The organism is Streptomyces sp. NPDC047315 (assembly GCF_040643215.1).
Taxonomy (GTDB): Bacteria; Actinomycetota; Actinomycetes; order Streptomycetales; family Streptomycetaceae; genus Streptomyces.
Genome location: NZ_JBEYTZ010000005.1, coordinates 1 through 57,671 on the forward strand (window position 1 = coordinate 1; position 57,671 = coordinate 57,671).

Annotated in this window: 49 protein-coding genes and 1 tRNA gene (1 of these 50 running past the window's edge); 35 read left to right on the plus strand and 15 right to left on the minus strand. The window is 71.2% G+C overall.

Annotated elements, in window-relative coordinates; translation table 11 throughout:
* Positions 1-143 precede the first annotated feature (143 nt).
* Both ABZ842_RS06585 and ABZ842_RS06590 read right to left on the minus strand, forming a co-directional pair.
* The gene (locus tag ABZ842_RS06585) at positions 144-599 is read right to left on the minus strand and encodes an RICIN domain-containing protein (protein ID WP_361532708.1); all 456 of its coding nucleotides are present in this window, start codon (positions 597-599) and stop codon (positions 144-146) included.
* A gap of 116 nt (positions 600-715) precedes the next feature.
* Entirely contained in the window at positions 716-1,543 is an 828-nt protein-coding gene (locus ABZ842_RS06590; RefSeq protein WP_361532711.1) for an aldo/keto reductase, read from the minus strand.
* A 388-nt stretch (positions 1,544-1,931) separates the two neighbouring features.
* On the opposite strand from ABZ842_RS06590, the gene ABZ842_RS06595 reads away from it, so the two are divergent.
* From ABZ842_RS06595 to ABZ842_RS06645, 11 genes are all read left to right on the plus strand, one after another.
* On the plus strand, positions 1,932-2,078 hold the full coding sequence (locus ABZ842_RS06595; RefSeq protein WP_361532714.1) for a pyrroloquinoline quinone precursor peptide PqqA: 147 nt from the start codon (positions 1,932-1,934) through the stop codon (positions 2,076-2,078).
* Positions 2,079-2,087: 9 nt separating this feature from the next.
* Positions 2,088-3,017, plus strand: a complete 930-nt coding sequence (pqqB, locus tag ABZ842_RS06600) for a pyrroloquinoline quinone biosynthesis protein PqqB (RefSeq protein WP_361532717.1) — start codon at positions 2,088-2,090, stop codon at positions 3,015-3,017.
* Positions 3,014-3,766, plus strand: a complete 753-nt coding sequence (pqqC, locus tag ABZ842_RS06605; protein WP_361532720.1) for a pyrroloquinoline-quinone synthase PqqC — start codon at positions 3,014-3,016, stop codon at positions 3,764-3,766. The genes pqqB and pqqC overlap by 4 nt, the downstream gene beginning before the upstream one ends.
* Complete coding sequence (gene pqqD / locus ABZ842_RS06610) at positions 3,763-4,068, plus strand: pyrroloquinoline quinone biosynthesis peptide chaperone PqqD (protein ID WP_361532723.1); 306 nt, start codon at positions 3,763-3,765, stop codon at positions 4,066-4,068. Before pqqC ends, pqqD begins: the two co-directional genes overlap by 4 nt.
* Complete coding sequence (gene pqqE, locus ABZ842_RS06615) at positions 4,068-5,249, plus strand: pyrroloquinoline quinone biosynthesis protein PqqE (protein ID WP_361533446.1); 1,182 nt, start codon at positions 4,068-4,070, stop codon at positions 5,247-5,249. Before pqqD ends, pqqE begins: the two co-directional genes overlap by 1 nt.
* Positions 5,246-6,808 carry a glycoside hydrolase family 88 protein gene (locus tag ABZ842_RS06620; RefSeq protein ID WP_361532726.1) on the plus strand — a complete coding sequence of 521 codons (1,563 nt, stop codon included), beginning with the start codon at positions 5,246-5,248 and terminating at the stop codon, positions 6,806-6,808. Before pqqE ends, ABZ842_RS06620 begins: the two co-directional genes overlap by 4 nt.
* 5 nt (positions 6,809-6,813) lie before the next feature.
* Complete coding sequence (locus ABZ842_RS06625) at positions 6,814-7,620, plus strand: heparin lyase I family protein (RefSeq protein ID WP_361532729.1); 807 nt, start codon at positions 6,814-6,816, stop codon at positions 7,618-7,620.
* A gap of 10 nt (positions 7,621-7,630) precedes the next feature.
* Positions 7,631-9,685, plus strand: coding sequence for a glycosyl hydrolase family 28 protein (locus ABZ842_RS06630; RefSeq protein WP_361532732.1), 2,055 nt, complete (start codon positions 7,631-7,633; stop codon positions 9,683-9,685).
* Positions 9,682-11,868 carry a discoidin domain-containing protein gene (locus ABZ842_RS06635; protein ID WP_361532735.1) on the plus strand — a complete coding sequence of 729 codons (2,187 nt, stop codon included), beginning with the start codon at positions 9,682-9,684 and terminating at the stop codon, positions 11,866-11,868. The genes ABZ842_RS06630 and ABZ842_RS06635 overlap by 4 nt, the downstream gene beginning before the upstream one ends.
* Positions 11,865-13,604 carry a carbohydrate-binding protein gene (locus ABZ842_RS06640; protein WP_361532738.1) on the plus strand — a complete coding sequence of 580 codons (1,740 nt, stop codon included), beginning with the start codon at positions 11,865-11,867 and terminating at the stop codon, positions 13,602-13,604. The genes ABZ842_RS06635 and ABZ842_RS06640 overlap by 4 nt, the downstream gene beginning before the upstream one ends.
* Positions 13,605-13,682: 78 nt before the next feature.
* Entirely contained in the window at positions 13,683-14,966 is a 1,284-nt protein-coding gene (locus ABZ842_RS06645) for an endonuclease/exonuclease/phosphatase family protein (protein ID WP_361532741.1), read from the plus strand.
* Positions 14,967-15,247: 281 nt separating this feature from the next.
* Here ABZ842_RS06645 and ABZ842_RS06650 read toward each other — a convergent pair whose 3' ends face one another.
* Both ABZ842_RS06650 and fdhD read right to left on the minus strand, forming a co-directional pair.
* Entirely contained in the window at positions 15,248-17,071 is a 1,824-nt protein-coding gene (locus tag ABZ842_RS06650; RefSeq protein WP_361532744.1) for an AMP-dependent synthetase/ligase, read from the minus strand.
* A gap of 277 nt (positions 17,072-17,348) precedes the next feature.
* Entirely contained in the window at positions 17,349-18,188 is an 840-nt protein-coding gene (gene fdhD, locus ABZ842_RS06655; protein ID WP_361532747.1) for a formate dehydrogenase accessory sulfurtransferase FdhD, read from the minus strand.
* 248 nt (positions 18,189-18,436) lie between these two features.
* Between fdhD and ABZ842_RS06660 the strand changes: the two genes are divergently transcribed.
* The 18 genes from ABZ842_RS06660 to ABZ842_RS06745 all read left to right on the plus strand — a co-directional run bounded on the left by ABZ842_RS06660 (position 18,437) and on the right by ABZ842_RS06745 (position 41,587).
* On the plus strand, positions 18,437-19,381 hold the full coding sequence (locus ABZ842_RS06660) for a beta-ketoacyl-ACP synthase III (RefSeq protein ID WP_361532750.1): 945 nt from the start codon (positions 18,437-18,439) through the stop codon (positions 19,379-19,381).
* A 78-nt stretch (positions 19,382-19,459) separates the two neighbouring features.
* On the plus strand, positions 19,460-19,975 hold the full coding sequence (locus tag ABZ842_RS06665) for an NUDIX domain-containing protein (protein ID WP_361532753.1): 516 nt from the start codon (positions 19,460-19,462) through the stop codon (positions 19,973-19,975).
* A 188-nt stretch (positions 19,976-20,163) separates the two neighbouring features.
* Complete coding sequence (locus tag ABZ842_RS06670; protein WP_361532756.1) at positions 20,164-21,345, plus strand: ROK family transcriptional regulator; 1,182 nt, start codon at positions 20,164-20,166, stop codon at positions 21,343-21,345.
* A gap of 454 nt (positions 21,346-21,799) precedes the next feature.
* Positions 21,800-23,335, plus strand: a complete 1,536-nt coding sequence (locus tag ABZ842_RS06675) for a sugar ABC transporter ATP-binding protein (protein WP_361532759.1) — start codon at positions 21,800-21,802, stop codon at positions 23,333-23,335.
* On the plus strand, positions 23,332-24,366 hold the full coding sequence (locus ABZ842_RS06680; protein ID WP_361532762.1) for an ABC transporter permease: 1,035 nt from the start codon (positions 23,332-23,334) through the stop codon (positions 24,364-24,366). Before ABZ842_RS06675 ends, ABZ842_RS06680 begins: the two co-directional genes overlap by 4 nt.
* 134 nt (positions 24,367-24,500) lie before the next feature.
* On the plus strand, positions 24,501-25,550 hold the full coding sequence (locus ABZ842_RS06685; protein WP_361532765.1) for a substrate-binding domain-containing protein: 1,050 nt from the start codon (positions 24,501-24,503) through the stop codon (positions 25,548-25,550).
* A gap of 46 nt (positions 25,551-25,596) precedes the next feature.
* A complete protein-coding gene (locus tag ABZ842_RS06690; protein WP_361532768.1) occupies positions 25,597-26,781 on the plus strand; it encodes a Gfo/Idh/MocA family oxidoreductase in 1,185 nt (394 codons plus the stop codon).
* A 142-nt stretch (positions 26,782-26,923) separates the two neighbouring features.
* Positions 26,924-27,928, plus strand: a complete 1,005-nt coding sequence (locus tag ABZ842_RS06695) for a sugar phosphate isomerase/epimerase family protein (protein WP_361532771.1) — start codon at positions 26,924-26,926, stop codon at positions 27,926-27,928.
* A 497-nt stretch (positions 27,929-28,425) separates the two neighbouring features.
* Positions 28,426-32,130, plus strand: coding sequence for a ThuA domain-containing protein (locus tag ABZ842_RS06700; protein WP_361532774.1), 3,705 nt, complete (start codon positions 28,426-28,428; stop codon positions 32,128-32,130).
* Between the two features lie 174 nt (positions 32,131-32,304).
* Positions 32,305-33,423: an inositol-3-phosphate synthase gene (locus ABZ842_RS06705; RefSeq protein ID WP_361532777.1), complete on the plus strand. Its 1,119-nt coding sequence runs from the start codon at positions 32,305-32,307 to the stop codon at positions 33,421-33,423.
* Positions 33,424-33,587: 164 nt separating this feature from the next.
* Entirely contained in the window at positions 33,588-34,526 is a 939-nt protein-coding gene (locus ABZ842_RS06710) for an SCO3242 family prenyltransferase (protein WP_361533449.1), read from the plus strand.
* Positions 34,523-35,398 (plus strand): sugar phosphate isomerase/epimerase family protein, encoded by an 876-nt coding sequence (locus ABZ842_RS06715; RefSeq protein ID WP_361532780.1) that lies wholly within the window; start codon positions 34,523-34,525, stop codon positions 35,396-35,398. Before ABZ842_RS06710 ends, ABZ842_RS06715 begins: the two co-directional genes overlap by 4 nt.
* The gene (locus tag ABZ842_RS06720; RefSeq protein WP_361532783.1) at positions 35,392-36,027 is read left to right on the plus strand and encodes an EboA domain-containing protein; all 636 of its coding nucleotides are present in this window, start codon (positions 35,392-35,394) and stop codon (positions 36,025-36,027) included. The genes ABZ842_RS06715 and ABZ842_RS06720 overlap by 7 nt, the downstream gene beginning before the upstream one ends.
* A gap of 5 nt (positions 36,028-36,032) precedes the next feature.
* Positions 36,033-36,881 (plus strand): TatD family hydrolase, encoded by an 849-nt coding sequence (locus ABZ842_RS06725; RefSeq protein WP_361532786.1) that lies wholly within the window; start codon positions 36,033-36,035, stop codon positions 36,879-36,881.
* Between the two features lie 16 nt (positions 36,882-36,897).
* Positions 36,898-38,076 (plus strand): metabolite traffic protein EboE, encoded by a 1,179-nt coding sequence (gene eboE / locus ABZ842_RS06730; RefSeq protein ID WP_361532789.1) that lies wholly within the window; start codon positions 36,898-36,900, stop codon positions 38,074-38,076.
* Positions 38,073-39,521, plus strand: coding sequence for a nucleotide pyrophosphatase/phosphodiesterase family protein (locus ABZ842_RS06735; protein WP_361532792.1), 1,449 nt, complete (start codon positions 38,073-38,075; stop codon positions 39,519-39,521). The genes eboE and ABZ842_RS06735 overlap by 4 nt, the downstream gene beginning before the upstream one ends.
* A complete protein-coding gene (locus ABZ842_RS06740; RefSeq protein ID WP_361532795.1) occupies positions 39,518-40,708 on the plus strand; it encodes a sugar phosphate isomerase/epimerase family protein in 1,191 nt (396 codons plus the stop codon). Before ABZ842_RS06735 ends, ABZ842_RS06740 begins: the two co-directional genes overlap by 4 nt.
* A 300-nt stretch (positions 40,709-41,008) precedes the next feature.
* Positions 41,009-41,587, plus strand: coding sequence for an HAD family acid phosphatase (locus tag ABZ842_RS06745; RefSeq protein ID WP_361533452.1), 579 nt, complete (start codon positions 41,009-41,011; stop codon positions 41,585-41,587).
* 81 nt (positions 41,588-41,668) lie between these two features.
* On the opposite strand, the gene ABZ842_RS06750 is transcribed toward ABZ842_RS06745, so the two are convergent.
* A complete protein-coding gene (locus ABZ842_RS06750; protein WP_361532798.1) occupies positions 41,669-43,459 on the minus strand; it encodes a S8 family serine peptidase in 1,791 nt (596 codons plus the stop codon).
* A gap of 435 nt (positions 43,460-43,894) precedes the next feature.
* Between ABZ842_RS06750 and ABZ842_RS06755 the strand changes: the two genes are divergently transcribed.
* Positions 43,895-43,982, plus strand: a tRNA-Leu gene (locus tag ABZ842_RS06755).
* A 257-nt stretch (positions 43,983-44,239) separates the two neighbouring features.
* Here the strand turns inward: ABZ842_RS06755 and ABZ842_RS06760 are convergent.
* The 4 genes from ABZ842_RS06760 to ABZ842_RS06775 all read right to left on the minus strand — a co-directional run bounded on the left by ABZ842_RS06760 (position 44,240) and on the right by ABZ842_RS06775 (position 48,004).
* Complete coding sequence (locus tag ABZ842_RS06760; RefSeq protein WP_361532801.1) at positions 44,240-44,947, minus strand: hypothetical protein; 708 nt, start codon at positions 44,945-44,947, stop codon at positions 44,240-44,242.
* 109 nt (positions 44,948-45,056) lie between these two features.
* Positions 45,057-46,343: an acyltransferase gene (locus ABZ842_RS06765; protein ID WP_361532804.1), complete on the minus strand. Its 1,287-nt coding sequence runs from the start codon at positions 46,341-46,343 to the stop codon at positions 45,057-45,059.
* Positions 46,344-46,444: 101 nt separating this feature from the next.
* The gene (locus tag ABZ842_RS06770) at positions 46,445-47,260 is read right to left on the minus strand and encodes an SGNH/GDSL hydrolase family protein (RefSeq protein WP_361532807.1); all 816 of its coding nucleotides are present in this window, start codon (positions 47,258-47,260) and stop codon (positions 46,445-46,447) included.
* Positions 47,261-47,494: 234 nt separating this feature from the next.
* Entirely contained in the window at positions 47,495-48,004 is a 510-nt protein-coding gene (locus ABZ842_RS06775) for a polysaccharide deacetylase family protein (RefSeq protein WP_361532810.1), read from the minus strand.
* Between the two features lie 149 nt (positions 48,005-48,153).
* Between ABZ842_RS06775 and ABZ842_RS06780 the strand changes: the two genes are divergently transcribed.
* From ABZ842_RS06780 to ABZ842_RS06790, 3 genes are read left to right on the plus strand one after another with little or no spacing between them, the layout of a single operon-like run.
* Complete coding sequence (locus ABZ842_RS06780; protein ID WP_361532813.1) at positions 48,154-48,855, plus strand: response regulator transcription factor; 702 nt, start codon at positions 48,154-48,156, stop codon at positions 48,853-48,855.
* A complete protein-coding gene (locus ABZ842_RS06785; protein ID WP_361532816.1) occupies positions 48,852-50,324 on the plus strand; it encodes a HAMP domain-containing sensor histidine kinase in 1,473 nt (490 codons plus the stop codon). Before ABZ842_RS06780 ends, ABZ842_RS06785 begins: the two co-directional genes overlap by 4 nt.
* Positions 50,321-50,875 (plus strand): GerMN domain-containing protein, encoded by a 555-nt coding sequence (locus ABZ842_RS06790; RefSeq protein WP_361532819.1) that lies wholly within the window; start codon positions 50,321-50,323, stop codon positions 50,873-50,875. Before ABZ842_RS06785 ends, ABZ842_RS06790 begins: the two co-directional genes overlap by 4 nt.
* Positions 50,876-50,943: 68 nt before the next feature.
* Here ABZ842_RS06790 and ABZ842_RS06795 read toward each other — a convergent pair whose 3' ends face one another.
* The 4 genes from ABZ842_RS06795 to ABZ842_RS06810 all read right to left on the minus strand — a co-directional run bounded on the left by ABZ842_RS06795 (position 50,944) and on the right by ABZ842_RS06810 (position 54,727).
* A complete protein-coding gene (locus ABZ842_RS06795; RefSeq protein WP_361532822.1) occupies positions 50,944-51,960 on the minus strand; it encodes an MsnO8 family LLM class oxidoreductase in 1,017 nt (338 codons plus the stop codon).
* A gap of 110 nt (positions 51,961-52,070) precedes the next feature.
* Entirely contained in the window at positions 52,071-53,165 is a 1,095-nt protein-coding gene (locus ABZ842_RS06800; RefSeq protein ID WP_361533455.1) for a winged helix DNA-binding domain-containing protein, read from the minus strand.
* A 1-nt stretch (position 53,166) separates the two neighbouring features.
* Entirely contained in the window at positions 53,167-54,204 is a 1,038-nt protein-coding gene (locus ABZ842_RS06805; RefSeq protein ID WP_361532825.1) for an aldo/keto reductase, read from the minus strand.
* 100 nt (positions 54,205-54,304) lie between these two features.
* Entirely contained in the window at positions 54,305-54,727 is a 423-nt protein-coding gene (locus ABZ842_RS06810; RefSeq protein WP_361532828.1) for a VOC family protein, read from the minus strand.
* Positions 54,728-54,862: 135 nt separating this feature from the next.
* Between ABZ842_RS06810 and ABZ842_RS06815 the strand changes: the two genes are divergently transcribed.
* Both ABZ842_RS06815 and ABZ842_RS06820 read left to right on the plus strand, forming a co-directional pair.
* A complete protein-coding gene (locus ABZ842_RS06815; protein WP_361532831.1) occupies positions 54,863-55,852 on the plus strand; it encodes a transcriptional regulator in 990 nt (329 codons plus the stop codon).
* Positions 55,853-55,860: 8 nt separating this feature from the next.
* Complete coding sequence (locus tag ABZ842_RS06820; RefSeq protein ID WP_361532834.1) at positions 55,861-56,265, plus strand: hypothetical protein; 405 nt, start codon at positions 55,861-55,863, stop codon at positions 56,263-56,265.
* On the opposite strand, the gene ABZ842_RS06825 is transcribed toward ABZ842_RS06820, so the two are convergent.
* Both ABZ842_RS06825 and ABZ842_RS06830 read right to left on the minus strand, forming a co-directional pair.
* Entirely contained in the window at positions 56,219-56,755 is a 537-nt protein-coding gene (locus ABZ842_RS06825; protein ID WP_361532837.1) for a hypothetical protein, read from the minus strand. The two genes, ABZ842_RS06820 and ABZ842_RS06825, sit on opposite strands and share 47 nt — an antisense overlap.
* Before the next feature lie 69 nt (positions 56,756-56,824).
* Positions 56,825-57,671, minus strand: partial view of a zinc-binding dehydrogenase gene (locus ABZ842_RS06830; RefSeq protein WP_361532840.1) — the 3' portion only. 167 nt of this gene lie beyond the right edge of the window; the window shows 847 of its 1,014 coding nt (coding positions 168-1,014); its start codon lies off the right edge, out of view — the gene reads right to left on this strand; it ends in the stop codon at positions 56,825-56,827.

Genomic DNA, 57,671 nt, shown 5'->3' on the forward strand with positions numbered 1-57,671 from the left:
TTCCGCCCCCCATGCCCGGAGGGCATGGGGGGCGGAACTGCGCGAACAGCCCACCACCGGCCAGTGGAGACCAACGCTCCCCCAGGGAAACGGCGGCTACGTCAAGCTGCTAACGAAGCGGCGCTGCCAGAAGGGGCGCGTCGTCACGGGGACCGTTCGAGCCGCCACTGTTGGGCCGGGGTGTCCAGGTCCTCCCACTGCTGGAGGCGCGCGCCCTCCTCCGTGGAGCCGTCGACGACCTCCAGCAGCAGCCCGCTGATGAAGCTGACGATGGCGACCGTGCCGGGGGCGTCCAGGTGCTGCTCGATGATCCACTCCTGGGCGCCGAAGTTGTTCGCCCGCCACTGCTGGATGCGGGTGCCGTTCTCCGTCGCGGCGTTGGCGACGTCGAGGCGCTTGCCGCTGGCGACGTTGACGAAGTGGTAGAGACCGCTGCCGTTCGGCACGGGGTCGACCTGCCACTGCTGGGCCGGCTCGCCGGTCTCCTTCGCCTGTTGGACGACGGCGCCGCTGCCCCTGGCTCCGCCGTGCACCTCCAGGACCAGCCCGCTGCCGACATTGCGCACCAGATAGCGACCCGGTGTGAAAGCCCCGCTCAACGTCCCGCACTCCTCGTTCGTACCGTGCCACCGGCGCTCGACGACACCGGGAAGATCGATCGTACGAGAAGGGTCCGACAACCGAACCGGTGCAACCGGGGTCTCGGAGCGCCCGGTCAGCCGAACGTCGCCGGGTCGGGGCCCAGCCGCCGGCCCTCGTCGAGCGCGGCGAAGGCCGCGAGGTCGTCCGCGTCCAACTCGAAGTCGAACACGGCCAGGTTCTCCCTGATCCGGGAGGGGGTGACCGACTTGGGGATGGTGATCAGGCCGGACTGGACGTGCCAGCGGAGCACCACCTGGGCCGGGGTCCGCTCGTGCTTGCGCGCCACGGCGACCACCGCGGGCGCCTCCAACAGCCCCTTGCCCGAACCCAGCGGGGACCACGCCTCGGTCGCGATGCCGAGCCGGGCGTGTGCCTCCCGCGCCTCGTGCTGCTGGAACTGGGGGTGCAGCTCGATCTGGTTGACCGCGGGGACGACGGACGTCTCCTCGACCAGACGGTCCAAGTGCTCGGGGAGGAAGTTCGACACGCCGACGGCGCGGGCGCGGCCTTCGGCGAGGACCTTCTCCAGTGCCCGGTACGTGTCCACGTAGGCGTCTCGGTGGGGGAGCGGCCAGTGGATCAGGTACAGGTCGACGTACTCCAGGCCGAGCCGCTCCAGCGAGGCGTCGAAGGCGCGCAGGGCCCGGTCGTAGCCGTGGTCGCTGTTCCACAGCTTGGTGGTGACGAAGAGCTCTTCGCGGGGGATCCCCGAGGCGGCGAGCGCACGGCCGGTGCCCCTCTCGTTCTCGTACGCGGCGGCGGTGTCGACGCTGCGGTACCCGGCGTCCAGGGCGGTGGTGACCGCGGCCGTCGCCTCGTCGTCGGGCACCTGCCAGACGCCGAAGCCGAGCTGCGGCATGGTGACGCCGTTGTTCAGGGTGATCGAGGGGACGGTGCTCACGTGGGGTGTGTCCTTACCTGGTCGTTGGAGTCCTACAGTGGCCGGCCCGTGCGGGTGGGCGCGGTGCGGCGCCCACGGCGGGGCGCACCTGCGCCCGCACGCGTTCGCCAGCGGGCCGCGAGTGCCCGGACAGGTCCATGGAAAACGATCAACTGCCCGACGGCATTCCCAGCGCCCCCACCCGTGACGCCCCCTGCGGTCACATTGGCGTGATGACGCCTCGATCCGCTCGTTCTTTCCCGGCCCGGACCATTGACCGTGTCCCAACAAGACGCAACTCTATGACACATAGCTGAACATCGATCGCCCACGTGAACAGATGTTCAGGGTGTTGAACTGCTGGATCGTCCTGACCGACCCCCCACCCTCAGGAAGGCAGGCACCACACATGAACCCCACCGCTGCGACCACCGAAGACCCCCGGGCAGCCGCCACCACCGCCACCACGACGGACGCCGACGACTGGCGGTCCCCTGGCTACGAGGTCGTGGACACCGCCCTGGAAGTCACCGCCTACCTCCACGCCGACCGGTAAGCACCGCCCATGCTGCTCCAGGTGCTCGGCACCGCGGCGGGCGGCGGTCTGCCCCAGTGGAACTGCGCGTGCCCCGGCTGCTCCGGGGCGCGCGCCCACCCCGGTCGGCGCCGCCGCCACGCCTCGCTCGCGGTCCGCGCGGACGAGGGCCGCTGGTACCTCGTCAATGCGACGCCCGACATCGGCGACCAGATCGAGGACAGCGCCGAGTTGCGGCCGGGCCCCGGCCGGCGGGACACCCCCGTCGCCGGGATCGTCCTCACGGACGCCGAACTCGACCACACCCTCGGCATAGCCCGTCTGAGGGAGGCCGACGGGTTCCGTGTGGTGGCCACCGCGCAGGTGCGCCGCGCCCTGACCGACCGGCTGCACCTCGACGACGTCCTGGCCCCCTACACCAAGATCACCTGGCGCGGACTGGACGTCGAGCCCGAACCCCTCCACCCGGGCGGCGGCGTGGAGGTCTCCGTCGTCCCGGTCTCCGCCAAACGGCCCCGGTACGCCGCCGAAACCGCCGCGACGGACCTGAGGGGCGCCGACGCGGACGGACTCGGCGACCACGGCTGGGTCACCGCGCTGAAGCTGCGCGACGCCGCCACCGGCCGCTGTCTCCTCTACGCCCCCGCACTCGCCGTCTGGACGGACGCCTTCCAGGAAGCCGTGGAGTCGGCGGACTGCGTCATCCTCGACGGCACCTTCTGGGACGACGACGAGCCGCGGCACACCGGCATCTCGACCCGCACCGCCACCGAGATGGGCCACCTCCCGATCGCCGGCCCCCTCGGCACCGCGCGCCGGCTCGCCGCCGCGCGCGCCCGCTGCCTCTACACCCACCTGAACAACACCAACCCCCTCACAAACCCCGAGTCCCAGCAGCACGCCCTGCTCGGCTCCTGGGGACTGGAAGTCGCCGCCGACCGAATGGTGATCGAGCTGTGAGCACTGTCGTCGCACCCCGACCGGACACGGACGAGCCGTGGAGCGCCGTGGAGTTCACGGCACGGCTGCGCGCCGTGCCCGCCGCCCGCTACCACGACCGCCACTCCTTCAACGTCCGGATGCACGAGGGCGCGCTGAGCCCGGACGAACTCCGCCGCTGGATCCTCAACCGCTTCCACTACCAGCGCCACATCCCGGTCAAGGACGCCCTGATCCTCGCCAAGTTCGACGACAGCGACCTGCGCCGCGCCTGGCTGCGCCGCATCCAGGACCACGACGGAACGAAGCGGGGCGAGGGCGGCATCGAGCGCTGGCTCAGGCTCGGCGAAGCAGCCGGCATCGACCGCGCCCGACTGCTCTCCGGCACGGACGTGCTGCCCGGCGTACGGCTCGCGGTCGAGGGCTACGTCAACTTCTGCCGGCTGCGCCCGCCCCTGGAGGCCGTCGCCGCCTCGCTCACCGAACTGGCCGCCCCCTCCATCATGCGGACCCGCATCGACGCCTTCGAAACCCACTACCCGTGGATCGACGCCGACGGGCTCGCCTACTTCCGCACCCGGATCGACCAGGGCGGACGCGACAGTCGAGAGGCGCTCGCACTCGTCGTCGAATGGGCGGCCACGCGCCGCGAACAGGAGTCCGCGGTGGCCGCCCTGGGCTTCAAATGCGACGTCCTGTGGGCGCTGCTCGACGCCGTGGACGCCGGGGGAGCGGCGCGCGGCGGCCTGCCGTCGGGAGGCGCCGAGTGAACGCCGGCCCGCACCCGGCGCCCCCTGCCGCGCCCCGCGCCGCACCCCCCTCTTGGCGGCCGGCGCTCGCCCGGTCGGTCGTGCTGCGGTACGACCGGGTCCGCGCCGTCGACCTGCTGGTGATGCCCGAACGGGTCGTCGTGCTGACCGGGAACGCCGGCATGATCCTGCGGCTGTGCGACGGCTCCCGCCGGGTCGACGACATCGTTGCCGTGCTGGGCGAGCGCTACCCGGGCGCCCCCGTCGCCGTCGAAGTCCCCGCCTTCTTGGCCCGGGTCCGCGCGGAAGGCTGGCTGACATGATGACGGACCCGAACCCGGACCCGGCCTCGGGTCCGTCGCCGACCCCACCCCCGCCGTGGGCCCTGCTCGCCGAGTTGAGCCACGGCTGTCCGCTGCGCTGCGCCTACTGCTCCAACCCCACCGAACTGGTTAGTCGGTCAGCGGAATTGACCGCAGAGCAATGGGCCGACGTCTTCCGCCAGGCCGCTGACCTCGGCGTCGTCCAGAGCCATCTGTCCGGTGGGGAGCCGCTGTTACGCCGCGACCTCACCGCGATCGTCGCCGCTGCTGACGGCGCGGGCGTCCACACCCAGCTCGTCACCAGCGGGGTGGGGCTGTCACGGCAGCGCCTGACCGAGCTGGTGGCCGCGGGACTGCGCAGCGTCCAACTGTCCGTACAGCACACCGACCCCGAGGCGGCCGAGCGCATCGCCGGGGCCCGCGCGTTGCGCGCCAAGGAGCGCGCGGCCGGACTCGTCCGCGCCGCAGGGCTCCCGCTCGGCCTCAACGTCGTCCTGCACCGCGACAACCTCGATGCCCTCGACGCCCTCGTGGAACTCGCCCTGGACTGGGGCGCGCAGCGCCTTGAACTCGCCAACACGCAGTTCTACGGTTGGGCGCTGCGCAACCGCGACGCCCTGCTCCCCGCCCGCCGCCAGGTCGCCGCCGCCCGCGCGTCCGTCGAACGCTGGCGACGGACCCTCCAAGGGCGGCTGGAGCTCGTCTGGGTGGTGCCCGACTACGTCGACGGCACGGCGAAGCCCTGCATGGGCGGCTGGGGCGCCCTCTCCCTCACGGTCGCCCCCGACGGCACGGTCCACCCCTGCCCGGCCGCCGCCGCCCTCCCCGGCCTCGACGCACCGAACGTCAAGGACCGCTCCCTGCACTGGATCTGGTACGAGTCCAAGGCGTTCAACACGTACCGCGGGGAGTCCTGGATGCAGGAGCCGTGCCGCAGCTGCGAGCTGCGCACCAAGGACTTCGGCGGCTGCCGCTGCCAGGCGTACGCCCTGACCGGCGACGCCGCCCGCACGGACCCGGCGTGCTCCCGCTCCCCGGACCACGCGCTCGTCCGCGACCTGGTCGACCGCGCCGATGGACCCAGCGCCGATGGACCCAGCGCCGACGGATCCCGCCCCGGTCGGGCCGCCCCCGTCGCCCTGGCCGCGCCCGGCTACGCCTACCGCACGGAGGGGCCATGAGGCGATCGACGACCCTGCTCGTCACGGCGGCGCTCGCGGCCGGCACGCTGAGCGCCACACCCGCGATACCCACCGCACCCGCGGCAGCCACCGCCCCCACGACGGCACCCGTACGGTACGAGGCCGAGGACGCCCTGGTGAGCCAGGGCGCCGTGGAGTCCAACCACGCCGGGTTCACCGGCACCGGCTTCGTGAACTTCGCCAACGTGCCCGGCGGTTACGTGGAGTTCACCGTGGACGCCGCCGCGGCCGGCGCCACCGAGCTGACCCTGCGCTACGCCAACGGCACCGGCGCCAACCGCCCGCTCGACGTCGCCGTGAACGGTACGCAGGTCGCCGACGACCTGGCCTTCGGCCCCACGGGCGCCTGGACCTCCTGGCGCACCGGCCGGCTCACCGCGCCCCTCGTCGCCGGCCGCAACACCGTGCGCGTCACCTCCGCCGGCGCGCTCGGCGGCCCCAACCTCGACTCCCTCACCGTCGGCGAGGACAGCGGCGCCACGGACTGGTCCCTCGCCGTCGTCCAGTCCACGACGGCGCGCCACACCCCCACCTCCATCGGCGGCTGGTCGTACCCCGTCGGGCTGTACCTCTACGGCCAGTACCTCGTCTACCAACGCACCGGCGACCCCAGGCTGCTGAGCTACGTCAAAAGCTACGTCGACCGGTTCGTGGACGCCGCCGGGAACATGGACCGCAACTTCAACAACCTCGACTCCATGCAGGCGGGCCGGCTGCTGGTCGCTCTGCACGAGGAGACCGGCCAGACGCGCTACCAGAAGGCCGCGAAGAAGATCCGCGACCGGCTCGACACCTATCCGCGCACCGCGGAGGGCGGCTTCTGGCACTCCACCTCCACCGACCGCCGCCACCAGCTGTGGGCCGACGGCGTCTACATGGTCAACCCGTTCCTGGTGGAGTACGGCCGCCAGTTCGGCGACGCCGGCTACGCGAACGACGAAGCGGCCAAGCAGCTCGCGGTCTACGGCGGACGCCTCCAGGTCGCGAACGGACTGCTGCGGCACGCCTGGGACGAGTCCAAGGGCGCCCCCTGGGCGAACCCGCAGACCGGGCTCGCCCCCGAACACTGGTGCCGGGCCGTCGGCTGGTACTCGATGGCGCTCGTCAACGTCCTCGACGCCATCGGCCCGAACCACCCCCGCCGGGCACGGCTGCTGACCCTGCTGCGCCAACTCGCCACCGGCATCGAGCGCTACCAGGACCCGGCGACGGGCCGGTGGTTCCAGGTCGTCGACAAGGGCGCACAGCCCGGCAACTGGACCGAGACGTCGTGCTCCAGCATGTTCACCTACGCGCTGTCCCGTTCGGCGCAGCAGGGCTACGTGGACGCCCGGTACGCCCAGGTCGCCCAGCGCGGCTACGAGGGCGTGCTGGACCGGATCTCGCTGGGGTCCGACGGGCGGACGAACCTCGCCGAGATCTCCGTCGGCACCAACGTCGGCGACTTCGGCTACTACGTGCGACGCGAGCGCAGGACCAACGATCTCCACGGTCTCGGCGCCTTCCTCATCATGAACGAACAGCTGGCAGTGAGGTGAAGATCATGACCGCATCACGCAGGACGATCCTCGGCGCGGCCATCGGCGGGGCGGCTGCGGCCGGCCTCCCCGGGCTGGTGCCCCCGGCCGCCGCCGCGCCCGGTGACGCGGCGCGGGCGGCGGAGTGGCAGTTGCGCTGGTCCCCCTCGGCAGCCACCGACAAGCTGCGGGCCTTCGAGACCCTGGAGGACGACCGGGCCGACTCGCACACCTCGTACGGTCCGCACATCACCACCGAGGGCGACAACTTCCGCTTCACCATGCACACCCAGGACCGGGACACCAGCACCGACCGCCAGCGCCACGAGGTCACCGGCTGTCGCTCCGGTGACTCGTTCCTGCGCTGGAAGAGCGGCGAGACCTGGCGGGTGACGTACTCGATGTTCATCCCGTCCTCGCTGAAGGCGACGACCAAGTTCACCCACATCATGCAGATGAAGCAGCCGGGCGCCGGCTCGGCGCCGATCATCGTGCAGTCGCTGCGGCGCGACGGCGGAAAGCAGACCATCGAGCTGAAGGTCTTCACCCCCAACATCCTGGTCGGCCGCACCGACCTCGCCCCGCTCCACGACAAGTGGACGGACGTGGACTTCCAGATCAAGATCGGCAACGGTACGTCCGGTTCGGTCCGCTGGATCCTCAAGAGCGGCGGCAAGACCGTGCTCGACGCGACGAAGACCGGCGTCGACACCTTCCTCGCCGACCGGGTCCGCCCCAAGTGGGGCATCTACCGCTCCCTCGGCGACAGTTCGGGCTCCATCCAGAACTGCTACCTGCTCCTGACCAACATGCGCGGCTACCAGCTCGTCTAGGAGGACGACGATGAAGAGTGTGCGCAGATCGGCGGCGGCGTTACTGGGCGTCGCCGTCGTGCTGGGGGTCTCCCAGCTCCCCGCGACAGCGACGGCCGCACCGACCCTCCCGGCCGCACCGACCCTCCCGGCCGCACCGACCCTCCCGGCGGCATCGAACCTCCCCGCGGCACCGACCGCCCCGGCGGCGCCGGCCGCCGCCCCCCGGGCGCCCGCCGCGTTGAACGGCGGCGACCACGTCACGGTCCCCGCCCCCCGGGCCGTGGAGTTCAACGTCCGCGACTACGGCGCCGTGGGCAACGGCTCCACCAACGACACCGGTGCGATCAACCGGGCCATCACCGCCGCGAACGGCGCCGGCGGCGGCACCGTGCGCTTCCCCGCCGGCACGTACGAGTCGAAGAACACCATCCACCTGAAGAGCAACGTCACGATCCAGCTGGACCAGGGCTCCACCATCAGCGGCAACGCGGCGGACACCTACGACCCGCCGGAGGACAACCCCTGGGACCAGTACCAGGACTACGGGCACAGCCACTTCCACAACGCCATGATCTACGGCGACAACCTCACCAACATCGGCTTCGTCGGCTCCGGCGTCATCGACGGGGACGGCGCGCTGATCACCGGCAACCCCAAGAGCGGCGAGGCCGACAAGATCATCTCGCTGACCCGGTGCAGCAACCTCACCATGAGCGGGATCACCCTGCGCGAGGGCGGCCACTTCGCCGCCCTGATCAACGACTGCGACAACGTCGTCTCAGACCGGCTCGTCATAGACACCGCGATGGACCGCGACGGCTGGAACGTCATCAACACCACCAACGTACGCATCACCAACGCCAACTTCGCCGCCAACGACGACGCCCTCGCCTTCAAGAGCGACTACGCGCTGGGCGCCAAGCTGAACAACGGGAACGTCACCGTCACCGACTCCTACCTCTCCGCCGGCTGTTGCAACGCCCTGATGTTCGGCTCCGAGACCTGCGGCGACTTCACCAACTACCGCTTCGAACGGATCACCATCAAGGGCTCCAACAAGTCCGGCCTCGGCATGGTGTCGATGGACGGCTCCAAGATCTCCGACGTCCGCTACAAGGACATCACCATGACGGACGTGCGCTCGCCGATCATGCAGAAGGTCGGCACGCGCAAGCGCTGCGGCAACAACCCGGGCGTCGGCTCCATCAGCGACATCACCTACACCAACATCAAGGCCGGCGGCGTCTCGCCCTCCTTCTCGCCGACGATGTGGGGCGAGTCCGGCAGCGGCCGGATCAAGAACGTCACCTACGACAACGTCGACATCACCGTGCCCGGCGGCAACGGCACCATGTCCACCAATCCGCCGAGCAACCAGCCCACCAACTACAACCCCAACTCCATCGGCACCCGCCCCGCCTACGGCTGGTACATCCGCAACTCCGAGAACGTCCGCTTCACCGACAGCGAGGTCCGCTTCGCCGCGGGCGACGGACGCCCGGCGATCATCGCCAACAGCAGCAGCGGCATCCGCTTCGAACGCTTCACCGCCCAGCGCGGCAGCAACAGCCCCGCTGACCTCGTCTTCCAGTCCGTCACCGGCTACTGCGTCGCCGCCAGCGCCAACACCTCGGGCGGCGCCCTGCGGATCAGCCAGTCCGGCTCCAGCGAGAACTGCCAGCCCACCGGGCCCGGGCCCAAGCGGTACGAGGCCGAGAGCGCCTCGTACACCGCCGGCTCCACGGTCGACTCCAACCACGCCGGATACAGCGGCGCCGGCTTCGTGAACACCCCCAACGCCGCCGGCTCCTACGTGGAGTGGACCGTGCCGGCCACCGCCGCAGGACCGGCCGACCTCGTCATCGGCTACGCCAACGGCACCTCGGCCGACCGCCCGATGGACGTCGCCGTCAACGGCGTCACCATCGCCTCGGGGCGCTCCTTCCCCACCACCAGCGCCTGGACCGACTGGCGCACGGTGACCGTGCCGGCCACCCTCCAAGCCGGCACCAACACCGTGCGGCTGACCGCCACCGGCGCCGAGGGCGCACCCAACCTCGACTATCTGGACGGACCGGCATGACGCGTCGCCTCTGGGCGCGTCTGCTCACGGTGGGCGCGCTGCTGATCGGCGCGCTCACCTGGGCGCCCGCCCCGGCGGGCGCCGACGTCGAGCACCCGCGCCAGGACTTCCTGCGCTCGTCGGTCTCCGGGCTGTTCCTGCACTGGGGGCTGCGGACCGCGCCCGCGCACTCCAGTTGCAGCGCCTGGGAGCGCGACGTCACGGCCGGCGGCTGGAACGCCGACTACTGGGTGGCCGAGGCCCAGAAGCTGCACGCCCAGTACCTGGTCCTGGCCACCTTCCACTCCCGCCTCGGCTACGCCCGCCCCTGGCCGTCCAAGATCCCCGGCAGCTGCGCCACCCAGCGCGACTTCCTCGGCGAGCTCGTCGAAGCCGCGAAGGCCAAGGGCCTGAAGACGATCCTCTACATGACCGACGACCCCAAGTGGCACGCCGAGGGCGGGCAGGAGTGGCTGAACTCGGCCGCGTACTCCGCGTACAAGGGCCGCTCGGTCGACCTCACCACCCGCGACGGCTTCGGCGAGTACTCCTACGAACTCTTCTTCGAGGTGATGGAGCGCTATCCGGAGCTGGCCGGGTTCTGGATCGACAACGACAACGCCTACTGGGAGCGGAACGACCTGTACGCCAAGGTCTACCAGCGCCGGCCGCACTACACGATCAGCAACAACAACGAAGACACGCCGATCATGGACATGATCAGCAATGAGCAGAAGACCGGCATGTCACCGGCGTACGACTATCCGCAGGCGGTCTACACGGCGGCCCCACGGCTGATCGAAGCCGACTTCAAGCTCCCCTCCACCGGAGCCTGGTGGTACGACGGCTCCGACCCGGCCGTCGACCGCAAGCTGACCATCGGCCGCCTCGTCACCAACGCAGGCTCCTCCGTCAAGGCGCTGATGGCCGAGACAGCCCAGGTCAACGGGCGCTTCCCGAGCAACCAAGCAGCCTTCAACGACTTCGCCGACGGCTACCTCGACCGCATCTGGGAGTCCCTGAACGGCACCGAGGGCGGCGGATACCTGCACGGCGGACTCACCCCCGGCTTCTGGAACGACGGCGCCCACGGCGTCACCACCGTCGCCAAGGCCGACCCGAACCGGCACTACGTGCACGTCGTCACCCCGCCGACCACCTCCACCCTGCGCATCCGCGACAACGGCTACCGGGTGACCGCCGTCACCGACCTGCGCACCGGCGCACCCGTCGCGCACAGCCAGAGCGGCGGCACCCTCACCCTCACCGGACTCGGCGACTGGGACCCGTACGACACCGTCTTCAAGGTCACCACCGCCGGCCGCGAGGGCATCCTGGCGCCCGGCACGTACACCATGAGCGCCAGCGCCTCCACCGGCGGACACGGCGCGGAGGCAGCCGCCGACGGCGATCACCGCACCTACTGGGACAGCGACAAGACCACCCCCGTCTCGCTCCGCTTCGACCTCGGCGCGCCCCGACGGGTGCAGTACCTCGCCCTCAACCAACGCGAGGACTCCGTCAGCTACGCCCGCTCCGCAACCGAACAGTCGGCCCGCATCAAGGACTACCGCGTGTACGTCAGCGACGACGGCACCAACTGGGGCAGCCCGATCAAGACCGGCAGCCTGCCCAGCCGGCGCGCCGTGGCCACCGTCGACCTGCCCGCCACCACCGCGCGCCACGTCCGACTGGAGGTCGTGAACACCCACGCCGCGGCCAGTGACACCAGCCGCCACAAGCGGCTGCGCATCGACGAGGCGTGGATCGGCACCGCGTACGCGGGCGGCGGCACCGGACCCGGCCCGACCCCGCAGCGCTACGAGGCCGAGGACGCCGGCCACAGCGCCGGTTCGACCGTGGACTCCAACCACGGCGGCTTCAGCGGCAGCGGCTTCGTGAACACCGCGAACGCGGCCGGCGCATATGTGGAGTGGACCGTGAACGCCACCGCTGCCGGCCCTGCCCGGCTCGCCTTCCGCTACGCCAACGGCACCACCGCCGGCCGCCCGATGGACGTCACGGTGAACGGCACCGTCGTCGCCGCGAACCGACCCTTCGGACCGACCGGGGCGTGGACGAACTGGACCGACGACGTCCTGACCGTCCCCCTGACCGCCGGCACCAACACCGTCCGCACCACCGCCACCACGGCGGGCGGCGCCCCCAACCTCGACCGCCTCGATGTGGAGGCCACCTCGTGAACCTGCTGAAAACCCTGGGCCGCGGCGTCCTCGCCACCGCCCTCGCGCTGCCGCTCGCCGCGGCCGGCCTCACCGCCAAGGCGCCGCCGGCCGCCGCCTCCGACAACGGCCTGTCCATCCGGCCCGCCATGGGCTGGTCCAGTTGGAGCTTCGTCCGCCGCTGGCCCACCGAGGCCAAGATGAAGGCCCAGGCCGACGCCCTGGTCTCCAGCGGACTCAAGGACAAGGGCTACGTTTACCTCAACCTCGACGACTTCTACCAGAAGTGCGACGCCAACGGCTTCGTCGTCGACCAGTACGGCCGCTGGGCGATCGACGAGGCCAAGTTCCCCTCCGGGATCAAGGCCCTCGCCGACTACGTGCACTCCAAGGGGCTGAAGTTCGGCTTCTACGTCACCCCCGGCATCGCGAAGAACGCCGTCACCCGCAACACCCCCATCGAGGGCACCTCCTACCGGGCCAAGGACATCGCCGACACCACCCGGCAGGAGAAGAACTACAACTGCAAGAACATGTACTACATCGACTACAGCAAGCCGGGCTCCCAGGAGTTCGTGAACTCCTGGGCCAAGCAGTTCGCCGACTGGGGCGTGGACTACCTGAAGATCGACGGCGTCGGCAGCCACGACATCCCCGACGTCCGCGCCTGGGACAAGGCGCTGCGCGCCACCGGCCGCCCCATCAACTACGCGCTCTCCAACAACCTCGCCATCGCCGACGCCCCCACCTGGCGCCAACTCGCCAACAGCTGGCGCACCCAGGGCGACGTGGAGTGCTACTGCGGCCCCGGCCCCAACGGCAGCGGACACCCGCTCACCAACTGGTCCAAGATCACCTCAAGGTTCACTTCGGCCGCGAACTGGCAGCAGTACGCGGGCCCCGGCGGCTGGAACGACCTGGACTCCCTCCAGATCGGCAACGGCGACCAGATCGGCCTCACCGCCGACCAACGGCGCTCCCACATGACCCTGTGGGCCATGGCCGCCTCCCCGCTGCTCATCGGCGGCGACCTGACCGACCTCAACGCCACCGACCGGGCGATCCTCGGCAACGAACGCCTCATCGCCGTCAACCAGGACGGCGTCGCCGCCCGCCGGCTCGTCAACTCCGGCAACCAACAGGTCTGGCACAAGAAGGAGGCCGACGGCGACCACGTCATCGCCCTGTTCAACACCGGCACATCCGGCAACCAGACCGTGTCCGTCAACTGGTCCCAGGCCGGCATCGTAGGCGCCGCGGCCGTCACCGACCTGTGGTCGGGCCAGAGCGGCGGCGTCGTGAACGGCTCGTACAGCGCCACCCTGCGCCCCGGTGAGACCCGACTGATCCGCGCCACCCCGCAGGCCGGCTCCACCACCCGCTACGAGGCCGAGGGCGCCAGCTACAGCGCCGGTTCGACCGTGGACTCCAACCACGGCGGCTTCAGCGGCAGCGGCTTCGTGAACACCGCGAACGCGGCCGGCGCCTACGTGGAGTGGACGGTCGAGTCCGCCACGGCCCGGGACGCCGCACTCACCCTGCGGTACGCCAACGGCACCGCCGTGGTCCGGCCGATGGACGTCGTCGTGAACGGCACCGCCGTCGCCGCGAACCGTGCGTTCGGCCCGACGGGCGCCTGGACGAGCTGGGCCGACGCCACCCTCACCGTCCCGCTGAAACAGGGCACCAACACCGTCCGCGCCACCGCCACCACCGCGAACGGCGCACCCAACCTCGACTACCTCGACCGCGGATAGCCGGCCCGGCCGACCCGCGGGCCCCGATCACGCGAACCCGGTTGGGACCCGTGGGCCGGCTCTGACAGGGTGCGGAGCGTGATCCGTGCGATGACGTGGAACGTGTGGTGGCGCTTCGGACCCCGGGAGCGGCGGAGGGAGGCGTTGGCGCGCGTCCTGGAGGAGACGCGACCGGACGTTGTCGGCCTCCAGGAAGTCTGGTTCGACGAGACCGGCGACGGCCTGGCGAACCGGCTCGCCGAACGGCTCGGGATGCACGTCACGGTCGAGCCGTACCGCCGGCCCGAGCGCTGGCACCGGCGCGCCGGCGACGAAGCGTACGGCGTCGGGCTCGCCGTGCTCAGCCGCTGGCCCGTCCTCGAGCGCGAGGTGCTGGCGCTGCCGGCCGGCGACGGGCAGGACGACGGCCGGATCGTGCTGCACGCGCTGCTGGACGCGCCCACCGGCGCGCTGCCGTTCTTCACCACGCACCTGAACTCCGCCCCGCACGAGTCCGCCGTACGGTGCGAACAGGTCACCGCGCTCGCCTCCTTCGTCGCGAGCCGCGCCCGGGGGCACGCCTTCCCGCCCGTGCTCACCGGCGACTACAACGCCCTTCCCGACGCGGACGAGATGCGGCTGCTCGGCGGCTACCGCACCGCGCCCGCCGTCGGCCGGCAGGTACTGCTGGACGCCTGGGAGCACGCCGAGCCGGGCGCCCCCGCCGCCACCTGGGACGCGGCCAATCCGTACGTCGCCCGCACCTTCCCCCTCAGCTCCCGGGTCGACTACGTCCACGTGGGGCTGACCGGGCCTGGCGGGCTCGGCCGCGTGCACGCCGTGCGCCGCGCGGGCGACCGGCCCGTGGACGACGTCTGGCCCTCCGACCACGCCGCCGTCGTCGCCGACCTGACCTCCTACTCGGTGGACCCGGACGTGGAGCTGCCGCAGCCGGAGGAGGGCGAACGCTGGGCCGTCGGCGCCCTGATCCGCAACGAGCGCGGCGAGGTCTTCGCCCAGAAGCGCGGCCCCCACCGACGGCTCTTCCCGAACTCCTGGGACGTCGTCGGCGGCCACGTCGAAGCGGGCGAGGACCTGCTGGTGGCGCTGGCCCGGGAGGTCGAGGAGGAGACCGGCTGGCACCTGCGGCGGGTACGGCGCCTGATCGGGGTCTCCACCTGGACCGGCGACGACGGCGAAGGACTGCGCCACGAGGCCGACTTCGTCGTGGACGTCGCCGGCGATCCGGAGCGGCCCGTGCTGGAGGCCGGGAAGCACACGGAGTACGGCTGGTTCGGCGTCGGCGGCCTCGAACGCCTCAAGGAGAACCGGCCCGCGGACGACACCTTCGTGCACGACCTCGTCGCGGCGGCGCTTGCGTAGTGCGTCTCCGCGGCGCGTGTGGACGGAGCCGCCGTTTCCCTGCGGGAGTGTTGGTCCCCACCGGCCGGTGGTGGGCTTGTCGCGCAGTTCCGCCCCCTACGCCCAGAGGCGTGGGGGGACCCCCAGCGCCCCAAAGACCTCCACCTCCAGCCCGCAGGCGAATGACGGGGCAGCGAATCAGGTGGCGCTGGGGTCCCCCCACTCCCTTTAGACGTAGGGGGAGGAACTGCGCGACGAGCCGCAGGCGCGGCAGCACAGTTCGCCGCACGGCGAAGCCGCCGTCAGCGATACAGCGCGTCCACCTCCGCCGCGTACGCCTCCTCGATCGCCCGGCGCTTCAACTTCAGCGACGGGGTGAGCAGTCCGTGCTCCTCGCTGAAGGGGTGCGCCAGGATGCGGAAGGTGCGGATCGACTCGGCCTGCGAAACGGCGGTGTTCGCCGCCACCACCGCGCGCCGGATCTCCGACTCCAACTCGGGGTCGCGCACCAACTCGGCCGGCGGCGGCATCGGCTTGTGCCGCATCCGCAACCAGTGCTCCACCGCCTCCGGGTCGATGGTGACCAGCGCCGCCACGAACGGCCGGTCGTTGCCGACGACGAGGCACTGCGCCACCAGCGGATGGGCGCGCACCCGCTCCTCCAGCGCCACCGGGGACAGGCTCTTGCCCCCCGACGTCACCAGGATCTCCTTCTTCCGCCCGGTGATCGTCAAGTAGCCGTCGTCGTCCAGCACCCCGAGGTCCCCGGTGGCGAACCAGCCGTCCCGCAGCACCGCACCGGTGGACTTCGGGTCCCCGTGGTAGCCGGCGAAGAGCTGACGGCCACTCAGCCACACCTCGCCGTCCTCCGCGATCCGCACCGACGTCCCCGGCACCGGGCGCCCCACCGTGCCGTACTTGGTGCCCCGCGGCGGATTGGCCACGGCCGCGCCCGTCGTCTCGGTGAGCCCGTACCCCTCGAAGACGGTGACGCCCGCGCCTTCGAAGAAGAGCCCGAGCCGACGGTCCATGCCCGAGCCGCCGGACATCGCGTGCCGGACCCGGCCGCCGAGCGCCGCCCGCAGCTTCCCGTACACCGCCCGGTCGAAGAACTGGTGTTGCATCCGCAGCGCCGTCGACGGACCCGGGCCGACGCCGAACGCCCGGTGCTCCACGGCCTCCGCGTACCGCACCGCGACCTCGACCGCCTTGTCGAACGGGCCGAGCTTGCCCGCGGCCTCGGCCCGGCGCCGCGCGGCGGCGAAGATCTTCTCGAAGACGTACGGCACGGCCAGGAAGAACGTGGGGCGAAAGCTCGCCAGGTCCGTCAGCACCTCCTGGGCCCGCAGCTCCGGCTGATGGGCGAAGCGGACCCCCTTGCGCACCGCCGCCACCTCCACCATCCGCCCGTACACGTGCGCCAGCGGCAGGAACAGCAGGGTGGACGGCTCCTCGTTGGGCCGGGAGCGGAACACCGGACCCCAGTGCTCGGTCACCGTGTCGGACTCGTACATCAAGTTGGCGTGGGTGATCACACAGCCCTTCGGCGGGCCGGTGGTGCCGGAGGTGTAGACGACGGTGGCCGTCGAGTCCGGGGTCACCGCCCGCCGGTGCCGGTGCACCACCTCGTCGTCGATGTGCCGACCGCCGTCGACGAGTCGGGCCACCGCGTCCGCGTCCAACTGCCACAGCCGCTTGAGCAGCGGCAGCCGGTCCACCACCGACCCCACGGTCATCGCGTGGTCCTCGTGCTCCACCATGCAGGCCGAGACCTCGGCGTCGAGCAGGATCCAGCAGACCTGCTCGGCCGAGGACGTCGGGTAGATCGGTACGGACTGGGCGCCGATCGTCCAGATCGCGAAGCCGAACAGCGTCCACTCGTAGCGGGTGCGGCACATCAGCGCGACCCGGTCGCCGAACCGCACCCCGTCCGCGATCAGCCCTTTCGCCAGGGCCAGCACCTCGTCGCGGAATCCCTCTGCGGTCACCTCGTCCCAGCCGCCCCCGGCGTCCTTGCGACAGACCGCGACGCGCCCGGGCTCGCGCTCGGCGCGGTCGAAGACGGCGTCGGCCAATCCACCGACCAGCGGAGGCGCGTCGAGAGGGGGGACGGTGAACTCGCGCAATGGACTGCTCCTCGTGGCGCTCCGCACAGCGCCGCGACGCTACCTCACCGCGAAAGCCCCGGCCGGAGCGTTCGAAAAGCCTGGACGAATGGCATCACGACAGGTCAGACGCAGAAATCCGGGCACAAGGGGAAGGGCCGGACGGACTTCTGACCGGTGGGTAACTGAGGCGGGGTGGAACCTCCACCGAATCTGTACGGCCCCGACACCGGGGTTCGGTCGTTACGCGCGGGCCCCGGCGCGCCGGCTCGGCGCGCCCGTCCGTACCGTGCTCGGCTCAGCGCGCCCCGTCGAGGTCGATGCGGTGCTGGCCCGCGTACACGTTCATGTTCGCCCCGCGCAGGAAGCCCACGAGGGTGAGCCCCGTCTCGTCGGCCAGGTCCACCGCGAGCGACGACGGCGCCGACACCGCAGCCAGCACCGGGATCCCCGCCATCACCGCCTTCTGTGCCAACTCGAACGAAGCCCGCCCCGACACCAGCAGGATCGCCCGGGACAGCGGCAGCCCACCGGACTGCACCGCCCGGCCCACCAACTTGTCCACGGCGTTGTGCCGTCCCACGTCCTCGCGCACGTCCAGCAGCGAGCCGTCCTCGGCGAAGAGGGCCGCGCCGTGGAGCCCGCCCGTCTGCGCGAAGACCCGCTGCGCCGCCCGCAGCCGGTCGGGCAGCGCGGCGAGCAGCGCGGGGGAGATCCGCAGCGGCGGCGCGTCGGCGATCGGGAAGCGCGCCGTGGTGCGGACCGCGTCCAGGCTCGCCTTGCCGCACAGCCCGCACGACGACGTGGTGTAGACGTGCCGCTCCAGACCGGTGTCCGGGACCGGGACCCCGGGCGCGAGCCGTACGTCCACCACGTTGTAGGTGTTCACGCCCTCGTCGTTGGTGCCGGCGCAGTACTGGATCTGCCGTACGTCATCGGCCGCTGCCACCACGCCCTCGCTCACCAGGAACCCGGTGGCCAGCGCGAAGTCGTCGCCGGGGGTGCGCATGGTGATCGTCAACGGGCAGCCGTTGAGTCGGATCTCCAGCGGCTCCTCGGCCACCAGGGTGTCCGGGCGCGCGGAGACCGCGCCGTCCCTGATGCGAAGGGTGCGGCGGCGCTCGGTGACCCGTCTCATGGTGATCGATCCCGGTTCTCTCGCTGGTCCTCGTGGCGGCCGGCGCGCGGCCCGCGGCCCCGCGCCGTTCGGACATTGTCCGGCACGCCGGAGCGCGCGGGACCTCCCGGAGCCCGTGTGACAGCGGGGTGCTGGGGTGAGGCTACAGAAAATGAGGTGGTAATCCTGTCGGGTCACCTGCCGTCGTACCAGGTGGTAGGGCCCAAGACTGGGGCCTGTCGAACGCCCTCGAAAGGGGACCCCCGCCCATGACCGGCTCGCGCATCGTCGCCCTGGGGCACCACCAGCCCGCCGCAGTGCTCACCAACGAAGACCTGGCAGCCCTGGTCGACACCAGCGACGAGTGGATCCGCAGCCGCGTCGGCATCCGGACCCGTCACAAGTCGGCGCAGGACGAGCCGGTGGACGAGCTGGCGGCGCACGCCGGGGCCAAGGCCCTGGCCGCGGCCGGGCTCGCGCCGGCGGACGTCGACCTGGTGGTCGTCGCCACCTCCACCGCCGAGAACCGCTCCCCGAACACGGCCGCCCGGGTCGCGGCCCGGCTCGGCATGGGCTCGCCCGCCGTCATGGACCTGAACGTGGTCTGCGCCGGGTTCACCCACGCCCTGGCCACCGCCGACCACGCCGTACGGGCCGGTGCCGCCGCCCGGGCCCTGGTCATCGGCGCGGACGCGATGACCGCGATCACCGACTGGAGCGACCGCACCACCTGCGTGCTGACCGGCGACGGCGCGGGCGCGGCGGTGGTGGAGGCGAGCGGCCCGGAGGGGCCGGGCATCGGGCCGGTGCTGTGGGGGTCGGTGCCGGAGCTGGGGCACGCGGTGCGCATCGAGGGGACCCCGCCGCGGTTCGCCCAGGAGGGCCAGACGGTCTACCGCTGGGCCACCACCCGGCTGCCGGCGATCGCGCGCGGCGTCTGCGAGCGGGCGGGGGTGGCTCCCGAGGAGCTGGCGGGCGTCGTCCTGCACCAGGCGAACCTGCGGATCATCGAGCCGATCGCGGAGCGGATCGGCGCGGTGAACGCGGTCGTCGCGCGGGACGTCGTGGACTCCGGCAACACCTCGGCCGCGTCGATCCCGCTCGCCTTCTCCAAGCTGGTCGAGCGGGGCGAGATCCCCAAGGGCGCACCGGTGCTGCTGTTCGGCTTCGGCGGGAACCTGTCGTACGGGGGACAGGTCGTCGCCTGCCCCTGAGCCCGGCGGTTCGGCCCCGGCGGTTCGGCCCCGGCGGTTCGGCCCCGGCGGGGCGGCGGCGGGCGGCACACTGGCCGCATGGCGGCGAAGCGGAGTGCGGGCCTGGTGCTGTTCCGGCGCCCGGGCGGCGGCAGCGTCCCCGTGGGGGACGGCGCCGAGGTGGAAGTCCTCATCGGACACATGGGCGGGCCGCTGTGGGCCAAGCGCGACGAGCGGGCGTGGTCCTTCCCCAAGGGGGAGTACGCGGCGGACGAGGAGCCGACGGCCGCGGCGCGCCGTGAGTTCCAGGAGGAACTGGGCCTCGCCCCGCCCGACGGCGCCTGGCTGGCGCTCGGGGAGAACCGTCAGTCGGGCGGCAAGGTGGTGACGCTCTGGGCGCTGGCGGGCGAGGTGGACCTCGACCGGGTCGTACCGGGTACCTTCACCATGGAGTGGCCGCCGCGCTCGGGCCGGATCCAGGAGTTCCCGGAGATCGACCGGGTGGCCTGGGTGGACGTCGCAGGTGCGCGCGAGAAGCTGGTGGCCGGGCAAGTCGTCTTCCTCGACCGGCTGCTCGACCTCCTCGCAGCAGATCCGTCCGGGGGAAAGAAGTAGGGGAAGCAGCAGGATCGTCCTCGCACCAACCCGGCTTTGTCCAGGGTGTGGAGAAAGTTGGTGCTGAACTCCGCTCAAGTTCTTCCCACTCGGTGAAAGCACTGCTACGTTCCCCTCGAAAGCCTGATCAGTCAGGGCCACCAGGGTCCCCACGCCGATGGCAGGGGAGGGGAGGGGCAATGAGGCGCATGACCGCTCGACCCGCCAACGCGCACCAGGCGCGGCTGCTCAGGCTGCTGCGCGACGGAGGCCCCAACTCCCGCGCCCAACTGGGCGACCTGGTGGACCTGTCGCGGTCCAAGCTGGCCGTGGAGGTCGACCGGCTGCTGGAGACCGGACTGGTCGTCGCGGACGGACTGGCCGCGTCGCGCGGCGGGCGCCGCTCGCACAACATCCGGCTCGCCCCCGAGCTGCGCTTCCTCGGCGTGGACATCGGTGCCACCTCGATAGACGTCGCGGTCACCAATGCGGAGCTGGAGGTGCTCGGGCACCTCAACCACCCGATGGACGTCCGCGAAGGACCGGTCGCGATCTTCGAGCAGGTGCTGTCGATGGCGGCCAAGCTCAAGGCCACCGGCCTCGCGGAGGGCTTCGACGGCGCGGGGATCGGCGTCCCCGGACCCGTCCGCTTCCCCGAGGGCGTACCGGTCGCCCCGCCGATCATGCCCGGCTGGGACGGCTTCCCGGTCCGCGAGGCGCTCAGCCAGGACCTCGGCTGCCCGGTCATGGTCGACAACGACGTGAACCTGATGGCCATGGGCGAGCAGCACGCGGGCGTCGCCCGCTCCGTCGCTGACTTCCTCTGCATCAAGATCGGTACGGGCATCGGCTGCGGCATCGTCGTCGGCGGCGAGGTCTACCGGGGCACCACGGGCAGCGCCGGCGACATCGGCCACATCCAGGTCGACCCGTACGGCCGCGCCTGCGCCTGCGGCAACAAGGGCTGCCTGGAAGCGCACTTCAGCGGTGCCGCGCTGGCCCGCGACGCGGAGGAGGCGGCCCGCAGCGGACGCTCGCCGGAGCTGGCCGAACGGTTCGCCGCCGGCGGCCCGCTCACCGCCGTCGACGTGGCCGCCGCCGCGGCGGCCGGCGACACCGCGGCGATCGAGTTGATCCGCGAGGGCGGCAACCGCGTGGGCCAGGTCATCGCCGGACTCGTCAGCTTCTTCAACCCCGGGCTCGTGGTGATCGGCGGCGGGGTGACCGGCCTCGGCCACACCCTGCTGGCCGCCGTGCGGACCCAGGTCTACCGGCAGTCGCTCCCGCTGGCCACCGGGAACCTCCCCATCGTGCTGGGCGAGTTGGGCGCCGTCGCCGGAGTCATCGGCGCCGCCCGGCTCATCAGCGACCACCTGTTCTCGCCGGCCTGACCCCCGGGCCCGGCGCCGCCGTACGCGTACCACCTGCACCGCGAACCACCCGCACTACCGGCACACCTGCACCACCGGCCCATCCGCACCACTCGCACCACCGAGCAGTACCGCACCACCGAGCAACACGCACAGCACGAGCAACACCCGCAGCACCAGCGCCATGCGTGCGACCGGCGCCACAAGCGCCCCCGTACCGCATCCGTATTCGTATCCGCCCTGCACCACGGACGAACAGCGCAGCACCCACCCTCGATCCCACCCCGTGCATCCGCACCAGGTAACACGTGCCACCAGTCGGCACGGGCACCCGCACGCTCCTTGTGAGCGCCCTCAACCGTCCACCACGAGTGCCCCCCACACGTACCCACGCCGTACAGCACCGTGCGTCCGCGCCCCGCCGCGCGGACCGCGTCGCACCGCTGCGCGGCAGCACCCGCCGAGGGGATTTGTCATGGCACCAGAACCACCCTTGCTCACCATGTCCCAGATCACCAAGTCGTTCCCCGGCGTCCGCGCGCTCGACGGCGTGGACCTGGAGGTCCAGGCCGGTGAAGTGCACTGCCTCCTCGGACAGAACGGCGCGGGCAAGTCCACCCTGATCAAGGTGCTCGCCGGCGCCCACCAGCCCGACGGCGGCACGATCACCTGGCGCGGCGAGCCGGTCCAGCTCAAGTCGCCGATCGCCGCTATGCGCCTCGGCATCGCCACCATCTACCAGGAACTCGACCTGGTCGAAGGGCTGTCGGTGGCCGAGAACGTCCACCTCGGCCACGAGCCCACCACCGCCGGCTTCGTCATCAGGGGCGGCGCGGCACGGGCCGCGACCCGCCAACTCCTCAAGCGCCTCGGCCACCCCGAGATCGACCCCGCCCGCCTCGTCGGCGAGCTCTCCGCCGCACAGCAGCAGATCGTTTCGATGGCCCGGGCCCTCTCCCACGAGGTGCGGCTGATCGTCATGGACGAGCCGTCCGCCGCCCTCGACCCCGACGAGGTCGACAACCTCTTCCGCATCGTCGCCGACCTCACCGCCGACGGCGTCGCCGTCGTCTACATCTCGCACCGCCTTGAGGAGATCCGCCGCATCGGCGACCGCGTCACCGTCCTCAAGGACGGTCGGGCCGTGGCCGGCGGACTGCCCGCCGAATCGACGCCGACGAACGAGGTCGTCTCCCTGATGACCGGCCGGAACGTCGCCTACGTCTTCCCCGAACGCCCCGCCCCGCAGGACGAGCCGGTCGACTCCGTACCGCGCACCCCGGTCCTGGCCGCCGAAGGGCTCACCCGCAAGGGCGAGTTCGCCCCCCTCGACCTCCAGCTCTACCCCGGGGAGATCGTGGGACTCGCCGGCCTCGTCGGCTCCGGACGCTCCGAGATCCTGGAGACGATCTACGGCGCCCGCAAGCCGACCGCCGGCCGCGTCCTGATCGACGGCGCGCCCCTGCGGCCCGGCAGCGTGCGCGCCGCCGTGAACGCCGGCATCGGCCTCGCCCCCGAGGAGCGCAAGGCCCAGGGCCTGCTGCTGATCGAATCCGTCACCCGCAACGTCTCCATCTCCACCCTCTCCCGCTTCTCCCGCGCCGGCTGGATCGACCGCAAGGCGGAGCGCACCGCCGCGCAGGCCGCCACCCGGGAGCTCTCCCTGCGCCCCGACAACCCCGACGCCCGCATCCGCACCCTGTCCGGCGGCAACCAGCAGAAAGCGGTGCTCGCCCGCTGGCTGTTGCGCGGCTGCAAGGTGCTGCTCCTCGACGAGCCCACCCGCGGGGTGGACGTCGGGGCGCGCGCCGAGCTCTACGCCGTGATCCGCCGACTGGCCGACGAGGGCCTGGCCGTCCTCCTCGTGTCCAGCGAAGTGCCCGAAGTGCTGGGCCTCGCCGACCGGGTGCTGGTGCTGCGCGAGGGCAGCGTCGTGCACGCGGCCGACGCCCGCGACCTCGACGAGCACCGCGTACTCGACCTCGTGATGGAAGGAAACCCGACGGCATGACGCAGCCAGCATCCGCGGCGCGCCAGGACGCGCCGAGCCTCGTGAAGTCCGCGCCGGACGACGGAGGTCCGCGTCGCTCCCTCGGCCTGCGCCTGGACGTGCGCAACCTGTCGCTGCTCGGCGTCCTCGCCGCGCTGATCGTGGTCGGCGGATTCACCAAGCCCGACGAGTTCCTCGCCACCAGCAACCTGCAACTGGTGCTCACCCAGGCGTCCATCATCGGCGTCGTCACCGTCGGCATGACCTTCGTGATCACCAGCGGGGGCATCGACCTGTCCGTGGGCGCGATGGTGGCGCTGGCGTCGGTGTGGGCCACCACGGTCGCCACCCAGGAGTACGGCTTCGCCGGCATCCTCTTCACCGCGGTCGTCGTCGGCCTCGGCTGCGGCCTGGTGAACGGGCTGTTGATCGCCTACGGCGGGATGGTGCCGTTCATCGCCACCATCGCGATGCTGGCCTCCGCCCGCGGCCTCGCCCTGCAGATCACCGACGGCAAGACGCAGATCGTCACCGTCGACTCCGTGCTCGACCTCGGTGTCAAGGACGCGTACGTGCTCGGCATCCCGCCGCTGGTGCTGGTCTTCGCCGCGGTGGTGCTGGTGGGCTGGCTGGTGCTGAACCGCACCACCTTCGGCCGGCGCACCTTCGCCATCGGCGGCAACCCGGAGGCCGCCCGGCTCGCCGGCATCGACGTCCGCCGCCAGCGGCTGTACCTGTACCTGCTGTCCGGGATGTGCTGCGGCATCGCCGCGTTCATGCTGGTGGTGCTCTCCGGCTCCGGCCAGAACACCAACGGCAACCTCTACGAACTCGACGCCATCGCCGCGGCGATCATCGGCGGCACCCTGCTCAGCGGCGGGCGCGGCACCATCGTCGGCTCCGTGCTCGGCGTCCTGATCTTCACCACGATCACCAACATCTTCGCCCTGAACAACCTGGAGACCGCGGTCCAGCAGATCGCCAAGGGCGCGATCATCGTCGCCGCCGTCCTGGTCCAGCACCGCACGCTGCGCGGCAGCGGCGACGCCTGACCCGTACCCGGACCGCCGTCGCCCGCGCAAGCACCGCACTTCTCAAGCACCGCTCCCTCAAGCACCACCCCCTCAAGCACCACCCCCTCAAGCACCGCCCTCCACAACCGCCCAGCCGGAAGGGTTCGTCCGTCATGCCAAAAAACTCCTCACCGAGCCGTAGAGGGATCCTCTTCGGATCCGCCGCCGTCTCGGCGACCGCCCTCCTCACCGCCTGTACGAGCAACGACCCCAAGGAGAAGGACGCGGCGGCGCCCGCCAACGCGCCCGTCTCCGACGACAAGCCGGGCAAGGCCGTCACCATCGGCTTCGCCGGCCCCCAGGCCGACCACGGCTGGCTGAACGCGATCAACGACAACGCCAAGGAGCGGGCGAAGAAGTACTCCGACGTCACCCTGGAGATCACCGAGGGCTCGAACGACACCGCGGCCCAGATCGGCCAGGTCCAGACCCTGATCAACAAGAAGGTCGACGTCCTGGTCATCCTCCCCGCCGACGGCAAGGCCCTCACCCAGGTCGGCCTCCAGGCCATGAAGGCGGGCATCCCCGTCGTCAACCTGGACCGGATCTTCGCCTCGCCCCAGGCGTACCGCTGCTGGATCGGCGGCGACAACTACGGCATGGGTCTGAACGCCGGCAACTTCATCGGCGAACAGCTCAAGGACAAGGCCAACGCCAAGGTCGTCGAACTCGCCGGGGTCGACAACCTGGAACTGACCCAGCAGCGCACCCAGGGCTTCGACGACGCCCTGAAGAACTACCCCAACATCAAGAAGGTCGCCCGGCAGGCCGCCGACTTCACCGTGGAGTCCGGCCAGGCCAAGATGGCCCAACTACTCCAGGCCCAGAGCCAGTTCGACGCGCTGTGGAACCACGACGACGACCAGGGAGTGGGCGCCCTGCGCGCCATCGCCCAGGCCGGCCGCAAGGACTTCCTGATGGTCGGCGGCGCCGGAGCCAAGTCCGCGATGGACGCCATCAAGGCCGACAACAGCGTCCTGAAGGCGACCGTGCTCTACCCGCCGACGATGGCGGCCTCCGCCATCGACATCGCCCGGGCCGTCGCCCAGGGCAAGGGCGTGGGCGGCATGGCCGAGATGGAGATCCCGGCCTCGATCACCCTGTACTCCGCCGTCGTCACCAAGGACAACGTCGACCAGTACCTGCCCACCGGCTTCATCTGACCGGTAGGCCCGCCCCCACCGAGCAGACCGACGAGGAGGAATCCGTATGGAACAGCGGGACAGTGAGGCCGCACCGCCGACTCTCGGCGTCGGCATGGTCGGATACGCGTTCATGGGTGCCGCCCACTCCCAGGGCTGGCGCAACGTGAGCCGCGTCTTCGACGTGCCGGTGAAGCCGGAGCTCGCCGCGATCGCCGGACGTGATCCGTCAGCCGTGCGCGCCGCGGCCGACCGACACGGCTGGGCCGCGGCGGTCACCGACTGGCGCGACCTCATCGCCCGGGACGACGTGCAGCTGGTCGACGTCTGCACGCCGGGCGACTCCCATGCGGAGATCGCGATCGCCGCGCTGGAGGCGGGCAAGCACGTGCTGTGCGAGAAGCCGCTGGCGAACTCGGTGGCGGAGGCACGGGCGATGGTGGATGCGGCCGAGCGCGCGAAGGCGCGCGGACAGGTCGCGATGGTCGGGTTCAACTACCGACGCGTCCCCGCCGTCGCCTACGCCCGCCAACTGATCGCCGGCGGCTCCCTCGGTGCCCTGCGCCACCTGCGGTTCACCTACCTCCAGGACTGGCTGGTGGACCCGGCGTTCCCGCTGACCTGGCGGCTGCGCAAGGAGAGCGCGGGTTCGGGGGCGCTCGGCGACCTCGGCGCCCACATCGTCGACCTCGCGCAGTTCCTGGCGGGGGAGCACCTGGCGGGGGTGTCCGCGCTGACGGAGACCTTCGTCAAGGAGCGGCCCGTCGCATCGGGCGGCGGGGAGCAGAGCACGGGCCGGGTCACCGTGGACGACGCCGCCCTGTTCAACGGACGGCTCCCCTCCGGCGCCCTGGCCTCCTTCGAAGCCACCCGGATGGCCGCCGGCCGCAAGAACTCCCTGCGCTTCGAGATCAACGGCGAACGCGGCTCGATCGCCTTCGACCTGGAGCGCCTGAACGAGCTCTCGTTCCACGACGACACCGAGCCTGCGACCTCCGCCGGCTTCAAGCGGATCCTGGTCACGGAGGCGGACCACCCCTACCTGGAGGCGTGGTGGCCGCCCGGCCACGCACTGGGCTACGAGCACACCTTCACCCACCAGGCCCGCGACCTGCTCCACGCCATCGCGGACGGCACGGAGCCCGCACCGTCGTTCGCCGACGGCCTCCAGGTCCAACGGGTGCTCGCGGCCGTGGAGGAGAGCGCGCAGAACAACGCGTCCTACGTGCCCGTACCGACCGGGACGGGATGAGCGGCGGCCCGGCTGGACAGAAGCAACGACGAAGCACGACGAGCAACGACGCACGACGAGCAACGACGCACGACGAACGACGACGAGCAACGACGAACCACGAGCAACGACCACCACACGTACGGGGAAGTCAGGAGAGGACATGTCACGTCCGTTCACGCTCTTCACCGGCCAGTGGGCCGACCTGCCCCTGGAGGAGGTGTGCCGGCTCGCCCGTGACTTCGGCTACGACGGGCTGGAGCTCGCCTGCTGGGGCGACCACTTCGAGGTGGACAAGGCGCTCGCCGACCCCGGGTACCTCCAGGGCCGGCACGCCCTGCTGGAGAAGTACGGCCTCAAGTGCTGGGCGATCTCCAACCACCTGGTCGGCCAGGCCGTCTGCGACCACCCCATCGACGAGCGCCACCAGAACATCGTGCCCGCCCGGATCTGGGGCGACGGCGACCCCGAAGGGGTGCGCCGCCGCGCCGCAGACGAGCTGAAGGACACCGCCCGGGCCGCCGCCGCCTTCGGCGTGAACACCGTCGTCGGATTCACCGGGTCCTCCATCTGGCACCTGGTGGCGATGTTCCCGCCGGCGCCCGAGTCCATGGTGGACCGGGGGTACGAGGACTTCGCCGAGCGGTGGAACCCGATCCTCGACGTCTTCGACGCGGAGGGCGTGCGCTTCGCCCACGAGGTGCACCCCAGCGAGATCGCGTACGACTACTGGACCACCCAGCGCGCCCTCGAAGCCGTCGACCACCGGCCGGCCTTCGGGCTGAACTTCGACCCCAGCCACTTCGTCTGGCAGGACCTGGACCCGGTCGGCTTCCTGTACGACTTCCGGGACCGGATCTACCACGTGGACTGCAAGGAGGCGCGCAAGCGCCTGGACGGCCGCAACGGCCGGCTCGGCTCCCACCTGCCGTGGGGCGACCCGCGGCGCGGCTGGGACTACGTCTCCGCCGGCCACGGCGACGTCCCCTGGGAGGACGTCTTCCGGATGCTGCGCTCCATCGGCTACGACGGCCCGATCTCGGTGGAGTGGGAGGATGCCGGAATGGACCGCCTCACCGGTGCGCCGCAGGCCCTCGCGCACCTCAAGCAGTTCGACTTCGACCCGCCCGCGGCCTCCTTCGACGCGGCCTTCGGGAGCAACGACTAGGGGGCTTCTGACGGATCTTGCTGGGCTCGCGTGCCCTGGCGCCGTTCCCCCTGGGCCTTCGGCCCGGGAGGTGCCCCCTCTCCGCGTTGTCGTCGGTCGCCCCTGGCCCCCTGTGCCCTGCGGGCACGGTGGGACCCCCACCGCATTGACTCCCTCCTCCGCCTTGAGATCCACGGCACCAGACCCCGCTCCCTAAACCAGCCTGATCCATCAGAAGCGCCCTAACCCGCTCCCGCAGCTGGAGAACAGCAGCTCAGGACAGTGGTGACGGCCCGGCGGCCGACAGCGTCGCCGGGTCGGTCCACCCTGCTCCGAAACGGCTTTGTCCTGGCCTTGGGGAAAGTGGAACCCAACTGCTGCACAAGGGGTTTCCGTTCCGGACGAACCCGTCTACCGTCCCTGATGTGTACAGGACTTAGGTGTGGTCCCCGGTGTGACGGCGCACTCCGGTTCCACGGCACCCCGCCCGTTCAACCGGTCCATCCCGGAGGAGATTCGTGCACCCGAAGAGAACCAGACCACGAGCGCGCAAACTCATCGCGCTCCTCACCGGCGGACTCCTCGCCGCCACCTCACTGAGCCTCACCGTCCAGCCGGCCGCGGCCGACGCCCCGGCGGCCCCCGAGCCCGCCGCGGACGCCTTCCAGCAGATCACCCTCGCCAAGGGCGCAGCCGAGACCGGCGAGCCCATGTCGATGGTGGTGCTGCCGGACCGCAGCGTGCTGCACACCTCCCGCAACGGCGAGCTGCGGATGACCGACTACGCGGGCAGCACCCGGATCGTCGGCAAGATCCCGGTGTACTCGCACGACGAGGAGGGTTTGCAAGGCGTCGGCCTGGACCCGAAGTTCGCCGAGAACCGCCAGGTCTACCTCTACTACGCCCCTCCCATGGACACCCCCGCCGGTGACGCCCCCAACGAGGGCACCCCGGAGGAGTTCGCCAAGTTCGAGGGCGTCAACCGGCTCTCCCGGTTCGTCATGAAGGCCGACGGCACCCTGGACGCCGCCAGCGAGAAGAAGATCCTGGACGTCCCCGCGACCCGGGGCATCTGCTGTCACGTCGGCGGCGACATCGACTTCGACGCCCAGGGCAACCTCTACCTGTCGACCGGCGACGACTCCAACCCGTTCGCCTCCGACGGTTACAGCCCCATCGACGACCGCCCCGGCCGCAACCCGGCGTACGACGCCCGCCGCACCTCGGGCAACACCAACGACCTGCGCGGCAAGCTGCTGCGCATCAAGGTGAACGCGGACGGCTCGTACTCCATCCCCGAGGGGAACCTGTTCGCCCCCGGGACCGCGAAGACCCGGCCCGAGATCTACGCGATGGGCTTCCGCAACCCGTTCCGCTTCAGCATCGACCAGAAGACCGGCACGGCGTACGTCGGCGACTACGGCCCGGACGCGGCCAACGCCGACCCCAAGCGCGGCCCCGCCGGCGCCGTCGGCTTCTTCAAGGTCGACAAGCCGGGCAACTTCGGCTGGCCGTTCTGCAACACCTTCAACCAGCCCTACGTCGACTGGGACTTCGCCACCAAGCAGCCCGGCGCCACGTTCGACTGCAAGGCCCCGAAGAACGAGTCGCCGCACAACACCGGCCTCGTCGACCTGCCGCCCGCGCAGAAGGCGTGGATACCGTACGACGGCGGCTCGGTGCCCGAGTTCGGCACCGGCGGCGAGTCCCCGATGGGCGGCCCCGTCTACCGCTACGACCCGGACAACCCCTCCCCGGTGAAGTTCCCGGAGGCGTACGACGGGGACTACTTCGCGGGCGAGTTCGGACGGCGCTGGATCAAGCGCATCGAGCAGGGTGCGGACGGCTCCGTCGCCAAGATCAACCCGTTCCCGTGGAGCGGCACCCAGGTGATGGACATGCAGTTCGGTCCGGACGGCGCGCTGTACGTCCTGGACTACGGCACCGCCTGGTTCGGCGGCAACGAGCACTCCGCGCTCTACCGCATCGAGAACGCCACCGAGGGCCGCTCCCCGGCCGCCGAGGCGCAGGCGAGCAAGACCTCGGGCAAGGCGCCGCTGCGGGTCCGCTTCACCTCGAAGGGCACCGCCGACCCGGACGGCGATCCGCTGACCTACGCGTGGGACTTCGGTGACGGCGGCAAGTCCACCGAGCTGAACCCCACGTACACGTACAAGAAGAACGGCACCTACACCGCCACCCTCACCGTGAAGGACCCCACCGGCCGCACCGGCGCCGCCAGCGTCCGCGTCGTGGTCGGCAACACCGCCCCCACGGTCGAACTCCAGGCACCGGCCGACGGAGCCCTCTTCGCCTTCGGTGACGAGGTGCCCTTCAAGGTGAAGGTGACCGACCCCGAGGACCAGGCGTCCGGCGGCGTGGACTGCAGCAAGGTCACCGTGAGCTACTTCCTGGGCCACGACAGCCACGCCCATAAGCTGACCTCCGCCAACGGCTGCTCCGGCACCATCAAGACGCCCGGCGACGGCGGCCACGACCCCAACGCCAACATCTACGGCGTGCTCGTTGCCGAGTACACCGACCGCGCCGGCGGCGGCCAGGAGGCCCTGAGCAGCAACGACCAGGTCCAGCTCCAGCCGCGCCACCGCCAGGCCGAGCACTTCAGCGCCCAGTCCGGCATCCGCACCTACGACAAGCCGAACGCCAACGGCGGCAAGACCGTCGGCGACATCGACAACGACGACTGGATCTCCTTCAAGCCGTACAACCTGACCGGGGCGACCAAGCTCACCGCCCGGATCTCCTCCGGCGGCGCCGGCGGCTTCCTCGAAGTCCGCACCGGCTCCCCGACCGGCAAGATCCTCGGCTCCGGGCCCATCCCGGTGACCGGCGGCTGGGAGACCTTCCAGGACGTCGACATCCCGCTGCGCTCCGTGCCGAAGAAGTCCACCGAACTCTTCCTGGTCTTCAAGGGCGGCGCCGGAGCCCTCTACGACGTGGACGACTTCGAACTCTCCAACACGCCGCCGGACCGGACCGCCAAGCGCGTCCTGGTCTTCTCCAAGACGGCCGGCTTCCGGCACGACTCCATCCCGGCCGGCACCGCGGCACTGAAGGAACTGGGCAAGACCAGCAACATCACGGTCGACTCCACCGAGTCCGCCGCCCAGTTCACCACCAGCAACCTCGCCCGCTACGACGCGGTCGTCTTCCTCTCCACCACCGGTGACGTGCTCAACGCCGAGCAGCAGAAGGCGTTCGAGAACTACGTCGCCACCGGCGGCGGGTACATGGGCGTCCACGCCGCGGCCGACACCGAGTACGACTGGAAGTTCTACGGCGGCCTCGTCGGCGCCTACTTCTCCAGCCACCCGCAGATCCAGTCCGCGACCGTGCGCGTCGAGGACCACAAGCACCCCGCCACCAAGCACCTGGGCGAGGAGTGGGTGCGCACCGACGAGTGGTACGACTACGCCACCAACCCGCGCGACCAGGCCAGGGTGCTGGCCTCCCTGGACGAGACCACCTACCAGGGCGGCACCATGAAGGGCGACCACCCCATCGCCTGGTGCCAGACCTACGAGGGCGGCCGGTCCTTCTACACCGGCGGCGGCCACACCAAGGAGTCGTACGCCGAGCCCGCGTTCCGCGACCACCTGCTGGGCGGGCTGCGGTACGCCAGCGGCCAGGTGAAGGCCGACTGCAAGCCCCAGAAGGGCGAGCGGACGATCTTCAACGGCAAGACGCTGAACGGCTGGAAGCAGGCCGGTCCCGGGAAGTTCGCCGTGGCCGACGGCGAGCTGCGCTCCGAGGGCGGCATGGGCCTGCTGTGGTACCAGGCCAAGGAGCTGAAGTCGTACAGCCTCAAGCTGGACTGGAAGATGGCCGGTGACGACAACTCCGGGATCTTCGTGGGCTTCCCGGCCTCCGACGACCCCTGGTCGGCCGTGACCAAGGGCTACGAGATCCAGATCGACGCCTCGGACGCACCCGATCGCACCACGGGCGCGGTCTACGGAGCCAAGTCGGCCGACCTCAAGGCCCGCGACCGGGTGCTGCGGCCCCCGGGCCAGTGGAACTCCTACGAGATCAAGGTCCAGGGCGAGCGCCTCCAGGTCTTCCTGAACGGCGCGAAGATCAACGACTTCACCAACACCGACCCCAACCGCAGCCTGAAGGACGGCTACATCGGCCTGCAGAACCACGGGGCCCAGGACCAGGTGTCCTTCCGCAACGTCACCTTGAAGGAACTGCCCTCCTAGGCGGTCCCCTTGAGACGGCGGCGGGCGGGGAGGCGCCGTACCCCCGCCCGCCGTCCCCCACATCCCCTCCATCCCCTTCCATCCCCTCGGCCCCTCACCACTTCATCCTCCTCACCCCCTTCCACCCCCCTCACCCCTCAGCACGAGCACGTGAACAAGGCAGGGAGGCAGTCCGTGTCGAACGAAGAAGTACGCACCGGAGTGTGGTTCGTCGGAGCGCGCGGGTCCGTGGCCACCACCGCCGTGGCGGGCTGCGCCGCGGTCACCGCCGGGCTGCACCCGCCCACGGGCATGGTCACCGAGACCCCGGGGTTCGCCCGGTCCGCGCTGCCCGCGCTGTCGTCCCTGGTCTTCGGCGGCCACGACGTCGCCTGCGCCCCGCTGCCCAAGCGCGCCGAAGAGCTCACCGCGGCCGGCGTGCTTCCGCACGGGCTGGCCCGCGCCATCCAGGGCGACCTCGCCGCCGCGGACGCCGAGATCCGCCCCGGCGGCCCCCTGCCCGGCGACGCGCGCACCGACGAAGAGCTGATCGCCGCCTTCGCCGCCGACCTCACCGACTTCCGCGACCGCCACGGCCTGGCCCGTGTCGTCGTGATCAACGTGTCCAGCACCGAACCGCTGCCCGCGCCCGACGCGCCGCGGCTCGCCCCCAGCTCCCTCTACGCGTCCGCCGCCGTGCGCGCCGGCTGCCCCTTCGTGAACTTCACCCCCTCCACCGGGCTGCACACCCCCGCCCTGCTGTCCGCCGCCGCGGCCCGCGGACTTCCCCACGCGGGCCGCGACGGCAAGACGGGCCAGACGCTGCTCCGTTCCGTGCTAGCACCCATGTTCGTGCAACGCGCCCTGGCCGTACGGTCGTGGTCCGGCACGAACCTGCTGGGCGGCGGGGACGGAGCGGCGCTGGCCGACCCGGCGGCAGCGGCGGCGAAGAACGCCGGCAAGGAACGGGTGCTCTCCGACGTGCTGGGCACCGCGCCCGAAGGCGAGGTGCACATTGACGACGTGCCCGCGCTCGGCGACTGGAAGACCGCGTGGGACCACATCGCCTTCGACGGCTTCCTCGGCTCCCGCATGGTCCTGCAGACCATCTGGCAGGGGTGCGACTCGGCGCTCGCCGCGCCCCTGGTGCTCGACCTCGCCCGACTCGCCGCCCGCGCCCACGAGGCGGGTCTCAGCGGACCGCTGACAGAACTCGGCTTCTACTTCAAGGACCCCGACGGCCCGTCCGCCGCGCTCGCCGAACAGTACGGCGAACTGCTCGCGTTCGCGGAACGACTGCGGGAGCCCCGGTGACGCTGCTGGGCCGCGCGACGGCCCCGCGCCCGCGCACCGGCCCGAGCACCCGCCCCTGGGACCGCCTGCGCAGCAGGGCGTCCCGGGCCCACGACCCCGGCCGGGCGGCCGGTGGAGACGTCCCGGGGGCGCGGTCGGCGCGTCCCCGGGACGCGGGGACCCCGCTGCGCGCCCGCGCCCGCGCCTGGGCCGAACTGCTCAGGGTCTCCGCTCTGTTCACGGTCCCCGGCGACGCCCTCGCCGGAGCGTCCGCCGCCGGACTGCGCCCCAACCGGGGCACCGCCCTCGCCGTCGGCGCCTCCCTGTGCCTGTACCAGGCGGGCATGGCCCTGAACGACTGGTCCGACCGCGCCGAGGACGCCGTGGACCGGCCCGAGCGGCCGATCCCCTCCGGGCGCATCACGCCCGGCGCCGCGCTGACCGCCGCCACCGTCCTCACCGCCGCCGGCCTCGCCCTCGCGGCCCGCGCCGGCCGCCCCGCCCTCACCGTCGCCACCGCGCTGGCCGCCACGGTCTGGTCGTACGACCTGCGCCTCAAGCACACGAAGGCGGCGCCCGCGACGATGGCCGCGGCCCGCACCCTGGACCTGCTGATGGGCGCGACGGCCACGGCGACGCACACCGCACCCGGCACCGGCCGGTCGGCGGTCACCGGCGCCATGACCCCGCCGACCGGGGCCGCGGCGGCGACGCCCGAACGCGTCGCGCGCGCCGCGCCCGCGGCCCTGCTGCTCGGGGCGCACACCTACGCCGTCACCGCCGTGTCCCGGCACGAGGTGCACGGCGGATCCACCCTCGCACCGCTCGGCGCGCTCGGCACCGTCCTCGCGATCGGCGCGACGGCCGCCCGCGACGGCCGGCCGGTGCCGACCGCGCTCGGCGCCGCATACGTACGGGCCGCCGCCGTGCCGTACGCACACGCCGCACTCAACCCGTCGCCCGCGCTGACCCGACGCGCCGTCGGCGGCGGCATCCGTGCCGTCATCCCGCTCCAAGCCGCGCTCGCCGCCCGCGCCCGGGGCAGCGGCAACGTTGTCGGCATCGGCCTGCTGACCCTCGTCCCCATCGCCCGCAAGCTCGCGCGGAAGGTGAGCCCCACATGAGCCGTACGCACCACCCCGACGGGCTCAGATTCGGCTACGGCACCAACGGCCTGACCGACCTGCGCCTCGGCGACGCCCTCGCCCTCCTCGCCGACCTCGGCTACGACGGCGTCGGGCTCACCCTCGACCACATGCACCTGGACCCGGTGGCGCCCGGCCTCGCCGAACGCACCCGGCACACCGCAGCGCTCCTGGACCGGCACGGCCTCGACGTCGCCGTGGAGACCGGCGCGCGCTACGTCCTCGACCCGCGCCGCAAGCACGGCCCGTCCCTGATCGACCCCGACCCGGCGGACCGGGCCGCCCGCACCGAACTGCTCGTCACCGCCGTGGGCGTCGCCGCCGACCTCGGCGCCCGCGCCGTGCACTGCTTCAGCGGCACCACCCCGCCCGGCACCGACCGGGCCACCGCCTGGCAGCGCCTCGCGCACTCCCTCGCCCCCGTCCTTGAGGCCGCCGCGACCGCCGGCGTGTCACTGGCGATCGAGCCCGAACCCGGCCACCTCCTCGCCACCCTCGACGACTTCCACCACCTGCGCGCCCTCATCGGCGACCCCGAACCCCTCGGCCTCACCCTCGACATCGGGCACTGCCAGTGCCTGGAGGAGGCCACCCCCGTCGAGTGCGTCCGCGCCGCCGCCCCCTGGCTACGACACGTCCAGATCGAGGACATGCGCCGCGGCGTGCACGAGCACCTGCCGTTCGGCGACGGCGAGATCGACTTCCCGCCCGTGCTCGACGCCCTGGCCGCCACCGGCTACCAGGGGCTGACCGTCGTCGAACTGCCCCGCCACTCCCACGCAGGACCCGAACTGGCCCGCACCTCCATCGAGTTCCTGCGCACCAACGCGAAGGGAGCGACGGCATGCTGATGTCCCGCAGGGAGCTGTCCGCCGCCCTCCCCGACGACCGAGCCCGCACCTGGCTCGCCGCCGCACTCGCCGAAGCGCACGCGGCAGCCGTCGAAGGCGCCGCCGCCCCCACGACCTGGGAACTGCGCTACGCCGCCGCCGGCCGGCACTGCGGACCCGCACCCGACCACGTCGACTCCGCCCGCGTCCTGCTCCTCATCGAGGCGCACGCCGGCCCCGACACCGTCACCCGGCTTTACCGGCAGGGCACCGCGGCCGAACGCCGCGCCGCGTTGCTCGCCCTGCCGTACCTGGACGCGCTCGCCCCGCCCGCCGTCGCCCTCCCGCTGGTCGAGGACGCGCTGCGCACCAACGACGGCCGGCTGGTGGCCGCCGCCGTCGGCCCGTACGCCGCCGCCCACCTCGACGCCCACGCCTGGCGGCACGCGGTCCTCAAATGCCTGTTCACCGGCGTACCGCTGGACGCCGTCGACTCCCTGGCGCGCCGGGCCCGCGGCGACGGCGAACTCGCCCGGATGCTGCGCGACTACGCGGCCGAGCGCACCGCCGCCCACCGCACGGTCCCCGACGACCTGCACCGCGTCCTCGCCCTGACAGCCGAGCCGTCCCCGCGGTTCGAGGAGGTATGAGCCCCATGCGCATTTTTGATCCCCACATCCACATGACCTCCCGCACCACCGACGACTACGAGGCGATGTACGACGCCGGGGTGCGCGCGCTCGTCGAGCCGTCGTTCTGGCTCGGCCAGCCCCGCACCTCGCCCCAGTCCTTCGTCGACTACTTCGACGCCCTGCTCGGCTGGGAGCCCTACCGCGCCGCCCAGTACGGCATCGCCCACCACTGCACCATCGCCCTGAACCCGAAGGAGGCGAACGACCCCCGCTGCACCCCGATCCTCGACGAACTGCCCCGCTACCTCGTCAAGGACTCCGTGGTCGCCGTCGGCGAGATCGGCTACGACTCGATGACCCCCGCCGAGGACGCCGCGCTCGCCGCCCAACTCCAACTCGCCGCCGACCACGGCCTGCCCGCCCTCGTGCACACCCCGCACCGCGACAAGCTCGCCGGCCTGCACCGCACCGTCGACGCGGTCCGCGAGTCCGCGCTCGCCCCCGAGTACGTGCTGCTCGACCACCTCAACGAGACCACCGTGCGACCGGCCCTCGACAGCGGCTGCTGGCTCGGTTTCTCCGTGTACCCGGACACCAAGATGGACGAGGAGCGGATGGTCGCCATCCTCACCACGTACGGCACCGAGCGGATGCTGGTGAACTCCGCCGCCGACTGGGGCAAGAGCGACCCGCTGAAGACCCGCAAGGTCGGCGAGGCCATGCTCGCCGCCGGCTTCAGCGCCGACGACGTCGACCAGGTCCTGTGGCGCAACCCGGTCGCCTTCTACGGACTCAGCGGCCGACTCGCCCTGGACGCCACCGCCCCCGATGCCACCCACGAGGGCAACTCCATCCTCCGCGGCGGGGAATGACGAAGGAGGAGCACCGATGCGCTTCCGCCATCCCGACGGCACCACGGTCCACCTCTCCTACTGCACCAACGTCCACCCGGCCGAAACCCTCGACGGGGTACTCGCCCAACTGCGCGACCACTGCGAACCGGTCCGCAAGCGCCTCGGCCGCGACCGCCTCGGCATCGGGCTCTGGCTCGCGAAGGACGCCGCCCGCGCACTGACCTGCGACCCGGCGGCGCTGCGCGGACTGCGCGCCGAACTCGACCGCCGCGGCCTCGAAGTCGTCACCCTCAACGGCTTCCCGTACGAGGGCTTCGGCGCCGACGAGGTCAAGTACCGGGTGTACCGGCCCGACTGGACCGACCCCGAGCGCCTCGCCCACACCACCGACCTCGCCCGACTGCTCGCCGCACTGCTCCCCGACGACGTCGCCGAAGGCACCATCTCGACCCTGCCGCTCGCCTGGCGCACCCGCTTCGCCGACGCTGCCGACGCCGCGGCTGGCGCCGCGCGGCGCGCCCTGATGATGCTCGTGGAACGCCTCGACGCGCTGGAGGAGCTGACCGGCCGGTCCATCAGGATCGCCCTGGAACCCGAGCCGGGGTGCGTGGTGGAGACCACCGCGGACGCCATCGGCCCGCTCACCTCGATCGGCTCCCCGCGCGTCGGCGTCTGCGTGGACACGTGTCATCTGGCGACCTCCTTCGAGGACCCCACCGCCGCGCTCGCCGCCCTGACCGCCGCCGGGATCACCGTCCCCAAGGCCCAGCTGTCCGCCGCGCTGCACGCCGCCGAGCCCCATCTGCCCGAGGTGCGCGCCGCGCTCGGCGCCTTCGCCGAACCGCGCTTCCTGCACCAGACGCGCACCCTGACCGCCGCCGGGCTGCGCGGTACCGACGACCTCGACGAGGCCGTGACCGGACTGGCGCTGCCCGACGCCGCCCCCTGGCGGGCCCACTTCCACGTGCCGTTGCACGCACCGCCCGCGCCGCCGCTGACGTCCACCCTGCCCGTGCTGCGGGAGGCGCTCACCCGGCTCGTCGGGGCGCCCGTGCCGCTCACCCGCCACCTGGAGGTGGAGACGTACACCTGGCAGGCGCTCCCCGTCGAGCTGCGCCCCCGCACCCGCACCCAGCTCGTGGAGGGCATCGCCGCCGAACTCACCCTCGCCCGCGACCTGCTGACCGACCTCGGCCTGAAGGAACTGCCATGACGAAGGCCCCCGATCCGACCCCCCTGCTGGTGCTGGACGTCGTGGGCCTCACCCCCCGACTCCTCGACCACATGCCGCACCTCAAGGCGTTCGCTGCCGAAGGCTCGCAGGCCGTGCTGGAGACGGTGCTGCCCGCGGTGACCTGCGCCGCCCAGTCGACGTTCCTCACCGGCACGCTCCCGGCCGAACACGGCATCGTCGGCAACGGCTGGTACTTCCGCGAACTCGGCGACGTGCTGCTGTGGCGCCAGCACAACGGGCTGGTCTCCGGCGACAAGCTGTGGGACGCGGCCCGCCGCGCCCACCCCGGCTACACCGTCGCCAACATCTGCTGGTGGTACGCGATGGGCGCGGACACCGACGTCACCGTCACGCCGCGCCCCGTGTACTACGCCGACGGGCGCAAGGAGCCCGACTGCTACACCCGCCCGCCGGCCCTGCACGACGAACTCACCAAGAAGCTCGGCACCTTCCCCCTCTTCCACTTCTGGGGCCCCGGAGCCGACCTGGTCTCCAGCCAGTGGATCATCGACGCCACCCGGCACGTGATGGCCACCCGCGACCCCGACCTCACCCTGTGCTACCTGCCCCACCTCGACTACGACCTCCAGCGCCACGGGCCGAACGACCCGAGGGCCGGTGCCGCCGCCGCGGAACTCGACGCGGCGCTGGCCCCGCTCCTGGACGACGCCCGCCGCACCGGCCGCACCGTGGTGGTGCTCTCCGAGTACGGCATCACCGAGGTCTCCCGGCACGTGGACGTCAACCGGGCGCTGCGCCGCGCCGGGCTGCTGGAGGTGCACACCCAGGACGGCATGGAGTACCTGGACGCCATGGCGTCCCGCGCCTTCGCGGTCGCCGACCACCAGATCGCGCACGTCTACGTGAAGCGGCCCGAGGACCTGCCCGCGGTGCGGGAGGTACTGGCGGGCCTCGCCGGGGTGGCGGAGGTCCTGGACGACGAGGGCAAGAAGGAGCACGGCCTCGACCACGAGCGCTCCGGCGAACTGGTCGCCGTCGCCGCGCCGGACGCCTGGTTCACGTACTACTACTGGCTCGACGACGACCGCGCCCCCGACTTCGCGCAGCTCGTCGAGATCCACCGCAAGCCCGGCTACGACCCGGTCGAGCTGTTCATGGACCCGAACGACCCGTACGTACGGGTGCGGGCCGCGACCGCGGTGGCCCGCAAGAAGCTCGGCATGCGCTACCGGATGGCGGTCGTACCGCTCGACCCCGCACCGATCCGCGGCAGCCACGGCCGCCTCCCCGAGAGCGACGACGAAGGTCCGCTCCTGTTGTGCTCCACCCCCCGCGCCGTCGAGGGCCGCGTCGCGGCCACCGACGTGAAGTCCCTGCTGCTGCGGCTCGCCGGTCTCACCGGCGAGGGCTCCCCGGCAACCGCGGCGTCCCCCGAACCCTCGCCCGAAAGTGAGAGACCGTGACCTCGATCAAGGACACCAACGGCACCAACGCAGCCTCCGCCACCGACGAATCCCTGCGCCGCTCCCTCGGGGTGGACCGCCGGCGCTTCTTGACCACCTGTACGGCGGTGGGCGCCGCGGCCGTCGCCATACCCGTCTTCGGCGCCTCGCCCGCCCTCGCCGACGCGGCCGACCGCGGCAAGGGCCACGGCCACGGTCACGACCACGACCGCAAGGCGCTCGTGCCCGCGCACAAGCGGGGCCTGATCCTCTACACCGTCCGGGACGCCACCGGCCGCGACCCGCTCGCCAGCGACCTGCCCTCCGGCTTCCGAGAGGTCTTCAAGCAACTGGCCCGCTACGGCTACCGCCAGGTCGAGTTCGCCGGCTACGGCCAGCACGCCAACGCTCCCGGCGGCGCGAACCTGGAGACGCCGGCCGGCGCCCGGCTGCTGCGCTCCTGGCTGGACGACTACGGGCTGCGCGCCCAGGGCAACCACGGCTTCATCCCCGCCTCCTGGCCGCTCACCACTCCCGACCTGGACCGCTTCAAGCAGGCCCTGGAGATCTCCAACATCCTCGGCATGGACCACATGGGCACCGGTGGCGACCCCACCTGGGGCTCCACCAAGGCGGAGTGGGACCAGGCCGCGGAGAAGTGGAACGCGATGGGGGCGATAGCGCGCCGCGCGGGCATCAAGCTCTACACCCACAACCACGACGGCGCCTACGACTTCCTGCTCGACGGCGGCCCGCTGGACGGCCAGGGCCGGCCCACCCGCAGCTCCGGCATCCGCAAGCTGGAGTACTTCCTGAAGCAGACCGACGCCAAGAGCGTCTGGCTGGAGATGGACGTCTTCTGGGCCCACGTCGCCCGGTACAAGTTCCACACCTACACCGCGCACGACGGGTCCAAGGTCACCAGCGTCTTCGACCCGGCGCGCCTGGTGGCCCGCAACAACAAGCGGTACCCGCTCTTCCATGCCAAGGACGGGGTGGTGAACACCTCCAGCGGCCAGGGGTACGACATGGTGCCGTTCGGCACCGGGGACATCGACTACGAGCGGTTCTTCTCCCGGGTGGGGGAGCGGAACTACCACAACCCGATGGTCGAACAGGACAACGCGCCCAGCGGCTCGGCCCCGGGGCAGTCCCTGGAGTACGCCCGCGTCGGTTACGACAACCTGGCTTCACTGCGCAGGCGTTGAGGCGTGCCGCGCGGCCCTACCGACCCCGGTGGGGTCAGGGGCCGCGCGGTGCCCGTGGGACCCGTGTGCACCGTGGGGGCCCTGCGGACGGTACGGACGGAAGGTGAACGTCTCTCACATATTTGCTACCGGGCGGTAGTGCCGGGGCCGCCCGGCGGCCATGATGGGCCGCGAGCATGACAAGGACGTTCTCGCCCCCCACTTCCTTCCAGGAGCTGCCTCATGCCCGTGCGCACCCGCACCGCCCGGCCGGTCGCCGCCGTCGCCGCGCTCACCTGCGCCGCCGCCCTCGCCGCCCCGATGGCCACGGCGTCCACCGCGTCCGCCGCCGAGCGCGGGGCGCCGGGGCCCAAGCACCCGAGCAGCGCCACGCTCGCCGGCGTCGACTACGCGACCTGGCAGCGCGACGTCGCCCCGGTCGTCGCCGAAGCGCGGGCGCACGTGGCACAGCGCACCGCCGACGGCCCCTCGGACGAGCGCCGGGCGATCGTCCTCGACATCGACAACACCTCGCTGGAGACGGACTTCCACCCCTTCTGGGAGTACCCGACCGATGCGATCGCACCGATGCTGGAGCTCGCGCGCTTCGCCGACTCCCGGGACGTGGCCGTCTTCTTCGTCACCGCCAGGCCCGGCATCATCCAGGGCCTGACCGAGTACAACCTCAAGAAGGTCGGCTACCCCGTCGACGGGTTGTACGTACAGCGCCTGCCCGATCTGTTCCACGAGGTCAGCCGGTACAAGACGGCCAAGCGCGCGGAGATCGAGGCGAAGGGCTACACGATCGTCGCGAACATCGGCAACCGCCCCACCGACCTGGTCGGCGGCCACGCGGAGCGCACGTTCAAGCTGCCCGACTACGGCGGCAAGCTGACCTGACGGGCCACGTCGACGTGGCCGGGCAGGGGCGGTGGGGCGCAGCCGGCGGTGATGACGCAGCCGGCGGTGGGGCGCAGCCGCTCACTGCCCCTGCGTCATCGCGAAGTACACGGTCTGCGACCCCGAGGGCACGTTGAAGCCGTTCACGCGGACGAGCCAGTCGCCGCCGGCGTTGCCGCCCGAGACCCGGCAGCGCTCGAAGACGCTGCCCGTCGAGACGCTGAACGCTTCGACGGCCCCCGTGGCCACCCGCACCAACCGCAGGTCGATGTCGTTGTGGGTGTCGGACTCGGGCCACCAGATCGCCGCGTTCACCGCCTCGGCCGACGCGGCACCGCCGAAGGAGATGTCCAGCGTCTGCCCGTTGGACACGGTCGTCTTGCCCCACCAGGCGTGTGAGTTGACGGGCAGCGACAGGGGTCCCGCTCCGGCGATGTTGTCGAAGTTCGGCCGCTGGCCCGAGAGGATGAGCTGGGCGTACACCTGACCCGGGTCGATGGGGTCGAAGGGGCCGCCGCGCAGCCAGTTGCGCAGGAGCGCCGCCGCGCCCGCCGCGTAGGGCGTGGAACCGCTGGTGCCGGAGAACACCTGACGGGCCGTGTCGGACGCATTGCTCGCGGTCTCGGTGTTCGTCGGCGCCTGGATGTCGGGCTTGACCCGGTTGTCGGCCGTCGGACCGCGGCTCTGGCTGGCGATCGGGTCGAGCGTCTGGACGTCGAAGTTGCCCACCCCGATGGCGCGGCGGGCGTTCGCCGGGCAGTTCACCGTGGAGAAGTTCGGCCCGTTGTTGCCGTTCGCGGCGATGACCACCGCACCGGCGTCGAACGCCGCGTCCGCCGCACGGGCGAGCGCGCTGTCGTGGTCCCCGCCGCCCTGCATCTCCGCGACCACGACCCGGTCGGCCGCCGCCACGGCGGCCTGGAAGCCGCGGATGGCCGCGGCCTCGTCCAACCCCTGGCACGGGTTCGCCGTCGCGTACACCTTGAAGCTGTCCAGGGTGATCGCGGTGACCCCGCGGAAGTCGTTGCCCTGGTTGCCGTTGCCCGTGATGATCGCAGCGGACGAGGTGCCGTGGTTCCAACAGTCGTCGTTGGGGTTGAGGTTGCTGCCCGTGTTGCAGTCGGCGCCGCCGTTGTTGCAGTCCCGGCGGAAGGCGATCGTCGTGGGGTTGTTGAAGAGCGTGTGACTGAACCGCACGCCGGTGTCGAGCAGCCCGATGAACCCCGCGGTCTGCCCCAGGTCGAAGTACGGATCGGACACGATGCGGGCCCGCCCGTCGTCGACCTCGTCCTGCGGCGGGACCTCGCCGGAGTGGCGGGGCTCCACCGAGACGACGTCGTCCCGGGCCGCGACGGATTCCACCGCGCCCAGCGGCAACTCCGCCAACACCCCGTTGATCAGCCAGAAGCGCTCCACCACCGTGGCCCCCAGCTCCGCCAACTCGGCGGAGACCCGCTGGTACCCGTCCGCCCGCTCCTGCCGGAGCGAACGCACCAGGTCGGCGCAGCGCTCCTGGACGAGTGCGTTGCGCTCGGAGTCGCGGGGTTCGTCGGAGGCGGGCTCGGGGAAGCGGGGAACGGTGACGGGGTCGTCGAAGACGACGACGACCTCCGCCCGGGCGTTCACGTCCTGTGCCCCCAGCAGTTCGCGCAGCACGGGATGCACCTTGTCCCGCTCCCGCGGTCCCTCCACCCCCTCGACGGCCTTGGGCTCGGGCTCTTCCTCGTACCTCCGCGCGACGTCCGCGAGCGGCACCCGGGAGACCTCCCCGGTCAGTTCCCGGTCCACCCGCGCGCTGTAAACGATGTCGAAAGGGTCCTCCCGCTCGTTCTCGGGCAGGGGAAGACCGTTCGGATTTCCGGTGCCGGACATGGCGTCCTCCTCGGAGCGTCGTCCGTGGTCCGCCGGCCCTCGGTCCTCCGGCTCAGCCGTCGCCGGGCGTGGACGCGCCGGTATCGATCTTCCGGAGCTTGCAGATCCCGCAAAAGCATGTGGATCGCGACGCGTCACCCGCAGCAGTGAGGCGGGAACGCGCCCTGGGCGAGCAGGGGGTTCCTCGGGCCTTCACTCTCTTCCATCGCACCACACCCCACCCTCCACCGCACCCCAGCGCCCCCGGTCGATGCCGCCTCGCATTCACGTTCCGTAAGCACCCAGGTGCCGTCCGTCGACCCCACGCCACAGGGTGTCCACGGCATCCCCCACCGTCACGCCCACCTCCCTGACCGGCGAAAACGTGGTCGTGGACCGCCTCGAACCCCTGGTATTGTTGTCTTGTCGCCACGGGGAAACCCAAGGTGGCCACCGGTCCGGGTGGCGGAATGGCAGACGCGCTAGCTTGAGGTGCTAGTGCCCTTTATCGGGCGTGGGGGTTCAAGTCCCCCCTCGGACACCAGGGGTAGTTCACAGAATTGCCCAGGTTGGCTTCACATAACTCCCAGTACGGGCTTGGTCCCGTGCTGGGAGTTTTTGGTATGTGCGGGGTTTTGTGTGGTGGGGCTTGGTTGCCGGTGCGGGCGGTGCTCTGCGGTGCTGGTTCTGGCGTGAGGATCGGCGTGTCGGCGGTTTCGCCCGTGGGTGGGGTGGTTTCGGGGCACGCCGTGGTTGCTCGTGATGGTGCTGGGTGTGGTGGTGTGTGGTTGCTGAGACTGGTCAGCTTGGGGGTGGTTTGTTGGTCAGGGTGGTGAGGCTGGTGTGGCGGCGGCGTGCGCGGGTTCGGGGTGTGGGTGTGGTCTGTGAGGTGTTGTCGGGTTCGCCGGTGTGTGTTGCCCAGGGGTCGGGTTGGTTGCGTTTGGTGTGCCAGGTGCGGAGGAGGGTGTGGTTGAGGCCGGCGAGGGCGAAGGCGATGAGGATGCTGTTTTTGGTGGTGCCGAAGACGCGGGTGAAGCCGCGGTCGAGGTGGAGGCGGTGGGTTTTGATTTCGGCGTTGCCGGATTCGACGGCGGCGCGGCGTCCGTAGTCGGCGGCCCAGGCGGTGGTGCCCCAGATGGTGCGTTGGTGGGTCCAGGGCATGAGGTCCGGGGGCAGGGTGACGGTTTTTCCGCAGGCGCAGTCGCTGCCGGGTCGGCAGTTGATGGTGGGGTGTGTGTGGGGCAAGCGTAGGGATCTGGGTGCGTTGGGGCACCGGAGGTGTCCTGCGAGCGCGGGGCCTTTGAACCGCTGGTAGCCGTCGGTGTCGGGGCGGCTGTGGGGAGTGAAGGCGTAGGCGGCCCGCTGGTCGTAGCGGGTGTGCAGGGCTGTCTTCTCGGCGGTGGGCATGCCGATGGAGAAGCCTGGGAGGGTGCGTAGCGGGCGTGGGAGCGCGTCGGTGAACAGGGTGCCGTCGATGACGACGGTTGCGGGTAGCGGGGCTGTTGACATAACTCTGTGGCCTGCGGGTGGCGTGCTCTTGGGAACGGCGCCTGCACAGGCTAAGTGGGCGCACAAGCACAGTAGGAGGTACGGCTGGGACGCCGACGGCCCGAACTGATCAGGGCGCGCCGCTGGGAGGGCGGGGTCCGGCTTCGGTGGGTGGTGCGGAGACGAGGCGCGTGATGTCGACGGTGCCGGCTCCGGTGCGTGGTTCGGGGATGAGTGCCCATAGGGCTGCCAGCGCGGTGAAGGTGGCGAGGAGGGCGGCTGCTCCGGTGCGGCCTTGTGCCCAGGGGGAGCGGAACCGGATGGGGTCTTCGACGAGCCTTTTGGAGACGGCGGCGGCTGCGATGGACGCGCTGAGGATGACGGCCGTACGGTCCCAACCGGCCAGGCCGAGGCGTTCCTCGCTGAGTATCAGGTAGATGGGCCAGTGCCACAGGTAGAGGCTGTAGGAGATCAGGCCGAACCAGCGTAGGGCGGGTGTGCCGAGGATCTGTCCGAGGGGAGTGTGTGGGGCTCGGGCGAGGCAGGCGATCAGCAGGGCCGCGGCCAGTGCGTGGAGGAAGAGCCCTCCGTGGAAGAGCGAGGGGGAGTTCTGTCCGTCGGCGGTGATCCAGTAGGCACCGATCCCGCAGGCCAGGACGAGGGCCCACCATCCCGCCGTCCGTTCGCTGATGTGGTCCAGGAGGCGGGACGCGGTAGCGGTGGCCATCAGCGCGCCGAGGAGGAGGGAGAAGGCGCGGGTGTCGGTGCCCTCGTAGACGCGGGTGGTGTCGACCGGATCAGTGAGGGCGATCATGACGATCAGTGAGAGGGCGGCGCCGGTCACGGCCGCCGCGGCGACGCACCGGTCTCCGTACCGGCCGCGGGCCGCGAGGCCGGTCACCAGCGGCCACAGGAGGTAGAACTGCTCCTCGACGGCGATGCTCCACAGGTGGCCGAATACTCGCGTGTCGCCGGCCTGCCAGTAGCCGACCTGGTCGGCGATGAAGTGCCAGTTGGTGAGGTTCGCCAGCACCCAGGGGGTGTCATCAAGGGCGTGGCGGAGCAGGGATGGCGGGCCGAAGGCCCACAGGAGCAGCAGGGTGCCCGCGATCATGACGGCGAGTGCGGGCAGCAGACGGCGTGCACGCCGTCCCCAGAAGCCGAGGAGGTCGATGCGGCCGTTGTGTGCCTGTGCCTCCCTCAGCAACAGGCCGGTGATCAGGAAACCGGACAGGACGAAGAACAGGTCGACCCCGAGGAAGCCACCGCTGAAGTGGCCGGCGTGGAAGAACAGCACCCCGAGGACGGCGAGCCCCCGCAGTCCGTTGAGAGGGGCGATGTGCCGACCGGCGGGCGACGGCGGGACAGTGGTCCGGGAGCGGGGGCGTCGGTGGGAAGGTGATGTCTGAGCGGTCATGGGTCTCCGTCGGGAAGGACCGGGTGCCGCGGCCGAGCACGGGCCGCGGCACCCCTATGTCGGTGTCCGGTACGGGAAGGGCGGCAGCGGCCCCCTGCCGGCTACGAGCAGCCGAACTTTCCGTAGACCTTCTCCGCGGTCCATGCCCCGGTGGCCCACTGGTCGGCCGCCGCCGGGGCGTAGGAGTAGAGCGCGTTGAGCTCCTTGCCGAACCACTGCGCGAACGCTGCCGAGCCCTGCTGGCAGGAGTGGATGCCGTCCTTGCTGCGCTGCGCCTTGGCGGCGGCGCTGTCGGTGCCCCACAGCGGTGCGGCATCGAGGAAGTGGACGGAGTCCGGACGCTGGTCGGCGACGCTCTTGGCCGACTTCGGCGCGGTGCCGATCGCGGCTGCATGGGGCTTGTAGAAGTCGTCGACCTTGAAGGGGGGTGCGGAGACCATGACGAGTTCGGCGCCCGCATCGTTCACGGTCTTGGCCAGGCGCTCGTAGGCGGTGCGCTGCTCCTGGGGAGTGCCCCAGTCGAAGGTGGTGATCTGGTAGGCGACGACGTCCGGCTTGAACGAGGCCAGCTCCTTGGGGAGCGATTCCCAGGTCGGAGCGGCCATCTCGCCGATGACGCCGCCACCACCGGCGGCGGCCACGGACTTGAACTCCACGCCGCCGGCCTTCAGCGCCGCCCCGAGAGCGGGGGCCTGCGCCTCGCCGATGGAGTCGCCCATCCACAGGAGTTTGTCCGGTCCTGTGCCCTTCTTCTCACTGCCGGCGGACGACTGGTCGCCTGGTACCGCGGCTGTGGTGGTTCCCTCGGTACGGATGTCGTCGGCACCGCCACAGGCGGTGAGGGCAAGCCCGCTCGTCGCGATGACGAGGGCGAGGGCGTACCGACGTCGAGAGGAGAAAGAGTTCTTCCTGTTCATGACTCCAGCGAAACCGCCCGCTGGTGCGACCGGGAGCGCTGTCATCGTCTCGTCACGTGGCAGGAGACACGTCGGCATACGCTGCCAGAGCCCTGGTCACCGCAACGGTGTCCGTGCCGTGCTTGTCGGGCGCACTTGTTGGTCTCGCCTGGGACGGCTCCGGCGCGGTCCAACCCGACTCCGTACAGCCGACGGCTTCGATCCCGCGGGGGCGAAGGTCGCGGTGAGCGACCGTTATGTGGCCCGGGGGAAGCTGAAGGCGTAACCCTGCTCGGTGAACCAGGGGAGGACCGCACGGACGATCGCGTCGGCGCCGGGCCGGCGGAAGTCGCCGGGATCGACGTTCCAGCCGAGGTTCCGCATCCCGTGAGCCGCCGCGATCTGGCGACTCGGCGGGGTGAAGGCGAAGACGGTCTGGGCCTTGTACCGCTTGAGCAGTTCCAGTGCCTTGGGGGTCCAGCGTGGGTCGGGGCCGTCGTCGAGCGTGAGGTTCACCGTCTTCCCGTCGTCCTCGGACTCCCGGACGATGGCCATGTCCACGGTGGGTCCTGGCAGGGCGGGTGTGGGCGGTGTGGGAGCGGCTGCCGTACTCGGGCCCGCCGCCGTGTCGCTGGTTGCCTCGCCGCTAGAATCCAGCGATATGGCGACGGCGGCCGTTCCTGCCAGACCCAGGACCGCGGCGGTGGTGACCACCGTCCGTCGGATGGTGCGGGGCCCCCGGCTGCTGTGTGCGTCATTGCTCATGTCTCCGACAGAACCGGTCATTTACCGGCAACGACCGGTTGTCATCGTTTCGTCATGAAACGCGGGGAAAAGCGTCATACCCTTCGAACATCCTGGTCGAATACACCCCCCTCGCCCCGACCGAGCAGATGGAGAAGTGAGCACCGCCCATGGCACGAGTCCTGCTCATCGAAGACGACCCCGCCGTACAAAAGGGCGTCTCGCTCGCGCTCGGGCGCCGGGGGCACGACGTGGAGGTCGCCGCCCGGGGCGAGACCGGGCTCCTCGCCCTGGAGCGCTACCGGCCCGACCTGGTGCTGCTCGATCTGATGCTGCCGCAGATGAGCGGCCTGGAGGTGTGCCGCCGGATCCGTGAGAGCAAGCAGGTTCCGATCATCATCCTCTCCGCGCGCGGCGACGAGATCGACGTGGTCGTCGGCTTGGAAGCGGGCGCCGACGACTACATCACCAAACCGGCCGGCGGCGCGATGATCGAAGCCCGGATGAAGGCCGTCCTGCGCCGCGTCGCACCCGCCCAGGACACCCAGGGGGCGATACCTCCGGCAGGAGTGGAGCACTACGGCGACCTGACGGTGGACCGCACCACCCTGGTGGTGACCAAACACGGCGCCGAACTGGCACTGGCTCCTTCCGAGCTCAAGCTGCTGCTGTTCCTGACCTCTACCCCGGGACAGGTCTACAGCCGGCAACAGCTGTTGGAGCAGGTCTGGGAGTACGCCTTCTACGGGGACGTCCGACTCGTCGACGCCTGCGTGATGCGGCTGCGCGCCAAGATCGAGAACCATCCGCGCCAGCCGGTGTACGTGCAGACCGTGCGCGGCTTCGGCTACCGCTTCGGACCCGTGGAGTGAACACCCGGCTCCGCCTTCCCAGGGGGCTGCGGGTACGGCTCGTCGCCGCCTTCCTCCTGGCCGCGGCCTTCGGCGCCCTGCTCACCGCGGGCCTCACCTTCCAGCAGGCCCGCTCGGCGATCCTGGCGCGCACCCAGGACTCCGCCGTCGCCGACCTGCGGACCCAGCTCGACTCCCTCGCCCCCGACCTGACCATGCCGCCCAGCGGCAAGGACCTGCGCAGCGTGACGGTCCAGCTCGACCGGGCCGGAGGCGCCCGGGCATGGCGGTCCTCCGCCTCGTACCAGGGCGGCGATCCCGTCTCGGCCTCCCCCGACGCACCACCCGTGCCCCGCGGACTTCGTGAAACCGTCAAGGACAAGGGGCAGGCGGCGTACGAGCGCACCGAACGCGACGGCCGTCCCTGGCTGACCGTCGGCATGCCCGTCGCCTACACCCACGACCCGTCACGCCCGGGCAGCGCGGGCAAGCTCTCCGGGCTGACCGTCTACGCCTCCTTCCCCCTCGACGGCGACCAGGCCGACATCGACGCTCTCGTCACCGCCGCCCGCACCGGAGCGATACCCTCACTCGTCCTCGCCGTCGTCCCGGCCCTGTTCGCCGCCCGTAGCGTGCTGCGCCCGGTACGACGGCTGCGCAGCGGCGCCGAACGCGTCGCCGCCGGTGAGTTCGACACCCGCCTCGATGCCGAGGGGCACGACGAGCTCGCCGACCTGACCCGTTCCTTCAACACCATGGCCGCGACCCTGCAGAAGGACGACGCCGAACTGCGCCGCATGGAAGCGGGCGCGCGCCGTTTCGCCGCCGACGTCGCCCATGAGCTGCGCACCCCCCTCGCGGCCATGGTCGCCGTCACGGAGGTCCTCGACGAGGACGCCGCGTGCGGCGCCCTGCCCACCGACACCGCCGACGCCGTGCGGCTGATCAGCGAGGAGACCCGCAAGATCGCCCGGATGGTCGAGGATCTGATGGAGGTGTCCCGTTTCGACGCCAAGGCCGCCCCGCTGGACGCCGAGGACCTGGACCTACGCACCGTCGTGTCCAAGACCCTCCAACTGCGCGGCTGGGCCGACGACGAACGCGTTCGCACCGACCTGCCGACCCCCGTTCCGGTACACGCCGACCCCCGCCGAATCGACGTCGTCCTGGCGAACCTCATCGGCAACGCCCTGCGCCACGGCAAGCCCCCCGTCACCGTCTGCGCCCACGTCGAGGACGGCAAAGCGGTCGTCACGGTCATCGATCACGGCTCCGGCATTCCCGCCGACGTCCTTCCCCAGGTCTTCGAACGCTTCTACAAAGCCGACGCGGCACGCACCCGCTCGGAAGGCAGCGGCCTCGGCCTGGCCATCGCCCAGGAGAACGCCCTCCTGCACGGCGGCACCCTGACCGCGGGCAACACCCCCGACCGTGGCGCCGTCTTCACCCTCACCCTTCCGCTCGCCGCCGCCCCCCAGGAACAGCGATGACCCATCACCTCCGGGGACGGCGCGCCCTCCGCACCTGCGCTGCCGCGCTGCTCATCGCTTCAGCCACCGGCTGTGGGATCAGCGCCACCGGACCCGTGCGGGCGGGCGCGCCCGCCTCGGGAATCCCGCAGCCCGGCACCACAAACAGCTCCGTCCGCATCTACTTCGCCGACCCCTACGGCGTCCGCGCCGTCACCCGCCCCACGGACCGGCCGCTCGACCCGCAACAGGCTCTTGACCTTCTCCTGAAAGGTCCCACCGCCGCCGAACGTGAACGCGGCCTGACCACCCAAGTCCCTCCGACGGTCGGCCGTCTCACCGCCACCACGACAACCGGCACCGTCGACGTTTCCATCCCCCTCCAAGTCGCCACAGGCGACCTCGACTTCACCGTCGTCAGCCAGATCGTCTGCACCGCCGCCCACGCCCAGGTCCCGGGCGACAGACCCGCAACCCAGGTCCACATCCGCATCCACGAGAGCAACCTCGGTCCCGAGGAACCGTGGACGGTTCGTTGCGGCCCCAACGGCACCGCAACGCCCATCAAGTGACGCCCCGCACGAGCACCTGGCTGCCCCACGACGCACAGCCGTGATCACAGAGAGACCCGCCCCGCTTTCTACTCGACGGCCTTCGCAGCCAGCTCGTAGCAACGGATCCGAGCGTCGGCGTCATACACGGAGGCATACAGCATCAGCTCGTCAGCGCCGGTCTGATCCACGATCGCCGCGAACCGGCGGCGCACCGTCTCCACCGAGCCGCGCGCCTGCGACGCGCCGATCGCCTCCACGGTGCCGCGCGTCTCTTCCGGGATCTCGTACGAGGCCGCTTCTTCCGGGGAGAGCAGCGCCGCCGAGGTCTGCTTGGACCTCGCGACGTCGGTTGGGCGTGCCAGGCGTGCGGCCTCCTCGTCGGTGTCGGCTACGACTGTCTCAACCGCGGCCATCACGAAAGGCTGGTCCGCCCACCGCGACGGTGTGAACAGTTCTCGGTAACGCTCCGCTGTGGCCACGCTCTGGTCCGGCCGGATGTGGTGCGCCAGCGCGATCGGCAGTCCCAGCCGGGCCGCCAACTCCGCGCTGGCCGGGCTGGATGCCAGCAGCCATGGGCTGGCGCCCCGTGCGTCCGGTCGCCAGCCGGCTAGCAGTTGCACTCCGCCTTCGCCGGACAGATAGCGCAAGATCGCGGCCACGTCTTCGGCGTACTCCGCGCCCGTGGTCGGCTCACCGCCCCGACGCAGCGCCCGCACGATCGACCCGTCGAACGTACCCGGCCCGCGGCCGATGCCCATGTCTATGCGATCCGGATGCAGCGTCGCCAGGGTAGCGAACTGCTCCGCCACGGCCAGTGGCGCGTGGTTGGGCGCCAGGACGCCACCGGACCCGAGCCGGATACGCCGTGTCGGTGCCGCGAAGTGCGCCATCAGAACCGCCGGTACCACGCTCGCCGACAGTTCGGTCCCGTGATGTTCAGCGAACCAGACTCGCCGGTAACCGAGTTCGTCCAATCGGAGCACGGTTCGCCTGGTTGCGTCGAGCGACTCGACAGCAGTCCGGTTCGACTCCGCGACCACAAGGTCCAGAGCGGATAGGGGGATGGTCATGATCGAAATCTCCCGATTGGCGAGCTGTGACACGGAAGCACTGGCGTACGCCTAAGTGCCGTTGCAGTACTAGGCCGTGTCTGAGGGGAATTCCGTGGGGCTGTAGAACGCTTTCGAATGACCCACGCTGGCATTGCTCTGGTTCAGGTGGGTTCGGCGATGTGGATCGTGTCGATGCCCTGGTCCAGGAAGGTGGCCAGGTTCCGGCCCTCCGCCTGCAGTTCTTGCTTTTCGGTCCGGTTGAGGTTGCGCAGGGGGTTGATCGTGAGGCGGCGGTCGTCGGTGGTCCAGGTGGCGGCGACGCGGCCGTCGATGAGGACGGCGCGTTGTCCGGCGACGGAGAGGCCGAGGTGGGGGTCGTCGATGATGCGGCTGCGGTCGTGGTAGCCGAGGATCGCGTTGTCGAAGGCGGGCAGGAAGCGGACGGGCGCGGGGGTGTCGGGGTGTGGGCGGGGTGCGTCGGGCAGGTCGAGGAGGAGACGGCCGCGTTCGTCGCGGTAGGTGATGAGGTCGCCGCGGAGGGCTTTGACCGCGGTGGGCAGTCCGGCCAGGCCGCTCCAGGCGCGGATGTCCGCGGTGGTGGCGGGGCCGTAGGCGGCCAGATAGCGCAGGACGAGTCGCTGTCCGGTCGGATCGTCCGGGTCGGCGGGCAGTTGGGGGACGGGCTGGTGCAGCCAGGTGGAGAGGGAGAGGTTGCGGACGCCCGCGGTCGTCTTCCACAGTCCTCTGGGGGGTAGTTGGGCCATGGGGATGAGTGCGGCGACGAGGAGTTCGCCCAGCACCCGGCTGGGCGGCGTGGGCCAGCGGTCGCGGAGGGCGCCGACGAGTTCGCCCATGGCGCGTGGCTGGTCGTCGGACAGCACGGCCCGGCCCGCGGTGCTCAGTTCGTCCAGGTCGATGCCGGCGAGTTCGCTGCGGTAGGTGGACAGGACGCGTTGACGCAGCATGGCGTCGTGGCGGGCGCGCCAGGCGAGCGCGTCGGTGGCGGTGACGAGGTGGACGGTGCGGCGCATGAGGTGGGTGCGCACAACTTGGCGGCCGATGAGCTGGTTGTCCAGGTCGGCTGGGGTGAACGCCCTGACGCGCGACCAGAGGCCGGTGAACGGTTCCTGCGGGGCCTGGGCCTGCATTCCGGCCAGGTGGGACACGGCGTCGAGGGCGGTGCAGTCCTCGCGTTCGAGGAGGTGCTGGCGGGCGAGGGTGGCCCGGTTGAGGTCGCGCTGGGTCAGGACGCTCATGTCAGGCTGCGGCACGCTCGGATCCGGGGCGACGCCGTTGGCCGGTGTCGGTGAGGGAGGGGGGCTGGTAGGCCACGTCGAGCGGGCCGATGTCGGTGCCCGGCGGGACGATGCCGTCGATCCGGTCCAGGACGGCGTCGTCGAGCACGGTCGCGGCGCCTGCCAGCAGGTCGTCGAGTTGGTCGAGGGTGCGGGGGCCGATGATGGCCGAGGTGACGTCCGGGTGGGCGGTGGCGAAGGCCATGGCCAGGTGGGTGAGCGGCAGGCCGGCCCGTTCGGCGAGGGGGACCAGCTGCTCGACGGCGTCGAGCTTGCGGGGGTCGGTCAAATGCCTGGGGACCCAGCGCATGCGGGCGGTTCCGTTGCTGGTCGGGGCGTCGGTCTTGCGGTAGCGGCCGGTGAGCAGGCCCATGGCCAGCGGGCTCCACACGAGCACGCCCATGCCGAAGCGCCGGGCGACGGGGAGGATCTCGCGCTCGATCGCCCGGTTGAGGATGGAGTAGGTGGGCTGCTCGGTGCGCAGCCGGTGCAGGCCCCGGCGTTCACTGACCCAGTGGGCCTGCACGATGTCGCTCGCGGGCAGGTTGGAGGAGCCGATGGCGCGGACCTTGCCGGATCGGACCAGATCGGTGAGGGCGGACAGCGTCTCTTCGATGTCGGTGTGCGGGTCGGGGTGGTGGATCTGGTAGAGGTCGATGTAGTCGGTGTTCAGGCGGCGTAGTGAGCCCTCGACCGCTTTCATGATCCAGCGGCGTGAGCTGCCGCTGTGGAGGGGGCTCTCGCCCATGGGGCCGTTGAACTTGGTCGCCACAACCACGTCGTCGCGGCGGCTCTTGAGGGCGCGGCCGAGGATTTGCTCGGCCTCGCTGTGTCCGTAGACGTCGGCCGTGTCGATGAAGTTGATGCCGCCGTCCAGGGCCCGGTGCACGATGCGGGTGCATGCGTCGTGATCCGGGTTTCCGTTGGGGCCGAACATCATGGTGCCCAGGCAGTAGGCGCTGACTTCGATGCCGGTCCGGCCGAGCTGACGCATGCGCATAACAGGGTCCGCTTCCGTGGGGGCCGACTGCCGTCGGCGTGCTGATGGCGAAGACGAGCGGGGCGGGCACCCGTTGCGGGGGTGCCCGCCCGGGGGTGGGTCAGCCGTTGTAGGGGGCCGTGACGTCCAGGACCCAGGTCACGCCGAAGCGGTCGGTCAGCATGCCGTACAGCGGGGCCCATGCCGCGGGCTCCAGCGGGCGCAGCACGTTCGAGCCCGCGGCCAGTCGCTGCCACAGGGTGCTGATCTCGTCGGCTTCCTCACTGCGCACGGACACGAAGAACGGGTTGGTGCCCTTCTCGTACGGCATCGCCGAGGGCACGTCGTAGGCCATGACGTGGAAGCCGTTGTCGGCGACGACCTGGCCCCACATCACCCAGTCCGCCTCGTTCTCGTTCGAGACGTTGCCGGCGTCCTTGTAGGTCACGGCGACGGCGTGCCCGCCGAAGACGGACTGGTAGTAGTCCAGCGCCTCACGGGCCGAGCCGCGGAAGTTCAGATGCGTGGTGGTGGTGACGGACATGGTCTGCTCCTACCTTGAAATGCGCCGGATGAGGCACATGCGGATGACGGGCGAAACGCCCTTCCTCGGAATCTGTGAAGGAGCATGGCACCAGTACAGGACAGGTTGTGTCCTGTACTGGTGGATGATGGAGGCATGCAGAAAACGTCCTCGCGGCTCCTGGCCCTGCTCTCCCTGCTCCAGGCACGACCGGAGTGGAGCGGAGACGACCTGGCCGAGCGATTGGAAGTCACCGTGCGCACCGTGCGCCGTGACGTCGACCGCCTTCGCGCGCTGGGCTACCCGGTGGCCACGGACAAGGGCCCGGGCGGCGGATACCGTCTACGTCCCGGATCGCAGATGCCACCGCTGCTCTTCGACGACGAGCAGGTCATCGCCCTGGCCGTCGCCCTGCAGAGCACCGCCCACCCCGCGATCGCGGAAGACGCCGACCGGGCACTCACGACGATCCGGAACGTCCTCCCCCCGCGCCTGCGGCAACGCATCGACGCACTCCACGTCACCACCGTGCGCCCACCCGATCCCGGCGCCCCACCGGCCCAGGCCCTGGACCTGCTCACCACCGTGAGCACCGCGATCCAGCGCCGCGAGGTGCTGCGCCTGGACTACACCCCACACCGGGACGCCGCACCACAGCGACGCCGCGTGGAACCCCACCACCTCGTGGCCTGGCGCACCCACTGGTACCTGCTGGCCTGGGACCTCGATCGCGACGACTGGCGCACCTTCCGCACCGACCGCATGACCCCGCGCACACCGACCGGTCCGCGCTTCACCGCACGCCGGCTGCCCGGTGGGGACGTCTCCACGTTCGTCACCAGCCGCTTCCGGGGCTCCGACGGAACCGAAGCCGCCTGGCCCTGCCAAGGCGAGGCCATCCTTGATCTCCCCGCCTCAGACGTCGCACCCCACACCGCCGACGGCATCGTGGAACCGCTCGGGCCCACACGATGCCGCGTCATCACAGGATCCTGGTCCTGGACCGCCCTCGCCGCCAGCCTCGGCCGATTCGACGCGAACCTGCACGTCATCGGCCCACCAGCCCTCCATGAAGCCTGCGCCAGACTCGCCGGCCGCTACGCCGCCGCCACTGAGCCCGGCAGGCTGGACGCACCCAACAGGTGAATGGGGCGATGTACTTCGATCAGCCGCTGCCTCGCGAAGTGAAGGTCATCGATTCGGCCTCGCTGTTCAGGCTGGAGGAGCGGGCGTGTGAACTCAGCCTGAACCAGCGGCTGGACCCGGCGTGGGTGCGTGCGAATGCGGCGCCCGATGGTGCCCACTACCTGTGGCCGGCCGTGTGGAACAGCCTCTCGCACCGCCCGGACGTTCCACGTCAGCTGCGGTGCGAGCTGTTGCTCACTCTGCGTGCGGGAGACCGCGTGATGAGCCTGCTGGACGTGCTTCCTGACGACTTCGCTCCGCTGCCGAGGGTGACGTCACGCGTAGAAGGCATGCAGGTCAGCCAGCTCCTTGACCGTGTTCCTTCGGTCAGGGAATGGCTGTTGCGCAAGGACGAGGGCCCGGCCGGTCTGTGACAGGCGTCGCCAGTACAAGTTGGTCCGCGTCGGTGAGTTCCGGTGAGCGACTCGGGTCGGCGACGACTTCTTCCGCCTCGGTGATCCGGTCCGTGAACCTGGGGCTCGGCACGTCGACCTTGCGCATGCCGGTGGGCAGTTGCTCCAGTGCCTTGGCGTAGTCGACCGGTGAGGTGTGGGGCGTGACGGGTTCGCAGTAGGTCCACAGCGTCACTGCGAAACCGTCGCTCGTGTACACGCGCGAGGCCGCCCGAGGCTCCACGGGGCACACCGGGCATCCGGCTTCGGTGAGCCGCTGAGCGAGATCGAGTTCGAACTGTGCAACCTCTTGACCCACCGGAGCGACCCGGGCGAAGACGTCGCATGGTGTCAGCCGTAGTGCCAGCTTGTTCGAGTTGTGCAGAACCACTGCGTCGTTGGCCGGTAGGTGGAGCGATGCGGCGACCGAAGTCGCAGCCGCGATCGCACGTGTGACTTCAGCCGTATCCACCCCCGCATCGTGGCATGGGTGAGCGAGGGCGAACTGCTGTGGTTCGGTACGCCGGCGGAGATGGGGCGTTCAGTCGCTAGTGCGGCGGGCGGGGTCGGTGCTCTGGTGCACGGCGATGGTGATCTTGCCGCGTGGGCGTCGGCGGCCCTCGCCGGCGGAGCCGCCTTCGAGCAGTGCGTGTGCCTGTGCGATGTCGGCCAAGGGGAGCACGGCGCCGATCACCGGGCGGAGTTCGCCCTGGTCGACGAGGTCCCCGAGGGCTTCGAGCTTCGCCCGGCCGGGGCTGACGAAGAGGAAGTGGTAGGTGGCGTTCACGCCCCACGCGGCGAGCAGGTTCTGAGGCTCGGGGATGTCCACGATGGACACCACGCGGCCCCGGTCGGCGAGGACTTCCGGGCTGCGGGTGAGGGTGTCGCCGCCCACCGTGTCCAGGACGACGTCCACCCCGCCCAGCGCGCGGACCTGCGGCACGTAGTCACTGGTCGAGAAGTCGATCGCGGCGTCGGCTCCCAGTCCTCTGACGAACTCGTGGTCCCGTGCTCGCGCGGTCGTCACCACCTCGGCTCCCAGGGCGCGGGCGACCTGGATGGCGGCCGAGCCGACGCCGCCCGCTCCGCCGTGGACCAGGACCCGTTCGCCGGCCCGCACGCCGGCGCGTTCGACCAGTGCCTCCCACACCGTCACGCCGACGAGCGCGAGACCGGCGGCCTCGATGTGCGACAGCCGTGCGGGCTTGCGGGCGACCAGGGCCTGGTCGACGACGTGGAACTCGGCGTACGTGCCCTGCCCGGCGAACACCGGCGCCAGGTACCAGACCTCGTCGCCCGGCTGGAAGTCGGCAGCCCCGGGGCCGGTCTCGACCACCACGCCGGACACGTCGTTGCCGATCACGGCGGGCAGCGCCACCTGGTCGCGG

Coding starts and splice junctions, on each gene's coding strand:
- ABZ842_RS06595 (WP_361532714.1), top strand. CDS start 1,932: ATGAACCCCACCGCTGCGACCACCGAAGACCCCCGGGCAGCCGCCACC.
- pqqB (WP_361532717.1), top strand. CDS start 2,088: ATGCTGCTCCAGGTGCTCGGCACCGCGGCGGGCGGCGGTCTGCCCCAG.
- pqqE (WP_361533446.1), top strand. CDS start 4,068: ATGACGGACCCGAACCCGGACCCGGCCTCGGGTCCGTCGCCGACCCCA.
- ABZ842_RS06620 (WP_361532726.1), top strand. CDS start 5,246: ATGAGGCGATCGACGACCCTGCTCGTCACGGCGGCGCTCGCGGCCGGC.
- ABZ842_RS06625 (WP_361532729.1), top strand. CDS start 6,814: ATGACCGCATCACGCAGGACGATCCTCGGCGCGGCCATCGGCGGGGCG.
- ABZ842_RS06630 (WP_361532732.1), top strand. CDS start 7,631: ATGAAGAGTGTGCGCAGATCGGCGGCGGCGTTACTGGGCGTCGCCGTC.
- ABZ842_RS06635 (WP_361532735.1), top strand. CDS start 9,682: ATGACGCGTCGCCTCTGGGCGCGTCTGCTCACGGTGGGCGCGCTGCTG.
- fdhD (WP_361532747.1), bottom strand. CDS start 18,188: ATGAGACGGGTCACCGAGCGCCGCCGCACCCTTCGCATCAGGGACGGC.
- ABZ842_RS06660 (WP_361532750.1), top strand. CDS start 18,437: ATGACCGGCTCGCGCATCGTCGCCCTGGGGCACCACCAGCCCGCCGCA.
- ABZ842_RS06665 (WP_361532753.1), top strand. CDS start 19,460: ATGGCGGCGAAGCGGAGTGCGGGCCTGGTGCTGTTCCGGCGCCCGGGC.
- ABZ842_RS06670 (WP_361532756.1), top strand. CDS start 20,164: ATGACCGCTCGACCCGCCAACGCGCACCAGGCGCGGCTGCTCAGGCTG.
- ABZ842_RS06675 (WP_361532759.1), top strand. CDS start 21,800: ATGGCACCAGAACCACCCTTGCTCACCATGTCCCAGATCACCAAGTCG.
- ABZ842_RS06680 (WP_361532762.1), top strand. CDS start 23,332: ATGACGCAGCCAGCATCCGCGGCGCGCCAGGACGCGCCGAGCCTCGTG.
- ABZ842_RS06685 (WP_361532765.1), top strand. CDS start 24,501: ATGCCAAAAAACTCCTCACCGAGCCGTAGAGGGATCCTCTTCGGATCC.
- ABZ842_RS06690 (WP_361532768.1), top strand. CDS start 25,597: ATGGAACAGCGGGACAGTGAGGCCGCACCGCCGACTCTCGGCGTCGGC.
- ABZ842_RS06695 (WP_361532771.1), top strand. CDS start 26,924: ATGTCACGTCCGTTCACGCTCTTCACCGGCCAGTGGGCCGACCTGCCC.
- ABZ842_RS06715 (WP_361532780.1), top strand. CDS start 34,523: ATGAGCCGTACGCACCACCCCGACGGGCTCAGATTCGGCTACGGCACC.
- ABZ842_RS06720 (WP_361532783.1), top strand. CDS start 35,392: ATGCTGATGTCCCGCAGGGAGCTGTCCGCCGCCCTCCCCGACGACCGA.
- ABZ842_RS06725 (WP_361532786.1), top strand. CDS start 36,033: ATGCGCATTTTTGATCCCCACATCCACATGACCTCCCGCACCACCGAC.
- eboE (WP_361532789.1), top strand. CDS start 36,898: ATGCGCTTCCGCCATCCCGACGGCACCACGGTCCACCTCTCCTACTGC.
- ABZ842_RS06735 (WP_361532792.1), top strand. CDS start 38,073: ATGACGAAGGCCCCCGATCCGACCCCCCTGCTGGTGCTGGACGTCGTG.
- ABZ842_RS06745 (WP_361533452.1), top strand. CDS start 41,009: ATGGCCACGGCGTCCACCGCGTCCGCCGCCGAGCGCGGGGCGCCGGGG.
- ABZ842_RS06750 (WP_361532798.1), bottom strand. CDS start 43,459: ATGTCCGGCACCGGAAATCCGAACGGTCTTCCCCTGCCCGAGAACGAG.
- ABZ842_RS06760 (WP_361532801.1), bottom strand. CDS start 44,947: ATGTCAACAGCCCCGCTACCCGCAACCGTCGTCATCGACGGCACCCTG.
- ABZ842_RS06765 (WP_361532804.1), bottom strand. CDS start 46,343: ATGACCGCTCAGACATCACCTTCCCACCGACGCCCCCGCTCCCGGACC.
- ABZ842_RS06770 (WP_361532807.1), bottom strand. CDS start 47,260: ATGAACAGGAAGAACTCTTTCTCCTCTCGACGTCGGTACGCCCTCGCC.
- ABZ842_RS06775 (WP_361532810.1), bottom strand. CDS start 48,004: ATGAGCAATGACGCACACAGCAGCCGGGGGCCCCGCACCATCCGACGG.
- ABZ842_RS06780 (WP_361532813.1), top strand. CDS start 48,154: ATGGCACGAGTCCTGCTCATCGAAGACGACCCCGCCGTACAAAAGGGC.
- ABZ842_RS06790 (WP_361532819.1), top strand. CDS start 50,321: ATGACCCATCACCTCCGGGGACGGCGCGCCCTCCGCACCTGCGCTGCC.
- ABZ842_RS06800 (WP_361533455.1), bottom strand. CDS start 53,165: ATGAGCGTCCTGACCCAGCGCGACCTCAACCGGGCCACCCTCGCCCGC.
- ABZ842_RS06805 (WP_361532825.1), bottom strand. CDS start 54,204: ATGCGCATGCGTCAGCTCGGCCGGACCGGCATCGAAGTCAGCGCCTAC.
- ABZ842_RS06810 (WP_361532828.1), bottom strand. CDS start 54,727: ATGTCCGTCACCACCACCACGCATCTGAACTTCCGCGGCTCGGCCCGT.
- ABZ842_RS06815 (WP_361532831.1), top strand. CDS start 54,863: ATGCAGAAAACGTCCTCGCGGCTCCTGGCCCTGCTCTCCCTGCTCCAG.
- ABZ842_RS06820 (WP_361532834.1), top strand. CDS start 55,861: ATGTACTTCGATCAGCCGCTGCCTCGCGAAGTGAAGGTCATCGATTCG.